The organism is Streptomyces sp. NPDC111656 (genome assembly GCF_055656965.1).
Genome location: NZ_JBVKCA010000025.1, coordinates 1 through 57,671, shown reverse-complemented (window position 1 = coordinate 57,671; position 57,671 = coordinate 1). Strand labels below are relative to the sequence as shown.

The following is a 57,671-nucleotide window of genomic DNA, read 5'->3' as shown; positions in this document are numbered from 1 at the left end:
GACGACCGGGGCAGCGGTGCACCCGCCGCGCCCCAACACCCAGTGATCGGCCCCTATTGGTGCTCCGGCCCCGTATGTCCCGCTCAGGTGGAGACCGCGGGGCCGGATAGCGTGCACCGTATGCTCGCCGGGCTCCTGGAAACACCACGCTCCGCAGCCGCGTCACGGATGTCGGGCCCCGGCTACTGGAGACGGCTGCTGCCCGTCCTCGGGGTGCTGGTCTGTCTCACCCGGGCCCCCTCCTTCGTACGGCCGCTGTGGAACCCCGACGAGGGCTATCTCGCCGTACAGGCGCGGATACTGGCGGGCGGGGGAGAGCTGTACGAGACCGTCGTGGACCGCAAACCGCCGCTCGTGCCGTGGCTGTACGAGGCGGCGTTCGCGGTGTTCGGCTCCGGTTCGCTCACGTCCGTGCGCGTCCTCGCGATCGTGGCCCAGCTGTCGACCGCCGTGCTGCTGGCCTCACTGGCCCGGCGTCGCTGGGGCGATCCGGCCGGGCGCACGGCCGGGGTGCTGTACGTGCTGGTCTCGATCGGGCTCAACCCCGAAGACGCGCAGGCGGCGACCTTCGAGGTGTTCATACTGCCCTGCACGGCGGCCGCGATGTGGTGCGCCGACCGGTGCCGCTGGGGCGCCGCGGGGGTCGCCGTGGCCTGCTCCTTCCTGACCAAGCAGACCGGCGGGGTGGTGCTCGTGCCGGTGCTGTGGATGCTGTGGCGGCAGGAGACGGCACCCCGAAGAGGCCTGCTGTGGGTCGGAGTTGGTGTGGTCGCCCCGGTCCTCGGCGCGGCGCTGCTCACCACCCCGGCGGGATTCCTGTTCTGGACGGTCACCGGATCGGGTGCCTACGTCTCCTTCAGGGGCTCCGAACTCCACGTCCTGTCACGGGGGTTGACCAACACGGGGATCCTCGCGGCAGCCTGCGCGGGCCTGATCCCGCCGATCCTGCGGGCGCTGCGCGTGGCCCGCACCGGCGCGGCCGAACTCTGGCTGTGGCTCGGCTCGTCGGCGGTGGCGGTCCTGGTCGGCTTCCACTTCTTCGGCCACTACTACCTGCAACTCATCCCGTCCGTGGCCCTGTTGGCGACGGCCGCGCTCCAGATCCTGCCCCGCGACCGCCTGGTGACCGCCGTCTGCGCCTCGGTCGGCTGCTGTGCGCTGTTCCTGGCCTGGGGCCTGCTCGCGCCACGCCCCGAACTCGGGCACGCCCAGCGCCTCGCCGCCGCCCTGGACCACCGTACGGATCCCGGGGACCGCGTCCTCGTGTGGGGCATACACCCGGAGACGTACTGGCTGGCGAACCGGACACCCGCCAGCCGCTATCTGACCGCCGGGCTCCTCACCAACTACAGCGGGGGCCGCGACGGTCCCCAGGTCGGCGAGAAGTACGCCGTCGAGGGCGCCTGGCCGGTGTTCCGCGCGGAACTGACGGCCCACCCACCGTCCCTCGTCGTCGACGACTCCCGGGGCAAGCCGTACGCCCCCGACCGGGTCAGCTCGCTGCGCCGGCTGCTGGCCGCGGGGTACGAGGAGGCGGGCACGGTGGACGGGGCGGTGCTGTACGCCCGCGCGGGGCGCCCGGACTGACCCCCGGGGCCGCGCCGCGCACCGGCTCAGGACGGCCCCCGTACCGTCCGGGGTCCCGCCACCTCCGCGCCCGACTCGGTCACCCTGCGCCGCAGTTCACGGTCCGCCGTGATGACCAGGACGGGGCGGTCACCGGCCTCGGTCACCACCTCCACGATGCGGTCGTCGCCGCTGCCGGGTGCCTCCACGACCCGTACACCGGGGACGGACTCCACACCCTTGGCCGCGCCCTCCACCACGAGGACCAGCTCCACCGGACCCTCGTGCCCGGGCAGTCCGTCCCGGGCGAGCCGGTCCCGCAGCCGCTCCGCGGCACCCCGGCGGTCGCGCCACCAGCCGTCGGGGACGGAGCCGACGACGTTGGCGGCGTCGATGATCACGAGCAGAGGCTGGTCGGTCATCCGGCCAGCGTCGCATGAACGGCCGTCACACGAGTTTCAGGAAACGTTCATCCTGTGGTGAGGCTCGCGGCTCCCCTGCCGCCTCCGCGTGCGGGCACACGGGAGGCCGAGCGGCCGCAACGGGGTCCAGCGCACCGTCCCGAGCGACGCGCCCGGCATCGAGGTCGGACTCGACCGGCTCTCCGGCTACCGGGATTCATCCGCAGTGCATCGGGTTTCAGCCCGGTGGTGAAGCGAATCTTGTCGTGTCGACGCGGAGCGTCGCGGATTCCTGTTCGGCGGAGCCGGACGTCCCGTGTTCACCACCCGTGGCGCGGAGCGCCGTGATGGCCGGTCCTGGCGGAGCCGGGTGATGCTCACACCGGCCGGTTCTGTTGCTCGATGTACTCCTTGACCACGGAGAGTGCGCCGCCGACGGTTCCTACGAAGGCGGTGCGCGCCCGTGCGGACGTCCGGAAGGAAAGGGGGCCCGTAAGGGCGCGAAGACCGGTGCGCCCGGTTCGAGTCCCGCAAGGACAACCGTCAGTCGATCCGGTTCACCGCCAACGCCCGCTGGTCGATCACCGATAGCGGGCGGCTGAACCTGCCGAAGACCCTGCCCACCGAGAACGGCACGGTGGAGCTGTACGTCCCGGGCAAGAACACCGTATGGCGCTGGTACCAGCCCGAACCGGGCCGCACCTGCCTGTACTACCGGGAGGGCGGCACCCAGCAGGTCATGGCCGGCCGCTGGCCCGGATCCGGCGCCGGGCTCGGCGGCCACGGCGGTACGGGCGCCGTGGCCGCCCCGTCGTGTCGCTGCCCGACCGCGACAAGGTCATCTCCGGCACCCACTGGCGCGAGTCCGGCGACATGTTCACCCACGCCCCCGCGATGGCACGGGACGCCGCGGGCGCCGTCGTCCTGGCGGTCATCGGCACCGACGGGCGCCTGCACGTCCGCCGCCGGCTGTCACCGGCCGCGGGCAGCCCCCTGGGCCCCTGGCGATGACGAGTGGGACCCGGATTAAAGTAATCCGGTGAACGGCGAATGGCTCAGACGCGGTCGCGACGGCAGGCTCAGTGTGTACCTGCTGTCGGGCACCGCCGTCCACTGCCGGGCGGAGCGCGGCCCCGGCGGCCCCTGGGACCCACCGCGCACCATCGGCGGCGAGCAGCGCCTGCACCCCGTCCTCGCCGTCGGCCAGGGCGCCGACGGCTACGCCCATCTCGTCTCCTGGCGCCCCACCGTGCCCGGCGAGTCCGGACTCGTGCACACCACGCACTTCCGGCCACGGCTCGCCGCGCTCGACTGGCACTCGATCGGGCACCCCAACAGGACGGGTGACCGCACCGGTACGCCGGCTGTCGCGGTCGACGCGCAGGGGCGTGCCCATGTCTTCGTGCGCAACAAGGGTGGCGGGGTCAGCATGGTCGTCCAGAAGGAGAAGGGCGGCTGGGATCCGTGGCGCGACCTCAAGGGCAGTGACGTACGGGAGGATCTGGCGGCCGTGACGGGGGAGTCCGGGCTCGTCGAGCTGTACGCGGCCCTGCCCGACGGGGTCGCCCACTGGCGCCAGGAGGAGCCGGGCAAGCAGCCGGTGCTCCAGGAGTCCCTGGAGACATCCATACGCCCCGGAACACTCCGCGCCCTCGCCACCTCCGCCTCCTCCACCACCCTCTTCTTCACCGACGAGGCGGGTGACGTGTGCGCGTGGCGCCCGGGCACCAAGGCTGTCGCCGTGCTCGCGTCGGCCGGTCCCGGGCCCGTCTCGGCGATCCGCTGTGAACTCGACGGCTACGACTGCACGTTGCTCGCGCAGCGGTCGGCCAGTGGTCGGATCGTCTTCGCCGCGTATCCCACCGAGCAGGAGGCGGCGGGGGCGTGGTGGACCGAGTCGGGTCCTGGGCTTCCCGTCGGGGCCGAGGTGTCTCTTGCCGAGGACGAGGACGGGCGTGTGGTGGCGGCGACCCTGGCCCCGGGCGGCGGGGAACTCCTCCTCACCCGACGCAAGGACGAACCGGGCCTGGCGCTGGAGGCGTGGCGCCCGGTGTGACGGAAACGTGGGGTGTGTTCTTCGGCTCCGGGCGGGTGTGGGCTGGTCGCGCAGTTCCCCGCGCCCCTGAGGCGGGGGCTTCGCCCCGCGTCCCCCGCCCGCCTCCGGTTGTTTGGCTGCGGGCGCGGTGGGGGCTGGTCGCGCAGTTCCCCGCGCCCCTTCAGGGCGCTGGCGCGCATCTTCAGCCCGTCCGGCGTTTGAGGACGAGCCTTTCGGGCGATTCGGGGTCGAAGGGGCGGAGCCCCTGGGGGTGATGGGGGTCCCCACTGCTCGAGCGAAGCCGAGAGCTTGGGGGAGGGTAGGGGCGGCGGGGGCGAGGGAAACGGCGGGTGCCCCGTACGCCACGTCGGCATACAGGGCACCCGGGAGACAGAGCGGAGCGGCTACGCGGGGACGGAAGCCACCCCGACCTCGAGGAACCGCTTGCCGGTCACTCGCTCGGAGACGCCCTCACGGTCCAGGTACGGAGTGATCCCGCCCAGGTGGAAGGGCCAGCCGGCACCGGTGATCAGGCAGAGGTCGATGTCCTGGGCCTCGGCGACGACACCCTCGTCGAGCATCAGACCGATCTCCTGGGCGACCGCGTCCAGGACACGGGCACGCACCTGCTCCTCCGCGAGGACCACGTCACCCTGCTTCAGGAGCGCCGCGACCTCGGGGTCCAGCTCCGGCTTCCCGGAGTCGTACACGTAGAAGCCGCGCTTGCCCGCCTTGACGACGGCCGCGAGGTTCGGGGAGACCGTGAAGCGGTCGGGGAAGGCCCGGTTGAGGGTCTCCGAGACGTGCAGACCGATCGCGGGGCCGACCAGCTCCAGCAGGACGAGGGGAGACATCGGCAGGCCCAGGGGCTCGACCGCCTTCTCCGCGACCTCGACCGGCGTGCCCTCGTCGATGACGTTCTGGATCTCGCCCATGAAGCGGGTGAGGATGCGGTTGACGACGAACGCCGGGGCGTCCTTCACCAGCACCGCGGTCTTCTTCAGCTTCTTGGCGACGGCGAACGCCGTGGCCAGCGAGGCGTCGTCCGTCTGCTCGCCGCGCACGATCTCGAGGAGCGGCAGGATCGCGACCGGGTTGAAGAAGTGGAAGCCCACGACCCGCTCGGGGTTCTTCAGCTTCGACGCCATCTCCGTCACCGAGAGGGAGGAGGTGTTGGTGGCGAGGATCGCGTGCGCCGGGGCGACCGCCTCGACCTCCGCGAACACCTGCTGCTTGACGCCGATCTCCTCGAAGACGGCCTCGATGATGAAGTCGGCGTCGGAGAAGCCCTCGGCCTTGTCCAGGACACCGGTCACCAGCGCCTTGAGGCGGTTGGCCTTGTCCTGGTTGATGCGGGACTTCGCCAGCAGCTTGTCGATCTCGGCGTGGACGTAGCCCACACCCTTGTCGACGCGCTCCTGGTCGATGTCCGTGAGGACGACCGGTACTTCGAGGCGGCGGAGGAAGAGCAGGGCGAGCTGCGAGGCCATCAGGCCCGCGCCCACGACGCCCACCTTGGTGACCGGACGGGCCAGGTTCTTGTCCGGCGCGCCCGCGGGGCGCTTGCCGCGCTTCTGGACCAGGTTGAAGGCGTAGATGCCGGAACGCAGTTCGCCGCCCATGATCAGGTCGGCGAGGGCGATGTCCTCGGCGTCGTAGCCCTTCTGCAGGTCGCCGTCCTTGGCCGCCTCGATGATGTCGAGGGCGCGGTACGCGGCCGGAGCCGCCCCGTGCACCTTGCCGTCGGCGATGAACCGGCCCTTGGCGACGGCCTGGTCCCAGGCCTCGCCGCGGTCGATCTCGGGACGCTCGACCGCGATGTCGCCCTTGAGGACGGACGCGGTCCAGAGCAGCGACTGCTCCAGGAAGTCGGCGCCTTCGAAGAGGGCGTCGGCGATGCCGAGGTCGAAGACCTGCTTGCCCTTGAGCTGCTTGTTCTGGTTGAGCGAGTTCTCGATGATGACCGAGACGGCCTTGTCGGCGCCGATCAGGTTCGGGAGCAGCGTGCAGCCGCCCCAGCCCGGGACCAGACCGAGGAAGACCTCGGGGAGGGAGAAGGCCGCGATGGCCTTCGACACCGTGCGGTACTGGCAGTGCAGACCGACCTCGACACCGCCGCCCATCGCCGCGCCGTTGTAGTACGCGAAGGTCGGGACCGCGATGCCCGCGAGGCGCTTGAAGACCTCGTGGCCGCCCTTGCCGATGGCGAGCGCGTCGTCGTGGTTCTTGAGGAGCTCGACGCCCTTCAGGTCCGCGCCGACCGCGAAGATGAACGGCTTGCCGGTGACGCCGACACCGACGATCTCGCCGGCCGCGGCCTCCGCCTCCACCTGGTCGATGGCGGTGTTGAGGTTCGCCAGCGACGCCGGGCCGAAGGTGGTCGGCTTGGTGTGGTCGAAGCCGTTGTCAAGGGTGATGAGCGCGAAGCGCCCGGCACCGAACGGCAGGTCGAGGTGGCGTACGTGCGCGGACGTCACGACCTCGTCGGGGAACAGCTCGGCCGCACCCTTCAGGAGTTCAGCGGTGCTCACTTGTTGCCTCCGGCGTCCTTGTGGTGCGGGTTCTCCCAGATCACCGTGGCGCCCATGCCGAAGCCGACGCACATGGTGGTGAGGCCGTAACGGACCTCCGGCTGCTCCTCGAACTGGCGGGCCAGCTGCGTCATCAGACGGACGCCGGAGGAGGCGAGGGGGTGGCCGTAGGCGATCGCGCCGCCGTACTGGTTGACGCGCGCGTCGTCGTCGGCGATGCCGTAGTGCTCCAGGAAGGCGAGCACCTGGACGGCGAAGGCCTCGTTGATCTCGAAGAGGTTGATGTCCTCGATCGACAGGCCGGCCTGGGCGAGGGCCTTCTCGGTGGCCGGGATCGGGCCGTAGCCCATGACCTCCGGCTCGACGCCCGCGAAGGCGTACGAGACCAGGCGCATCTTGACCGGCAGGCCGTTCTCGCGGGCGAAGTCCTCGGAGGCGAGGATCGACGCGGTCGCACCGTCGTTCAGACCGGCCGCGTTGCCGGCGGTGACCCGGCCGTGCACGCGGAACGGCGTCTTGAGCCCGGCCAGGTTCTCCAGCGTGGTGCCCGGGCGCATCGGCTCGTCGGCGGTGACCAGGCCCCAGCCGGTCTCACCGACCTCCGCGTTGGTGTTGCGCACCGAGATCGGCACCAGGTCCTGCTGGATCTTGCCGTTGGCGTACGCCTTGGCGGCCTTCTCCTGCGAGCGCACGGCGTACTCGTCGGCGCGCTGCTTGGTGATCGTGGGGTAGCGGTCGTGCAGGTTCTCGGCGGTCATGCCCATGAACAGGGCGGACTCGTCGACCAGCTTCTCGCTGACGAACCGCGGGTTCGGGTCCACGCCCTCGCCCATCGGGTGGCGGCCCATGTGCTCGACACCACCGGCGATGACGGCGTCGTACGCGCCGAAGGCGATGGAGCCCGCGGTGGTGGTGACGGCGGTCAGCGCGCCCGCGCACATGCGGTCGATGGAGTAGCCGGGAACCGACTGCGGCAGTCCGGCGAGGATGCCCGCGGTCCGCCCCAGGGTCAGACCCTGGTCACCGATCTGCGTGGTCGCGGCGATGGCGACCTCGTCGATCTTCTTCGGGTCGAGGCCGGGGTTGCGGCGCAGCAGCTCCCGGATGGCCTTCACGACGAGGTCGTCGGCGCGGGTCTCGTGGTAGATGCCCTTCGGGCCCGCCTTGCCGAACGGGGTGCGGACGCCGTCGACGAAGACGACGTCCCTGACGGTACGAGGCACGATGGCTCTCCTCCAGATGCGGGATGGCACTGCTGCGCGTCGCACGCGACTGAGCGCGCGCTCACCCCGTCATGCTACTTGCGAGTAACCAACCTGCCCAGCCCCGACGACGGGAGCGGCGAACGTCACACGAAAGCCGTCCGAGGATCTTGGCGTGATCTCGACGTCGCTCTTTCGCTTCAAGGGCCCCGAAAGGGGCGCGGGGAACCGCGCGAGCAACCCAGAACAACCCGCAGTCGCCGTACGACAGAACCGCGTACGGCGACTAGGCCCCCTTCACCGCCAGCGCCTCCACCAGTACCGGTGTGACCAGATCCACCTGCCACGCCCGAGCCCCGTACCCGGCGAGCGCGGCCGACACCGACTCGGCGTCGGCACCGGCCGGCGGCTCCCAGCACACCCGCCGCACCGTGTCCGGAGTGATCAGGTTCTCCTGCGGCATGTTGAGCTGTTCGGCCAGCGCCGACACGGCGGCCCGCGCCGCGGAGAGCCGGGCGGCGGCGGCCGGGTCCTTGTCGGCCCAGGCACGCGGCGGCGGAGGCCCGGTGACGGGCTGCCCCGGCTGCGGCAGCTCGGCGTCCGGCACTGCCTTCGCGCGGTCCACGGCGGCCTGCCACTGCTCCAGCTGGCGCCGCCCCATCCGGTGCCCGAACCCGTTCAGCGCGGCGAGCGCGTGCACGTTGGCCGGAAGGGAGAGCGCGGCCTCCACGATGGCCCCGTCGCCCAGTACCTTGCCCGGCGAGATGTCCCGGCGCTGGGCGATCCGGTCCCGGGCCTCCCACAGCTCCCGTACGACCGCCATCTGCCGGCGGCGGCGCACCTTGTGCATCCCGGACGTACGGCGCCAGGGGTCCTTGCGCGGCGGCGCGGGCTCGGCCTGCGCGATCGCGTCGAACTCCTGTCGGGCCCAGTCCAGCTTGCCCTGCCGGTCGAGATCCTTCTCCAGGGCGTCGCGCAGGTCGACGAGCAGTTCCACGTCGAGCGCGGCGTAGCGCAGCCACGGCTCCGGGAGCGGGCGCGTGGACCAGTCGACCGCGGAGTGCCCCTTCTCCAGTACGAAGCCGAGCACGCTCTCGACCATCGCGCCCAGGCCCACTCGGGGGAACCCGGCCAGGCGTCCGGCCAGCTCGGTGTCGAAGAGCCGCGTCGGCACCATGCCTATCTCCCGCAGACACGGCAGGTCCTGGGTGGCGGCGTGCAGCACCCACTCGACGCCGGAGATGGCCTCGCCGAGCCCGGAGAGGTCGGGACAGGCGACGGGGTCGATCAGCGCGGTGCCGGCGCCCTCGCGGCGCAGCTGCACCAGGTAGGCGCGCTGGCCGTATCGGTACCCGGACGCGCGTTCGGCGTCCACGGCCACGGGGCCGGAGCCGGCGGCGAAGGCCGCGATCACCTCGGCGAGCGAGGCCTCGTCGGCGACGACGGGCGGAATGCCCTCTCGGGGCTCAAGCAAAGGGATCGGCGCCGATTCGACGTCGTCCGGAGGGCCGCCTCCGGTGGTTCGCAGTGAGCTGTCTTCTGCGGTCTCTTGGGCGTCGGTCACCTGTCAAGGGTATCTGTGTATGGACTGCGCCCGCCGACGGAACGTTCCGTCGACGGGCGCAGGAGGGTCGTAAACCAGTCAGGTCGGTGAAAGTTCCGGTCCGGTGGGGGGTGTGCCCCCGTTTTCAGTGGATGATCCCCGTCCGCAGGGCGACCGCCACCATCCCGGCGCGGTCGCCCGTGCCGAGCTTGCGGGCGATGCGGGCGAGGTGGCTCTTGACGGTCAGCGCGGACAGGCCCATGGAGACGCCGATGGCCTTGTTCGACTGGCCCTCGGCGACGAGCCGGAGCACCTCGACCTCTCGGCCGGAGAGCTCGCGGTAGCCGCCCGGGTGGCTCGGGGCACCCGGGGGGCGGCGGTGCATACGGGCGGCGGCCGAGCCGATCGGTGCGACACCGGGTCGGGTGGGGAGCCCGACGTTCGTACGGGTGCCGGTGACGACATAGCCCTTGACGCCGCCCGCGAGGGCGTTGCGCACGGCGCCGATGTCGTCGGCGGCGGAGAGGGCGAGGCCGTTGGGCCAGCCGGCGGCTCGAGTCTCGGACAGCAGGGTGAGCCCGCTGCCGTCGGGCAGGTGGACGTCGGCGACACAGATGTCGCGCGGGTTGCCGATTCGGGGACGGGCCTCCGCGACGGACGACGCCTCGATGACGTCGCGCACTCCGAGCGCCCAGAGGTGGCGGGTGACGGTGGATCGGACCCGTGGGTCGGCCACGACCACCATGGCGGTCGGCTTGTTCGGGCGGTAGGCGACCAGGCTTGCGGGCTGCTCGAGGAGAACGGACACCAGGCCTCCTGGGGGTGCGGGACGGGGACCGGCTGTGGGGATGAAGCCGGGGCGAACCGTGCTTTCAAGGTCACAGACGTCTTCGGCATCAAACCCGTCCGCCTTTAGAGAATGATCACGATTTGGTGAGTAACAATCTGTGCAATTCGGACACGCGATCGATCATCCGAAGATCAAACCGAGTCGTTCCATGTCGCGACACGGCTGAAAGTGGCCGTATCGACAAAACCTCGGCAAGGAACTCGGCAAAGGGCGTGGCGTTCCGCGAGGTCGAAAAGGGCGCCCGTTCGACATGACACGGGCGCCCCGGAAGACGGAGAACCGAAAGAAGGGCGTTCAGCGGGACTGCGGCCCCCGGCGCTGCGGGAGGGTCACCACCGAGCCGTCGCCCGGCCCCGCCGGGGGCAGGCCCGCGATCTGGCAGAGCAGGTCGCACCAGGCGGCGAGGTGCGCGGCCGTGTCCGGTACGCCGCCCAGGCCCTCGCGGGGCGTCCAGGAGGCCCGGATCTCGATCTGGGACGCGGCGGGGCGCTCGGACAGCCCCCCGAAGTAGTGCGAGCTCGCCCGGGTGACGGTGCCGCTCGGTTCGCCGTACGACAGACCGCGGGCCTGCAACGCGCCGGTCAGCCACGACCAGGAGACGTCGGGGAGCAGCGGGTCGGCCGCCATCTCCGGTTCCAGCTCCGCGCGCACCAGCGTCACCAGCCGGAAGGAGCCCTGCCAGGCGTCGTGCCCCGCCGGGTCGTGCAACAGGATGAGCCGGCCGTCCGCCAGGTCCTCGTCGTCGGCGACGACCGCGGCCTCCAGCGCGTACGCGTAGGGGGCCAGGCGCTGTGGTGGGCGCGTCGGGTCGATCTCGATCTCGGGCCGCAGCCGCGCGGCCCTCAGTGCGTCGACGGCAGCCCGGAAGGGTGGCGGAGCCGTCTCCCTCGCATCCCGGTCCCCCTCCTTGGCATCGTCCATTTCGCCAGCGCCGTCCGACAGTCGTCCCTGAGCCGCAGCCATGCGGGGAAGATTAAGGGGAACGGAGCCCGCGCGCAGGGAGAGACACCCGTGCGCCGGACCACTGTCCGGATCGTGCCGCGCGAAAGCGCAGGCGGGAGCGGACCGGTCCGGGCGCCGGAGCCCGGCGCTTGCGGGTCGGCGGGGCATGGGAGACTTTCCGTCGTGAGTGCCAATGACCGCCCCGCCACGGGCCAGCCGCCGACAGCCACGTACGAGTCCGCCTTCCTCAAGGCGTGCAGGCGCGAGCCCGTGCCGCACACGCCGGTGTGGTTCATGCGGCAGGCCGGTCGCTCGCTGCCCGAGTACCTCAAGGTGCGCGAGGGCATTCCCATGCTGGACTCCTGCATGCGGCCCGAGCTGGTCGCCGAGATCACCCTCCAGCCCGTACGCCGGCACAACGTGGACGCGGCGATCTACTACAGCGACATCGTCGTCCCGCTGAAGGCCATCGGCATCGACCTCGACATCAAGCCGGGCGTCGGCCCGGTCGTCGCGAACCCGATCCGCACCCGCGCCGACCTGGCCCAGCTGCGCGACCTGACCCCCGAGGACGTCTGGTACGTCACCGAGGCGATCAAGCTCCTGACGGCCGAGCTCGGCGAGACCCCGCTCATCGGTTTCGCGGGCGCCCCTTTCACCCTCGCGAGTTACCTCGTGGAGGGCGGCCCGTCCAAGAACCACGAGCACACCAAGGCGCTCATGTACGGCGACCCGCAACTGTGGGCCGACCTGATCGACCGTCTCGCCGAGATCACCTCCGCCTTCCTGAAGGTGCAGATCGAGGCGGGCGCCAGTGCCGTCCAGCTCTTCGACTCCTGGGTCGGCGCCCTGGCACCCGCCGACTACCGCCGTTCGGTGCTGCCCGCGTCCGCGAAGGTCTTCGACTCCGTGGCCGGGTACGGCGTCCCGCGCATCCACTTCGGCGTCGGCACCGGTGAGCTGCTCGGCCTCATGGGCGAGGCGGGCGCGGACGTCGTCGGCGTCGACTGGCGGGTCCCGCTCGACGAGGCCGCCCGCCGGGTCGGCCCCGGCAAGGCGCTCCAGGGCAACCTCGACCCGGCGGTCCTGTTCGCCACCACCGAGGCCGTGGAGGCCAAGACCCGCGAGGTGCTGGACGCCGCCGCCGGTCTCGAGGGCCATGTCTTCAACCTCGGCCACGGCGTCCTGCCGAGCATGGACCCGGACGCGCTGACCCGTCTCGTGGAGTACGTGCACCAGCAGACCGCGCGCTGACCTCCTGCGAGGGACGGCCTACGGGGACGACGCACGCCTCGACTCCGCCCGCCTCACCAGCCGTGCCGTGCCTGTCTGCCGAACAGCAGGCTGCGCGGTTCCGGCGGTGGCGGGGTGCCCGGGCGCAGCGGCCAGGCCAGCAGCATCCCCACGAGGAAGCCGACCACGTGGGCCTCGTACGCCACGGTTCCGGCGGTGGAGACGCCGCCGCCGGACGAGTACACCGCCTGCAACGCGAACCAGAAGCCCAGCACCAGCCACGCGGGCAGGCGCAGCGGCAGGAAGACCAGGAACGGGACGAGCACCCAGACCCTGACCCTCGGATAGAGCACCAGATAGGCGCCGAGGACTCCGGCGATCGCTCCGGAGGCGCCGATCAGCGGGTCGGCCGAGTCGGCGTTGAGGTACGCGAAGCCGTACGCCGCCGCGTAACCGCACGCCACGTAGAACACCGCGAACCGCACATGTCCGAGGCGGTCCTCGATGTTGTTGCCGAAGATCAGCAGGAAGAGCATGTTGCCGAGCAGGTGCAGCCAGCTGCCGTGCAGGAACATCGCGGTGAGGACCGAGAGCGGCGGCGACTTGTCGTACGTCGGCGGCCCCACCAGGCACCCGGGGCCCCCTGACCCGACGCCGACGTCGCCGGTCGGGACCAGGCGGGGCAGTCGGTGGTGGACCAACTCCTGCGGCACCGCGGCGTAGTGCTCCAGGAACGCGTGCAGATGGCACAGCTGGGAGAGCCCGCTGTCACCCGCCACCGATCCCGCGAGGCCGGGCGTGTAGAGGAACACCAGAACATTGGCGGCGATCAGCGCATACGTCACATAGGGCGTGCGGCGCACCGGGTTCACGTCATGGACGGGGATGACCACGAGGAACTAGTGCCCGGGATACGCCGGGTGAATCCGTGAACGTCCCCGCCCTCGCATCCGTATGTCTCCTCAACCGCCCGCACCGCGACGAAGACGCGACGCGAGAGACGTGAGGACACAGGCGATGAACGACCGAGTTACTCCTCCGATGCATGCCCTGCCCGACGGCGAGGCGGAAATCGCCCTGGTGCTCCACCTCCCCTGGGAGGACGTCGCCGCGCTCGGCCAGGAGGCCGGACGGCTCGCGGCGCGGATGCAGCGGCCGGTGACCCTCGACGAGGCCGTGAGCCACCGACTGCGCTCCGCGCGGTCGGCCGCCCACGCCAAGCCGCCGACGACGCAGCCCGCGGCCGTCACCGCCTCGGCGTCGGTGTCCTCGCTTCCGGCGCGGCCGCCGGCCGAGCAGGCGCGGCAGGCGATAGACCGGATCAATGGGAACGCGGGGCACGAGTCTGCGTAGGCGTGTGGCGGTTGAGTGTTGACCGCGGGTGCGCTGTGGCTGGTCGCGCCCACGCGGCGGAGCCGCATATGTCACAGCCCCGCGCCCCTTCGGGGCGCTCCACTTACGCGGCGTTTTTACGTACCGCCGATACCGCCTTGCGTGCCGCCACCAGGATGGGGTCCCACACCGGTGAGAACGGGGGCGCGTAGCCCAGGTCCAGGGATGTCATCTGTTCCACCGTCATGCCCGCGGTCAGCGCGACCGCGGCGATGTCGACCCGCTTCGCCGCGCCTTCCCCGCCGACGATCTGCACGCCGAGCAGCCGCCCCGTGCGGTGCTCGGCGAGCATCTTCACCGTCATGAGGTCCGCGTCCGGGTAGTAGCCCGCGCGGCTGGTCGACTCGATGGTGACGGCCTCGAACCGCAGGCCCGCCCGGTGCGCGTCCTTCTCGCGCAGCCCGGTGCGGGCGATCTCCAGATCGCAGACCTTGCTCACGGCCGTGCCGACGACACCGGGGAAGGTCGCGTACCCGCCGCCCACGTTGGAGCCGATGACCTGACCGTGCTTGTTGGCGTGCGTGCCCAGCGCGATGTGCCGTTCGCGTCCCGAGATCAGGTCGAGCACCTCGACGCAGTCGCCGCCGGCCCAGATGTTCTCGTGTCCTCGTACCCGCATCGCCAGGTCGGTGAGCAGCCCGCCGTGGTCGCCGAGGGGGAGTCCCGCGGCCCGTGCGAGCGTGGTCTCGGGGCGTACGCCGATGCCGAGCACGACCACGTCCGCGGGGTACTCCGCGTCCTCGGTGGCCACCGCGCGGACCCGGCCCGCGTCCCCGGTGAGGAGCTTGGTGATCTCGGCGTCGTTGACCATGGTGACGCCGAGGTTCTCCATGGCCGTGTGCACCAGGCGGCCCATGTCCGGGTCGAGGGTGGACATCGGCTCCTTGCCGCGGTTGACGACCGTCACCTCGTACCCGCGGTTGATGAGCGCCTCGGCCATCTCCACGCCGATGTAGCCCGCGCCGACGACCACCGCGCGACGGCCCTCGGTCGTCGCCAGTGTGTCCAGGAGGGCCTGGCCGTCGTCCAGGGTCTGCACGCCGTGCACGCCCGGAGCGTCGACGCCCGGCAGGTCGGGGCGGATCGGACGGGCGCCGGTCGCGATCACGAGTTTGTCGTACGAGGTCCACTCCTCGGCCCCGGACTCGAGGTCGAGCGAGCGGACGCGGCCCCCGGCGACATCGATCTCCGTGACCTCGGTGCGCATCCGCAGGTCGATCGCGCGCTCGCGGTGTTCCGCCGGGCTCCGGGCGATCAGCCGGTCCCGCTCGGGGACGTCGCCGCCCACCCAGTACGGGATGCCGCAGGCCGAGTAGGAGCTGAAGTGACCGCGTTCGAACGCCACGATCTCCAGCTCGTCGGGCCCGCGCATCCGGCGTGCCTGTGACGCGGCGGACATGCCCGCCGCGTCACCCCCGATCACGACCAGTCGCTCCGTACGGCTCATGCTCATGCGAACACGCTACGGGGAGCGGGCATTTCAGTCCTCGTCGCCACCCTCTTCGCGCACCGGCGGTGCCACCGGCAGCGAACCCGCGCTCGCGGGAGCCGCTTCGGCCCCGGGCCGGCGCGGCCGCCCCGTGCGGGCGAGCCGCAGCCACAGCGCCAGGAGGAGCCCGGCGCTCAGCAGGAACGGGAGCACCACGCCGAACACCACGGCGATCCAGCGCAGCATCGTGACGAACGCGTCCCAGCCGCCCGTCAGCGCGTCCACGAAGCCCGGCGCGTCGGACTTCTTCGCGGCTGCCTTCAACGGGGTCTCGGAGAGGGAGAGCGTGATGGTGGCCAGGCTGGTGCGGTCCTTCAGGGACGCCTGCTGGGCGAGCAGGGCGTCGAGGTCCGATTCACGGGTGCTCAACTCCCCTTCCAGGGCGACCACATCGCTGAGCTTGGTGGCCCGGTCCATCAGCTCGCGGACCCGGGCCACGCTGACGCGCTGCGACTTGACGCGGCTCTCCACGTCGACGACCTGGTCGGTGACGTCCTCCGCCTTCGCCGTCCGCTCGACGACCTTCCCGGTGCCCTCCAGGGAGGAGAGCACCGCGTCGTAGCGGTTGGTGGGCACACGCAGTACGGCTCGGGTGCGCTCGCGGCCCCCGCCGTCCCGGGTGGTCGTCTCGTTGCCGACGTAGCCGCCCGCGTCGACGGCCGCGGTGCGGGCGGCGTCCAGCGCCTTGGGCACATCCTTGACCTGCAGGGTCAGCGAGGCGGTGCGGATGATGTGGCTGCCGGCCGGTACGGATGTGCCGGTGGCCTTGGACGGGCTGGTGGACTTCGCGCCGCCCGCGCCCGGGGCGACGCTGCCCGCCGCGTCCGAGCGGGCGTTCTCGGCGCCCGGCGCGGCCGCCTTGTCGTCGCTGGAGGCGGAGCCACCGTCGGCGGCGCCGCAGCCCGTCACCGCGAGGGCGGCGGCGAGGACCATCCCGGCGATGACCGGGCCGGTTCGTGCGGAACGTCGTGTGTGCATGTGGGCGTACCCCCGTGGCTGGTGACTGCTGACCCTCCTTCGACGCCGGAGCAGGGCACGACGTTGGCCGGATCCGATCGCGATGCGGTCACGGTCGGGACTCGTGCAGGACACCGCCGTACCGGACGACGGCTCCGGGTCCCGGCGGGCCTGTCAGCGGGGTCTGAGAAGGTGGAGTCATGCGCGCACAGGACAGTCGTACGGGTACGGGACAGGTCGTCGTCATCGGGGGCGGCATCGCCGGTCTGGCCGCCGCCCACCGTCTGCTGGACCGCGGCGCGCGGGTGACCGTCCTGGAGGCGTCGGACCGCGTCGGCGGCAAGCTGCTGCCCGGCGAGATCGCGGGAGCCCGGGTCGACCTCGGCGCCGAGTCGATGCTCGCCCGCCGCCCGGAAGCGGTCGCGCTCGCCCGCGAGGTGGGCCTCGCCGACCGTCTCCAGCCGCCCGCCACCGCGACCGCCTCCCTGTGGACGCGCGGCGCGCTGCGCCCCATGCCCAAGGGCCACGTCATGGGCGTGCCCGGCACGGCCACCGCCCTCTCCGGAGTCCTCTCCGACGAGGGCCTGGCCCGCATCGAGCGCGACGCCGAGCTGCCCCGCACGGAAGTCGGCGACGACGTGGCCGTGGGGGAGTACGTGGCGGCACGCCTCGGCCGCGAGGTCGTCGACCGCCTGGTCGAGCCCCTCCTGGGCGGCGTCTACGCGGGCGACGCGTACCGCATCTCGATGCGGCTGGCCGTCCCCCAGCTGTTCGCCGCCGTCCGCACCCATGTCTCCCTGACCGAGGCGGTCCGCGAGATCCAGGCGAAGGCGGCCGCGGCCCAGCAGACCGGACCGGTGTTCATGGGCATCGAGGGCGGAGTGGGTCAACTCCCGCTCGCGGTCGCGCGGTCGGTGCGCGCGCGGGGCGGCGAGATCCTCACCGACACCACGGTGACGGAGCTGCGCCGCGCCGAGGACGGCGGCTGGCGGGTGGTGGCCGGGGGCCGCGTCCTGCACGCGGACGGGGTCGTCATCGCGGTGCCCGCAGGCGCGGCCGCCGCCCTGCTGAGGGTCGAGGCGCCCGCGGCGGCCACCGAGCTGGCCGGTGTCGAGTACGCCTCCATGGCGCTGGTGACGCTCGCCTACCGGCGTGCGGACATCACCCTCCCCGAAGGGAGCGGTTTCCTGGTGCCGCCGGTGGACGGCCACACCATCAAGGCGTCCACCTTCGCCTCCCGGAAGTGGGGCTGGATCGCCGAGGAGAACCCCGACCTGCTCGTCCTGCGCACCTCCGTCGGGCGGTACGGCGAGACGGAGGTGCTGGGCCGCGACGACGCCGACCTCGTGGACGTCTCCCGGCACGACCTGCGCGAGGCCACCGGCCTGGCCGCCGAGCCCGTGGCGACCCGGGTGACCCGGTGGGACGACGGCCTGCCGCAGTACCCGGTCGGGCACCACACGCGCGTGGCCCGCGTCCGCGAGCACGTGGCCAAGCTCCCGGGACTCGCCGTCTGCGGCGCGGCGTACGACGGGGTCGGCATCCCCGCGTGCGTCGCGAGCGCGTACGCCGCCGTGGACCAGCTCGGCGGCGACCGCGCCGGACTGGACGAGCTGAGGGCGAACCCGGTGCAGAGCCTGCACGGCGGAGCGGGAGAATAGCCTCATGAGTGACGACGCCCCCACCACCGAGTCCGGCAGGGTCCCGAACAAGGGCAAGCTGGCCAAGGACCTCAACGAGGTCATCCGCTACACCCTGTGGTCCGTGTTCAAGCTGAAGGACGTGCTGCCCGAGGACCGCGCCGGCTTCGCCGACGAGGTCCAGGAGCTCTTCGACCAGCTCGCCGCGAAGGACGTCACCGTCCGCGGCACCTACGACGTGTCGGGGCTGCGCGCCGACGCCGACCTGATGATCTGGTGGCACGCCGAGACCAGCGACCAGCTCCAGGAGGCGTACAACCTCTTCCGCCGCACCAGGCTGGGCCGCGCCCTGGAGCCGGTCTGGTCGAACATGGCGCTGCACCGCCCCGCCGAGTTCAACCGCTCGCACATCCCGGCGTTCCTCGCCGACGAGACGCCGCGCAACTATGTGAGCGTCTACCCCTTCGTGCGCTCCTACGACTGGTACCTGCTGCCCGACGAGGACCGCCGCCGCATGCTCGCCGACCACGGCAAGATGGCCCGCGGCTACCCGGACGTGCGCGCCAACACGGTCGCCTCGTTCTCCCTCGGGGACTACGAGTGGATGCTCGCGTTCGAGGCCGACGAGCTGTACCGCATCGTCGACCTCATGCGCCACCTGCGCGCCTCCGAGGCCCGCATGCACGTCCGCGAGGAGGTCCCGTTCTACACGGGCCGCCGTAAGTCCGTGGCCGAGCTGGTCGCCGGGCTCGCCTGATCAGGGAGCCTGGCGGGTCGTCTTCGCGTCCTCACGGGCCTGTGCGTCGTGCCGGGTGGTCTTGTCACCGCCCGGCGCGGCCGGCTTCGGCTCCGCGTGCGGGGCGCACGCCGCGCGCCGCTTCGGGAGGCGGCCCTCCAGGAGGTACGCCTCCAGGTAGCCGTTGACGCATTGGTTGGGCCCGCCCGCGATTCCGTGCGTCCCGGCGCCGTTCTCGGTCACCAGGACCGAGCCGGACAGCCGCCGCTGGAGCTCCACCGCTCCCTCGTAGGGCGTCGCCGCGTCCCGCTCGGCCGCCAGGATCAGGACCGGCGTCAGCGCCCCGGGCAGCGTCCGCACATCGAGGGGCTTCTGGCGCGGCACCGGCCAGTACGCGCACGGCAGGTTCATCCACGCGTTGTCCCAGGTCTCGAACGGTGCCACGCGCGCGAGCCGCGTGTTGTCCCGGTCCCAGGTATGCCAGTCCGTCGGCCAGGCCGCGTCGTTGCACTCCACGGCCGTGTACACCGCGTTGCCGTTCTCCGCCTCGGCCGACGCCTCCGGATGCGGCGCGGCCTGCTGGATCAGCGGCTTCGGGTCGCCCTTCAGATAGGCGGACAGCGCCAGGGCGCGCTGCGGCCAGTAGTCGTCGAAGTACCCCGCCTCCAGGAACGCGCCCTGCAACTGACGCGGCCCCACCTTGCCGCCCGCGGGCGCCGCGGCGAGCCGTGCCCGCGCCTTCTCGTAGTTGCGCAGCACCGCTCGGGGCGTGGTGCCGAGCGCGTACTCCTTGTCGTGCTTGGCGACCCACGCGCGGAAGTCCGCCCAACGGGCCTCGAACGCGACCGACTGGTCGAGGTTGTTCCGGTACCAGATCTGCCGGGGGTCGGGGTTGACCGCCGAGTCGAACACCATCCGGCGTACGTGCGAGGGGAAGAGCGTCGCGTACAGGGCGCCGAAGTACGTGCCGTACGACGCCCCCATGAACGTCAGTTTCCGCTCGCCCAGCGCCGCGCGCAGCACATCGAGGTCGCGGGCGTTGTTGAGCGAGGTGTAGTGCCGGATGCCCTGCCCGGAGCGCTTGAGGCAGCCGCGCGCGTACGCCTGTGCCTCCGCGATGCGCTCCTTCTTGTACGTCTCCGAGGGGTACGTCGGCGACTGCGCGGGCCCCTTCAGAAAGCGCTTCGGGTCCTCGCAGGACAGCGGGGCCGAGCGGTCCACGCCGCGCGGGGAGTAGCCCACGAGGTCGTACGCGGCCGCGACGCGCTTCCACTCGGGGAGGAAGCCGATCAGCGGGAAGTACATGCCGGACGCGCCCGGGCCGCCCGGGTTGTAGACGAGGGAGCCCTGACGCGGCACCTTGTGCTTGGAGTTGCGCAGGTCCTTGCCGGTGGCGCCGGCGCGGCTGACGGTCAGTTTGATCTTCTTGCCGTCAGGTTGCGCGTAGTCCAGTGGCACGGTGACCGTGCCGCAGCGCATCTCGACCGGGAAGTGGTCCCCCTTGGGGCACGCGCCCCAGTGGACGCCGGCCTTCGCGGCGCGGGCGGCGGAGACGACGGTGCCGCGCGCCTCGAGGGCGGCCGCGGGGTCCGGCCAGGCCGCCGCACCGCCCGCGGGGGCGGCGACGAGGCCGCTCAGAAGCAAGGACCCGGTGGTTCCGTACAGGACGACAGCTCTCATCGCGTATCCCCTTCGGCGCACGGCAGCGACAAAAGGGATGTTTGGTTCGTCAGTTGATGAAGTAAAGCACCTGGTGCCGGTGTCGGCCCCAATGACCCCTATGCGCCCCCTCGGGCGCCGTCAGCGCTGCCGCTCGGGGCTTCGGTCGCGGTGCGCGAAGGCCGCGCGCAGTTCCGGCTCGCCGACCGCGCGGACGCCGCGTACGGCGACCGAGGTGAGGTACGTACGGTCGTCGCCGGTGGCGTCGGGGTGCCGGGCGAGGGTGCCGAGCAGCCGCTGTCCGGCCGGGGAGGCCCAGCGCGTGTACGGGTGGACCTCGATGCGGGCGATGGCGAGGCAGCTCACGGTGAGGATGAGCGGCAGCGAGAACCACACGGCGATCGGCACGTCGTTCTCGCTCGCCCGGGCCGGGGAGGGCATCAGCACGGCGACGGCGCCGAGCGCGAGGACGGCCGCGGCGGCGGCCTGGACCTGGCGGATGGCGCTCGCGACGGTGGTGCGGGCGCCGTCGGGCACGGCGAGACCCGCGGCGACGAGACGGTCGGCGAGACGGCGTACGGAGTCCGCGGCGGCCGTGCTCGCCCGTACGGGCGCTATCCGGGACTGACCCTGCGGACCTATCGCCCCTATCACCGAGCGCTCCATCTCGTCGCGACCGCGCGGGTCCACGACGGTCGCCCAGCCCGTGTGCGCGAGCAGCAGCCGCCGCTGACGGGCCATCGACACCAGGGTCAGATCGGCGACCCGGGCGGGGCCGCCGGACAGGAACGCCGCCTCGTACAGCGTGAGGTGGTGTCCGCGCGCCGCGTCGGCGTCGACCGCCGCCGCGCGCACGGCGGCCAGGCACAGCCGAGTGCAGGAGATACCGGCCGCGGCCCAGGCCAGGAGCAGGAGAAGGACCCAGAACATGGCGTGTTTCTACGCGAGGAGTCCAGGTCGGCGCCACGGTATGCCCACGATATGGACGGAGCGTTGTGGCTCTGTGACGTTCCGGTGCCCACCGAGACGCTCCCCAAGAGGCGCCGCGTGGCTAGCCCTTGGGGCGGGACGCGGCCGGGGGCAGTGCATAGGTTCCGGACGGGGTGACGGGGACGGGGCTGTCCGGGGACGCGGTGGGACCCGGCGGGGCCGGGGAAGCCGTCAGCGGGGGCGGGCTCGCGGTCGCGGCGTCCTGGGCGAGGGCGTCGAAGTCCACGTACCCGGTGGCTTCGAGGACCTTGATGTGGTCGAGCACGGTGGTGTTCGCGTCGTCGGCGAGGTCCCGTACGAGGGAGTTGCGGGTGCTTGCGCGGACCTGGGCGACGACGGAGAAGACCTTGCCGTGCGCCCTGCGCAGGATGTTCGCGAACTTCTGGTCGTAGTCCGTGCCGTGCGCGGCGTCGAGCGTGGCCAGCCAGCCGCGCTGCTGGGCGTTGGGCTGGTTCGGGAGTTCGAGCCCGAGCCGTGCGGCGACGTTCCGGACGCGCGCGTCGAGGAACGTGTGGCCCTCGACGAGGTGCGCGCCCGCCGTCTTCACGGCCTGGGTGGTGCCGCGCTCCTCGGCCTGCTGGCCGGCGGGCAGCTCCCACAGCCCGGCGAGCCGGACCTTGGTGACGAACTCCCGGTCCAGTGCGGACAGCGGACCGAACTGCGTCGACACGGACTGGGCGTTCAGGGTGTCCAGGCCGGTGCCGGCGCGGTCCGCGTACGACCAGATCGGAAAGATCAGGGCAGCGAGGGTCGCGGTGAGGGCCGCGATGATGAGTCCTGTCCCACTGACCAATCCGGTGCGGTTGATGGATCGCATGGTGCCTCCTGTTGCGGCACCGCACGCTAGTGCGCTACGGGTGCGGGTTGGCATATTACTTCGGGCACTACGCCAACTGCCGTACGAGGAGTAAGGGTTGCCGGGTGGGAGGAAGGCGCCGAATGGGGTGGTTCGACCGGAGTCCAGACCATGAGGAAACCCTGGAAAACGGACGTGGGATCCGGTCGGACGGGGTCCGGTGTTAACCCCGGCACACTCTGCCGGGGCGAGGCACTACGGCGCGCGTAGGAGTCCGCGTCGGCTCCTGCGGTGCGGGCGGGGTCAGCGGCGCAGCAGTACCCGTCGGGTCGCACGGGCCAGCCGGGCCGTGGGCCGCTGCGACGGCGGGGTCGGGCCGGACCGCTCCAGCCACCACGCACGCAGCCGCCGCCGCGTCTCCGCGTCCTCGGGGTGCCCCGCGAGCAGCATGTACTCGGCGAAGTCCAACGCGTCGCGCCGGTACCCACCGCTCATCGGATGCCCTTGCGCGTACGTGAGGAACGCCGGCCGGTACGTGTCCCCGAGGATCTCCGGCAGCTCCGCCGCCACCTTCGCGACGACGTCCGCCCGCTTGGCCGCGAGCGCCCGCGCCTGCACACCCAGCCGTCCCCGGTCGAACCCCTCGGGCACGGGGGTGCCCGCGACGAGCGCGGACAACAGCGCGGTCTGCCCGAGCGCGAGCCGCTGCCGCGTACCCACGGCCACGTCGGTCGCGCGGCTCCCGGCCGCCCCGGGGGTGTCGCTCGCGGGGGCGGCGGCCTCACCGGAGCGCGGGCCCGCCGGGGTTCCGGACGGCGCCACGACCCGTGCCCGCGCCTTCGTCAGGGTGACCCTGATCGCCCCGAGCTCCCTCTCCAGTTCGCCCGGGTCCGGGAAGTTCTCGTCGCGTTCCAGGAGGACCCCCGGTGGGGTCACGCGGGAGGCGAGGTCGGCCAGGATGTCGAGGACCTGCCGGGGGACGGGGTGGGCGTGGCTGTCGTGCCAGACGCCGTCCCGTTCGAAGCCGCCGGCGACGTGCACGTAGGCGATGGCCTCGACGGGGAGTTCGTCGAGGGCCTTCGAAGGGTCCTCGCCCCGGTTGACGTGGTTCGTGTGGAGGTTGGCCACGTCGATGAGGAGGCGCACGCCGGTGCGGTCCACCAGGTCGTACAGGAACTGCCCCTCGGTCATCTCCTCCCCGGGCCAGGAGATCAGCGCGGCGATGTTCTCGACCGCGAGCGGGACGGGAAGGGCCTCCTGCGCGATACGGACGTTCTCGCACAGCACGTCGAGGGCGTCCCGGGTGCGGGGGACCGGCAGCAGGTGCCCGGCCTCCAGCGAGGGCGACGCGGTGAGCGCGCCCCCGGCCCGTACGAACGCGATGTGCTCCGTGACGAGCGGCGAGCCCAGCGCCTCGGCCCGCTCCGCGAGGGCGGTGAGGCGGGACTCCTCCGGCCGGTCCGCGCCGCCGAGGCCGAGCGAGACCCCGTGCGGCACCACCGTGACGCCCCGCCCGCGCAGCCGCAGCAGCGACTCGGGAAGATGCCCGGGGCACAGGTTCTCCGCCACGGCCTCGACCCAGTCGATGCCGGGCATGCGCTCCACGGCCTCGGCGATCTCCGGCCGCCACCCGATTCCCGTCCCCAGCCGCCTCGGCTGTGTCATGTCGCCTCCTCCGTCACCGCTCGAACCCCGGCAGCTGCAACCCTGGCCGCTGTCTCCTCACGACGGACCCGTGTTCCGGCGTGACGGAGTCATGGCCCCGGGAAGCGGGGCCGAACCCATGTCGCCGGACGTTCAGAGCAACATTTGAGGTTCCGCCGGCGCCCCGAGGTGCCGGCGGCCGCACCGGCTACCGCAGCACGTTGTCCGGATCCGAGGGCTCCGGCCGGGCGGTGTTGACCTGTCCCGGCGGCGCGGGCGACGGACTCGACGTGGCGACGACGCCGTCGGCCGGCTGCACCGGCGGCGCGGAGGGCGCCGTGACGCCGGCGGCCGGCGCCGGGGGACCGGTCGGGCTCGCGGTCGACAGGGCCGCCGTGTCGTTGGCGATGGCGTCGAAGTCGACGCTCCCGGTCTTCTCCAGGATGGTGATGTGGTCGAGCACCGTCTGGTTGGCGTCCGAGGCCAGCTGCCGGACCAGCGTGTTGCGGGTGGAGTTACGGACCGTGCCGATCGCCGGGAAGATCTTGCCGTGCGCGGCTCGCAGCAGGTTCACGAACTTCCGTTCGTATTCCGCGCCCGTCGCCGCGGTCATCTCCTGCAGCCAGCCCTGCTGCTGCGCGTTGGGCTGGCTCGGCAGCTCGACATTGAGCTGGGCCGCGATGACCCGTACCCGCTTGTCGAGGTCGGTGTGGCCGACGATCAGGTGGTCGCCCACCTCCTTGATCGCCTTGTTGGGGGCCCGCTCGAGCGCCTGCTGTCCCGCCGGCAGTTCCCACAGTCCGGCCAGCCGCACGCGCACGATCAGATCGCGGTCGGCGGCGGACAGGGGCCCCCACTGTGTGTTCACCGTCCCCGCCGCCAGATTCGCCTGCCCCGTGCCGGCGCGGTCGGAGTACGACCACACGGGGAACGCGAGGGCGCCGACAGTGGCGGCGAGCGTCGCGATGACGAAGGCGGAACCATTGATACGCCGCAAAATGAGCCTCCCGGGGGAAACCGACTGGTCGTTGGAAAGCTGTACTTGGCCGGCGACGTGAAATACGTGCGGGGCGCCGGGAATGTTCAAGCGCGACTAAAGCGAACCCTCTGTTCAGGTCAAATCAGCTGTGAATCGGCGCCGTCGGCCGACAGCGGCCACTTCTCTGGTGTACGTCCGAGCAGCCGCAGCGCCTCGTCCAGCGGAGCCGCGCCCATGGGCACGTCGACCGGCGGCGCGAACGCGAACCCCGGCCCGCGACCGGCCGGATCCGTCGGTACGAGGCGGGCGACGGCCAGGGCCGCCCCGCGGACGTGGTCCGGCAGTTCGAGTCCGACGCCGAGCGTGGCGGCGACGTCCCACGCGTGCACCACGTAGTCGACGAAGTGGAAGCCGAGGGCCGTCCCGCCGGGGAACCCGCCCCCGTCCCTGATCTCCGGCAGTACGAACTCCCCCTCCGTCACGCCCGGTTCGGCGAACGCGGCCAACACCGCCGTCGCCGCTGCCCGGTAGGTCCGCTCCGGGTCGCTCATGTCCTGCGGCTCCCGCCAGTACGCCCTCTCGTGCCCCGCTCCCCGGGCGGCGGCCGCGAACCCGTGGTGCTGCGCGGTCATGTGCGCCACGAGCCGCCGCAGCGTCCACCCCGCACACGGTGTGTCCCGCTCCCAGTCCGCGCCCCGCGCCAGCCCGACGAGCCGCAGCGACTCGTACACGGCGATCCGGTCGAGCTCGACGATGTCCACTCCGGTCGATGTCATACGGCCGAGCATAAAACTGAGCGAACGATCGTGCTACTTGTTTTCGGTCATGAGGCTTCCCGCGTCGAAGGCTGGGGCAGGTCGGGAGAGCTCGGCAGGTCAGGAGGGCTCGGGCACGAGGGACGGGTCGGTGGCCGCCGCGCGCAGCCGGGAAAGGATGGCGACGCGGGCCCTGCGATAGACGTCCGTCTCGTCGCGCAGCACCGACACCGCGTTCGCCGTCTCCATCAACGCGATGAGCTCGAAGGCGAGTTGCGCGGCATCCGTGTCGGAGCGCAGCTCACCCAGCTCGCGGGCCTCGGCGATGGTGTGCTCCACATGGGCCGCCCAGTCCCGCTGGGCCTGTGCGACGGCGTCGTGCACGGGCCCCGACCGGGCGTCGAACTCGGCGATGACCTCGTAGAAGAAACAGCCGCCGGGGAAGACCCGGCCCTGGGAGTAGTCCAGCCAGAGTTCGCACAGCCGCCAGGTCCGGGCGGCACCGGCGGGGGTCTCGGACGCGGGCCGGGTCACCTGCTCGACGTAGATGCGCGCCGCTTCCCGCACGGTGGCCAGCTGCAGTTCCTGCTTGGAGCCGAAGAGCGCGAAGACCCCGCTCTTGCTGAGCCGGAGCTCGGTGGCGAGCCGACCCACGGACAGTGCTTCCAGTCCTTCGACCGAGGCGATGTCGACCGTGCGGCGAAGCACCAACTGCCGTGTGCGGTTGCCGCGTTCGACCCTGCCGTCCAGCCGGGTCCCGGCCATCGCGCCTCCTCGGGTCCGTAGGTCACTGGGGGTCCGTCGGGGTCGGTCAGGAGCGCAGCGCCGGATGGTCGGCCACCACCGTGCACGACCCCGGCGCGATCTCCGTGAACCCCGCGTCGCGCACCAACGGCAGCCCGGAGGTGGTGAGTCCGCTCCAGCGGGCCGGGTCGGCGGTGCGGACGGCGAGGGGGAAACCGGCGTCGCGCCAGGCCGCCCGCTCCTCGTCCGACAGTTCCCACCAGGCCAGCTGCGCGCCGTGCCCGGCCTGCGCCATCGTCTTGCCGGCCGACATGTCGAGATCGGGGTTGAGCCACAGCACGGGCGCTGTCGGGTCCGCGTCCACCGGCGGCTCCGGGTCGTCGAGGTCGGTGCCGGAGACCTGGAGCTTGACCAGGTCCTTCGGCCAGCCGTCCAGGGGGACCGGCGGGAAGACGCGCACCTCGGCGGACTTCCCGGTCACCGTGATGCCGGGCAGCGCCTCGGCCCGCCGCCACTCGGCGCCACGCGCCCGTCGTACGACCTTGCGGATCCGGGCGTCCTGCCAGTCCCGCACCGCCTGCGCCCACCCGCCGTCCCCGAGGGCCCGCTCATCGCTGAGGATCGTCAGCACGGCGCGGGCCGCGGTCTCCAGCGCGTCCGTGCGTGCCGGGGGAGCGGCCTTCTCGATGCGCACGACCAGCGGCAGCACGTACTGCGGGGCCTCGTCGCGCGCGGTGCGCTCGGATCGGAAGGGGCTGTCCTCGGCCGAGCCGGGTACGTCGGGTCGGCCGGGTGCGTCGGCTACGGTCGGGTCGCTGCTCACGCCCTCCAGTGTGCCAGGCGGAAGATCGGTTCTTCGGCGAGCGGTCGTGCCACCGTCGCCGTCACCCGGAACAGGCGGTCCGCTGTGCCTCCTGCCACTCGCAGACGGGGCACAGCGTGATCCCCTTGTACGACTCCGGGTACTCGGTCGGCTTCCGGCACAGCACGCACTCGGCGAACGGCGGCCCGGCGTCGGTCGGGTCCGGTGCCGGGGTGGGGGCCGCCGGGGTGGCGCGGTAGTCGTCGCTCATGGTCCCAGCGTAGGCCGGGACCGGAGCACGCCTACGTGGTGCCGTGCCGCTCGCCCTGCGTCGCCGAGCCGATCATCTCGGAGACCTTCACGAAGCGGAAACCCTTCTTCCGCAGCTCGGGGACGATCGTCCGCAGGGCCTGCTCGGTCACCGGAGCCGCGCTGCGTGTGCAGTGCATGACGACGACGGATCCGGGCTTCACACCCTCCAGTACCTGTTGGGCCACGGCGTCGGCGTCGGTCGCGAAGGCGTCCCCGCTGACGACGTCCCACTGCACTGCGGTCACGCCCACGGCACTCAGTGTGCGCAGGGCCTGCTGGTCGTAGCACCCGCCGGGGAACCGGAAGTAGGGCATCGCGTGGAGCACGCCCACCCTCTCGAAGGCGGCGTAGGCCTCCTCCACCTCGGCCCGCATCCGCTCCTGGGGCACGGTGGGCAGGCCGTAGCAGTTGTCGGTGAAGGCGTAGTGGCTGTACGAGTGGTTGGCGACCTCGAACAGCGGGTCCTGCCCGATGTCCCTGGCCTCCTTGGGGTACTCGTCGGCCCAACGTCCGGTCATGAACAGGGTCGCCGGGACCTTGAAGGCGCGCAGCGTGGCGATCAGTTCGGGGTTGTCGAAGTGCTCCCCGGCCGCGGCGCGCGGTCCCTCGTCGGCGGTCATGTCCGCGTCGAAGGTCAGCGAGACGGTCTTGTCCTGCGTGCGCGGACCGTTGGTGAAGACGCGGGTCATACCGCTGGAGCCGGGGGCCAGTGTGGGGGGCCGCGAGGGCCGGGTGTTCGCGCTGCCCGAAGCCGACGCGGGGTGCCCTGGGCGGGCGGCGTGCGGGGTTCCTGGGGTCCCGCAGGCGGCGAGCGCGACCCCGAGTGCGCCGAGGGCGCAGGTCGCGACGAATCGTCGTACTGGAATGATCACCCGATGAAGATATGTGGGCAATGCTTACAATTCGTCCATTGTCCGCACGTGCCCGGCGGCGGGGGCACGGAAGTCACCCGGCTGGACCCGGCACCACGCATGCCGTCTCGTACGCCGGTTCCCTTTTCCCGTGTCCGCGTGCAGGATCGAACCCCTGTCGCGACCGATCCGAACGGCAGGACCGACGCGAGACGGGGTGGGTACCGGTGCCGAACCGGCGACGCGTTGCTCCACCGGTCCTCCTCTTCACCGCGGTCGCCCTGCTGGCGAGCGGATGCTTCCTGGGGCCGTCGGATCCGGCGGACACGACGCTGGTCGGGGCCAGGGTCGAAGGGGAGACGATCGTCGTCAAGATCCCACTCTGTCCTTCCGACGAACTGCGGCGGGTGGAGGTCACGGACTGGGACAAGGCCGCGGACACGAACCCGCCGATCGTCTGGTGGGCCTCCGGTCCGAGGGCGGCGTCGGCGAAGAGAGGCGTCGTCAGGCTCTGGTCCGCCGAGGGGTTCGACCGTCATGCGGCCACGCCCGCCCCGGTGCCGCGCACCCTCGATGTGGCGTACCTGGACCCCTCGGGTGAGGGGCGCGACTACGTGGTGAGCCTGCCTGCGGTCGCCGCCGCGAAACTGAAGCCCGGTCAGTACTGGACCGACGACGGCCCGAGGACCGCCGCCCAGATCGACGCCCGACTCGACTGCCACACCGTCACCTGAGCGGGTCCGTGCAGGTCAGCTGTCCTCCAGTAGCCGCTGTCTGGCCTCCGCCACGTCGAAGTCGGCCTTCGGGTACTGCGGGTTCAGTGCCTCGAGGTGTTCCAGGAGCAGGGTGCTGACCGCCCAGTTCCGGTACCACTTGCGGTCGGCGGGGACGAGGAACCAGGGGGCCTCCGGTGTGGAGCAGCGCTCCAGGGCGATCTCGTACGCCTTCTGGTACGCGGGCCACAGCTCGCGGTCGTCGATGTCGTCGGGGCTGAACTTCCAGTGCTTGTCGGGGTTGTCGAGCCGTTGGAGGAGCCGGCGGCGCTGCTGGTCGTAGGAGATGTGCAGGAAGCACTTCACCACGGTGACGCCGTCGTCGGCGAGGGACTTCTCGAAGCGGTTGATCTTGCCGTAGCGCTGGGCGATCTCCTTGCGGGGAGCCAGTTCGCGGACGCGGGCGATCAGGACGTCCTCGTAGTGCGAGCGGTCGAAGATGCCGATCTCGCCGGGTTCGGGCAGGGCCCGTCTGATCCGCCAGAGGAAGGAGTGCCGGCGCTCCTCGGCGGTCGGCGCCTTGAAGCCCCGGATGCGGCAGCCCGCGGGGTTGAAATGCCCGATGACGTGCTTGACCGTGCCGCCCTTGCCGCTGGTGTCCATGCCCTGGAGGATCAGCAGGACCCGGCGCCGGTCACCCGCCGTGCTCGCGGCCCACAGGCGTTCTTGCAGGTCGTCGAGGCGTTCGACCATCTGGGCGAGGGCGGCAAGCCCGGCGGCCTTGTCGCGCGGACCGGCGGGCGTGGCCCTGGCGTCGTACGAGGAGAGGTCGACGTCCTTCCCGCCGGGAACACGCAGCAGTCGGCCCAGCGGGGCCGGGGCCTTGCCCTTGCCCTGTCCGCCGTCCTTCGTACCCTCGCCGTCCTTCGTGCCCTTGCCGTCCTTCTTGGCCACCGCGTACCCCTTCCGGCCGTGTCCCTCGATGGTGCGACGGGAGCCGGGTACCCGCGAGTCGTGCTCAGTCCTCTTCGAGGGTGACCAGGACGGCCGGTCGCGGACGGCTGTCGGGGTCGATGTTCACGATGAGACGCAGCCCGTACGGGGTCGTCACGGTCGCCGCGAGTCGCCTGCTCGTGGTCTGCCAGTCCGAGAAGCCGTCCTCCAGGACCCCGCACGTCGCGCCTAGGTCCTGTCGTCAAATTCCCGTCGTCCGCCCGGAGGGCGGGCCCCGCGGCGTCAGGTGCGTGCTCTCGGCGTGCCGGGCACAGGCCCTCGTACTGGATGTACTTGGGTCTGTGCCCGGTGCGGCGAAGGGGGTCCCTCCCTGTTCGAGCGAAGCCGAGAACTTGGGGGCGCGTGCATGGCGTCGCGGGGCAGACGGGAATTTGACGACAGGGCCTAGCGCCTCCGGACCGCCCCGGGTGTCGAAGTCGGTCGGTTTCGGCAGACGGTTGGCGGTCAGCCACCTTTGGAGGTCGACGGACGTGGCGCGGAACTCCATCCTCAGGACCGTCCTGCCGGTCGTGCCCGTCGGGGTCCCGGCCCGCGGGTGGAGACGAGCGGTGTCGTAACGCAGGTCCGTCGCGTGCTCGGGCAGCGCCAGCGCGGCCGCTTCGGCCTGCTCCGCCAGCGGCACGGTGCTGTCGGAGCAGGCCTGCGCGTCCGTCCGCGGGAACACCGGGCGGAGTTCCGCGTACAGCGCCCCGCCCCCCGCCAGCGCGAAGACCGCTCCCAGGACGGCCACCGACCGCCACCGCTGTCTCAACCACCCTTGGTGCACCGGCAGTTTGTCCACGGCGCGGAAATCTAGCCGATCAGTTCGGTGCTGTGGGCGCGGACGAGACGGGTGATGCGGTCCAGCGCCTCGGCGGCGGGCCCCGGGGCGAGGCGGCGGCCGTCGCGCAGGCGCAGGGCGATCTCGTCGGCCACGGTCTCCCGGGGGCCGATCACCGCCTGGTACGGGACCAGACGGGCGGCGCGGATCCGGGCGCCCAGGGTGCCCTGGTCAGGGGCGATGAGCCGGGCTCGTAGGCCCCGGTCAAGGCAGCGGCGTACGAGATCGGCCGCCTGTTCGACCTCGGCCCGCGCGTCGGAGACGGGCAGGGCCACCAGCTGGGTCGGGGCGAGCCAGGGCGGGAAGGCGCCGCCGTGCGCCTCGATGAGGTGGGCGACGGCGCGCTCCAGGCTGCCGATGACACTGCGGTGGACCATGACCGGCCGGTGCTTCGCCCCGTCGGCGCCGATGTAGTGCAGGTCGAAGCGTTCGGGCTGGTGGAAGTCGATCTGGACGGTGGAGAGGGTGGACTCCCGGCCCGCCGGATCGGCGATCTGGACGTCGATCTTGGGGCCGTAGAACGCGGCCTCGCCCTCGACGGCCTCGTACGCCACCCCGGAGCGGTCGAGCACCTCGCGCAGCAGCGCGGCCGAGCGCCGCCAGAGCTCGGGGTCGGCGACGTACTTGCCGCCCGGGCCCGGTAGGGAGAGCCGGTGGCGGGCCGCCCGGATGCCCATCGCCTCGTACGCCCGGTGGATCAACTCCAGTGCGGCCGACGCCTCTTCGGCGACCTGCTCCAGGGTGCAGAAGAGGTGCGCGTCGTTGAGCTGGATGGCGCGTACGCGGGTGAGGCCGCCGAGGACACCGGACGGCTCGGAGCGGTACATCCCGCCCAACTCGGCCATGCGGAGCGGGAGTTCGCGGTAACTGCGGGAGCGGGAGCGGTAGATGAGCGCGTGGTGGGGACACAGGCTCGGGCGCAGCACCACCTGCTCGCCGCCGAGTTCCATCGGCGGGAACATGTCCTCGCTGTAGTGCGACCAGTGCCCGGAGATCTCGTACAGCTCCCGCTTGCCCAGCACCGGTGAGTACACGTGCTGGTAGCCCGCGCGTCGCTCGGCTTCGCGGACGTACTCCTCCAGTGCGTGGCGCACGGCCGCGCCGTCGGGCAGCCAGTAGGGCAGGCCCGCGCCCATCAGGGGATCGGTGTCGAACAGGTCCAGTTCACGGCCGAGTCGGCGGTGGTCGGGGAGGGCGGTCATGGTGGGCTCCTCGCTTCTCGAGGGCGAGTGACCACACGGCGAAGCCCCGGGGCACTCGCCCCGGGGCTTCGGACTCGTCAGCAGTCAGCGCGCCGGGACACTCTCCGGCGTCGTCGTCTTCACAGCGGCACGCTTCATGGGAGGGACGCTAGCAGGGAGTCGGCGGGCGGTCGCGGCAATTGGTGGGGGCGATCAGTCGGGGCCGGGGAGAGGGCTTGCGCCGGGGTTGTCGAGCGGGAACTCGTCGTCCTCCGCCTCCTCGCGCCTGAACTTGTCACCCTTGGGTTCGTCGAGCACGAACTCCTCGTCCTTGTGCTCGTCGGGCCGCGGACGCGTCGGTATCTGTTCCACCGTCGGCGCCCCCGGCTGGGCCTGCGCCCGTTCCAGGAACCGCAGCAGTTCCACCGGGAAGGGGAGCACGAGGGTGGAGTTCTTCTCCGCGGCGACCGCCACCACGGTCTGCAGCAGCCGCAGTTGGAGCGCGGCGGGCTGTTCGGACATCACCCCGGCGGCCTCCGCCAGCTTCTTCGACGCCTGCAGCTCGGCGTCCGCGTTGATGATGCGGGCCCGCCGTTCACGGTCGGCCTCGGCCTGCCGGGCCATCGACCGTTTCATCGTCTCCGGCAGCGACACGTCCTTGATCTCGACCCGGTCGATCTGCACACCCCAGCCCATGGCCGGACTGTCGATCATCAGCTCCAGGCCCTGGTTGAGCTTCTCCCGGTTGGAGAGCAGATCGTCCAGGTCGCTCTTGCCGATGATCGAGCGCAGCGAGGTCTGCGCCATCTGCGAGACGGCGAAGCGGTAGTCCTCGACCTGGATGACCGCGTCGGCCGCGTCGACCACCTTGAAGTAGATGACCGCGTCGACCCGGACCGTGACGTTGTCCCGCGTGATGCCGTCCTGCGCCGGGACGGGCATCGTCACGATCTGCATGTTGACCTTACGCAACCGGTCCACCCCGGGGATGATCATGGTGAACCCGGGCGGCCTGATGCCACCCCGGAGCCGCCCGAGCCGGAGCACCACGCCCCGCTCGTACTGCTTGACGACCCGGGCCGCCGCGACGACGTACACCACCCCCGCGGTACCGGCCACCGCGACCGTGGCCAAGAGCTCTTCGAGCATGACGACCCCCTTTCGAGCCGCCGTATACCACCACTAATCCCACGATATGCCTCACGCGGGCTCGCGGTCGAGGATGCCCCCGACCGCGAGCCCCGGGGGTCAGCCGGTGGTCATCTTCACCGGCTCCGTCCCCGCCTCACTGTGCCGCGCCGACCAGTTCTCCAGCGCGGTGCGGCAGGCGTGATCGAGGTGGTGCAGACCGGAGAGGTCCAGTTCGACCGGGCGGTCCTGGGGCAGTGCCTCGAGGCTGTCGAGGATCTTCGGCAGCCTCAGGAAGGTCGCGTTGCCCGACAGATACGCCTGGACGGGGCCCGCACTCTTGTCTATGACCTCCAGGCGGACGTGCGAGGCCTCCCACGCCGTCTTGACGACCGCCAGGGCGAGCCCGATGAGCACCCCCTCGAACATGCTGACGGCGACGATCGACACCGCCGTGACGACGAGGATCAGCGCCTCGCCCCGGTGCTCGCGCCACAGCGAGACGACCTCGCGCAGCGGGACCAGCTTCCAGCCCGCGTGCACCAGGACGCCGGCGAGGGCGGGCAGCGGGATGACGCCGAGCGCGGCGGGCAGCAGTGCCGCGAACAGCAGCAGCCAGACGCCGTGCAGCACGCGGGACGCCTTCGTCCGCGCGCCCGCCTGGACGTTCGCCGCGCTGCGCACGATCACCGCGGTCATCGGCAGCGCGCCGAGCAGTCCGCAGACCGTGTTGCCCGCGCCCTGCGCCATCAGTTCCCTGTCGTACTCGGTACGGGGGCCGTTGTGCAGCCGGTCCACGGCCGCCGCGCTGAACAGCGACTCGGCGGAGGCGATCAGCGTGAAGGCGAGCACCGTGCCGAGCACGCCCACGCTCGCGAGCTCCCCGAAGGCCGCCGGGCTCGGCAGCTGGATCGAGCCGACCAGCCCCCGCACCTCGACCTTGGCCACCGGCAGTCCGAACCCCGAGGCCACCAGTGTGGCCAGCACGACCGCGCCGAGCGCCCCCGGCACCGTACGCACCCGGCGCGGCAGCCGCCGCCACACGACGAGCACGGCGATCGTGCCCGCCCCGAGTCCGACCGAGGCCAGCGCCTCGGTGCTGCGGGCCGCGTCGACGACGGCCTCCGGCAGTCCGGCGAGCTTGTCGAGTCCGGAGGCGGGGGCCTTGAGCCCGGCCATCGAGTAGAGCTGGCCCGCGATCAGCACGAGGCCGATCCCGGCGAGCATGCCCTCGACGACGGCCACCGAGATGGCCCGGAAGTAGCGCCCCAGCTTCAGGGCGCCCATGAGGAGTTGGAGCACACCCGTGGCGAGCACGACGACTCCGAGGACGGCGAGCCCGTACTCCCGTACGGCCTCGAAGACCAGCACGGTCAGTCCGGCCGCCGGGCCCGACACCTGAAGGCTGCTGCCGCGCATCAGGCCGGTGACGAGACCGCCCACGATGCCGGTGACCAGGCCGAGTTCGGCCGGGACACCGGAGGCGACGGCGACGCCCACGCACAGCGGCAGGGCGACCAGGAACACGACGATCGAGGCGGCGAAGTCCTGCCGCAGGTGGGGGAGTTTGCTCATGAGGCTCGACGTGTTCATCGCGCGGCTCACAGGGCCTCGAAGGTGTCGGTGTGCGCACGGTGTTCGCGCACGGCTCCGGTGTGGACCTCGTAGTACCAGCCGTGCAGACGCAGCCGGCCCGTCGTCAGGGCCCTTTCCACACAGGGGTATCCGCGGAGCCTGAGCAGTTGCGCGAGGACGTGGTTCTGCACCGCATCGGCGACGGTGGGGTCGTCGCCCGGTGCGTCGGACGGGCGCTGCACCTGCGCGAGCCAGTCGCGCACGGCGGGCACGGCCGTCAGGTCCTCGCCGCGCACCAGCGCGCCGACGGCACCGCAGTGCGAATGGCCGCAGACCACGATCTCGGACACGCCGAGCACGTCCACCGCGTACTCGACGGTGGCCGCCTCGGAGGTCGGCCGGCCGGGGACGTAGGGCGGGACGATGTTGCCCGCGGTGCGCAGCTCGAAGAGCTCGCCCGGGCGGGCGCCGGTGATCAGGGCCGGAACGACCCGGGAGTCGGAGCAGGTGATGAACAGGACCTGCGGGGACTGGCCGTCGGCGAGCGAGGCGAACTCCTCGGGCCGCCGGCCGAAGGAGCGGGCATGGTCGATGAGGGGCTGCATGTCAGTTCCTCCTGGCGCGCCCTGAGGGCGCGTCGGCTTACAAGACGGAGCGTGGGGGGACGCGCTCCGCTCAGCAGCGGAAGACCTGAAGTGCGGCGGGGGAGTGGGCGGTCGAGGATCTCGACGTGCGCGGGTGCGCCGGGGCGGGCGCGAGCGGCGCGTACGAGGCCGCGGGGTCGCTCGCGAGCAGGGCGCGCGGGGGTGTGTCGGGGACGAGATCCTCGTCGCGGGTCCGCTGACGGGCGCCCAGAGGAGGCGCCACCTTGTGCGGATGCTCGGCTTCGGCGCAGGAGACGACTTCGCCCTTGTGCGCGGACGCGAACGCCTCGGTGGGAGCGAAGAGCTGGAGGCTGATCAGGACGGCGGCGAGTACCACGTACAGGGGTCGGGCCGTCGTACCTCGTAACATGCGCCCCCTCCCCGCGTCTCGTCCTCCATGTCAATACATAGGTTAACGCGGCAAGTTGTTTGCAGGGTTAACTCGACGTTTCACAGTGAAGTGGGCCGAAAACGCTGTGGAGGGGCCGAAAAACTACGCCTCGACGAGCCCCTTGGCATCGCGGGCCAGCGCGGTGAGCCGGGAGATCGCACGGAAGTACTTCTTGCGGTAGCCGCCGTTCAGCATCTCCTCGCTGAAGAGCTGGTCGAAGGGCATCCCGGAGGCGAGGACGGGCACCTCGCGGTCGTACAGCCGGTCGGCGAGCACCACGAGCCGCAGCGCCGTCGACTGGTCGGGCACCGGCTGGACGTCGGTGAGGCAGACGGCCTTCAGGTCGTCGGTCAGGGCGCCGTAGCGGCTGGGGTGCACGCGCGCGAGGTGGTCGAGCAGATGCGGGAAGTCGTCGAGGGAGGCCCCGGCCGTGGCGTACGCGGCCTTCGTGACCTGCTCGTCGGTGAACGGCGCCGGGGCCTCGGGCAGCCCGCGGTGGCGGTAGTCCTCGCCGTCGATGCGCAGCGGCCGGAAGTGCGCGGACAGCCCCTGGATCTCGCGCAGGAAGTCGGCGGCCGCGAACCGGCCCTCGCCGAGCTTGCCCGGCAGGGTGTTCGAGGTGGCCGCGAGCGCGACCCCCGCGTCGACCAGCTTGCCGAGCAGGGTGGAGACGAGGACGGTGTCGCCCGGGTCGTCGAGTTCGAACTCGTCGATGCACAGGAGGCGGTGCCCGGAGAGCGTCTGCACGGTCTTCTGGAAGCCGAGCGCGCCGACCAGGTTCGTCAGCTCCACGAAGGTGCCGAAGGCCTTGAGCGCGGGCTCGGCCGGGGTGGCGTGCCACAGGGAGGCGAGCAGATGGGTCTTGCCGACGCCGTAGCCGCCGTCCAGGTAGACGCCCCGGGGGCTGGCCGGGGTCTTCGGTGCCTTGGCCTTGCCGAAGCCGAAGAAGCCCCGTCTGCCGCCGCCGACCGCGTGCGCCCCGCCGAGACCGGCCGCGAAGCCGGCGAGGACCTGTACGGCCTCGGTCTGGCTCGGCTGGTTCGGGTCCGGAATGTACGTTTCGAAGCGCACGGAGTCGAAGCGCGGCGGCGGCACCATCTCGGCGACCAGCCGGTCCGCGGGGACGTGCGGCTCGCGGGCGCACAGGGACGTGGGGGCTGCTTCGGGTATCGGTTCGATCCCGGAAGCGGCGGTGGAGGACGACACGGTTCCCCACTCTAAGCGCCGTGCCACACTGCACGACATGCGACGCCTGTTCCCTGTGACCTACGAAACAGCAGCCCAGGCCACCGCCGGGGCCCCCGATGCCCCTCGTGCGGCTGTGACGGATGCGACGGACCGTGAGTGGGAACTGCTGGAGCTGGCGGAGGCGTACGCCTACCCCGAGCCCCGCTCCACCGGTGTCCGGGAGCCCTGGCTGCGGGCCAACATGGTCTCCACGCTCGACGGCGCCGCCCAGCACGACGGGAAGTCGCAGGGCATCTCCAGCGCCGCCGACATGCGGATCTTCGGGGTGCTGCGGGCTCTCGCGGACGTCGTGGTCGTCGGCGCGGAAACGGTACGCCAGGAGGGTTACCGTCCGGCACGCGCGCGTGCCGAGTTCGCGGGGTCCCGGGAGGCGGCCGGACAGGGCCCGGCGCCCGTGATCGCCGTCGTCACCGCGAGCCTCGACCTGGACTTCTCGCTGCCCCTGTTCGCCTCGCCCCTGGTGCCCACGCTCGTCCTGACGGGCGCCGCGGCGCCCCCCGACCGGGTGGCGGCGGCCGAGAAGGCGGGCGCCGAGGTGGTGATCGCCGGGGACGGGAGGGGCGTGGACCCGGTGCGGGCCGTGCGTGCCCTCGCCGAGCGCGGCATGACCCGGCTGCTGACGGAGGGCGGCCCGCGGCTGTTGGGCCAGATGGTCGCGGCGGGTGTCCTCGACGAACTGTGCCTGACCCTCTCCCCGACGCTCACCGCGGGAGACGCGCAGCGGATCGCCGGGGGGCCCGCGACGGCGGTTCCCGAGCGGCTCGAACTGGCGTCCCTCCTGGAGGAGGCCGGATTCCTCTTCGCCCGATACCGTCGCCCCTGACCGGTGGCCCTGGCGTCGGTCGGGGCCACCGATCTCGGCCGTCGACCAGGGCAAGGTAGCGGAGTAGATCATTCCGATCATCTTCCGGGCACACTAAAAATCGCAGTCCCCGTGCGATCACGGGGCAGGATGGTTTCCGCAGGGGGCCAGGGAGGCCCACGGAGGAGAAGGGCGCCTGTCGTGTTCACAAGCGTATTGATGATCGAGAAGGCCCTGACGTCCGCCGACGTGGAGTTCGTCACCACCTTGCACGGTGACGAGGCGGTCGCCTTCCATGTGCTGCTCCAGCCGCGGGGCGACCAGGCGGACCGGCTGCTGCGGGCCATCGACGACGTCGCTCTCGGGGAGCTGGACGAGGCGGCCCACGAGCGTGAGACGCCGGAGGGCGCGGACGCGGCCGGTCAGGGGCAGCAGGCCCTCGACGTGTCACTGGTGGCGCTGCGCTCGGCCGGCAGCGAGGCCGAGGGGCGGCTCATCGAGAACCACCCGCTCGACGCGCTCAAGAAGCTGGTCGACGAGATCGGCGCGGACGAGGTCATCGTGCTCACTGACCCGCACTACGTGGAGGAGTTCTTCCACCGCGACTGGGCCTCGCGGGCCCGCCACAAGGTCGGCGTGCCGGTGCTGAAGCTGTTCTCGCACAGCAAGGCGTAGGGCTCCCGCCGGGCGTGGGTGCCGTGAGAGCTGCCGGGACGGGGCCGGTGCGGCCGGCACCTGGCTGGTCGCGCCCACGCGGCACAGCCGCACATGTCACGGCCCCGCGCCCCTGGGAGGTTGCGCGGGGCCGCACGGAATAGGCTGGGGCGGGTTCCTGTCTGTGGGAGCGCGCTTACCGTCGTACCGGATCTTGGGAGATACACGCATGGCACCCGGCCTTCCTACCGCCATGGACCGACCGCACTTCATCGGCATCGGCGGCGCCGGGATGTCGGGCATCGCCAAGATCCTGGCGCAGCGCGGGGCGAAGGTGGCGGGCAGCGACGCGAAGGAGTCCGCCACCGCCGAGGCCCTGCGGGCGCTGGGCGCGACCGTGCACATCGGCCACGCGGCGGACCACCTGGCCTCCGACGCCACCTGTGTGGTGGTGTCCTCGGCGATCCGCGCGGACAACCCGGAGCTGGCCCGCGCGGCCGAGCTCGGCATCCCCGTGGTTCACCGCTCGGACGCCCTCGCCCGGCTGATGGACGGCCTGCGCCCGATCGCGGTCGCGGGCACACACGGCAAGACCACGACCACGTCGATGCTCGCCGTGTCCCTCTCCGCGCTGGGACTGAACCCCTCGTACGCGATCGGCGGCGACCTGGACGCCCCCGGCTCGAACGCCCTGCACGGCGACGGCGAGATCTTCGTCGCCGAGGCCGACGAATCGGACCGCAGCTTCCACAAGTACGCCCCCGAGGTCGCGATCGTCCTCAACGTCGAGCTCGACCACCACGCCAACTACGCCTCCATCGACGAGATCTACGAGTCCTTCGAGACCTTCGCGGCCAAGATCGTGCCGGGCGGCACGCTGGTGATCTCCGCGGACCACGAGGGCGCGCGCGAACTGACCCGGCGCCTGCCGGCGGACGTACGGGTGGTGACGTACGGCGACGCGCCGGACGCGGACGTACGGGTCCTGTCCGTGATCCCCCAGGGCCTGAAGAGCGAGGTGACGGTGCTCCTCGACGGCACGGAGCTGACCTTCGTCGTCTCCGTCCCCGGCCGCCACTACGCGCACAACGCGGTGGCCGCGCTGGCGGCGGGCGCGGCGCTGGGCATTCCGGCCGCGGAGCTGGCCCCCGCGCTCGCCTCCTACACGGGCGTGAAGCGGCGTCTGCAGCTGAAGGGCGAGGAGGCGGGCGTCCAGGTCGTCGACTCCTACGCGCACCACCCGACCGAGATGACGGCCGACCTGGAGGCCATGCGCGCGGGTGCCGAGGGCCGCATCCTGGTGGTCTTCCAGCCCCACCTGTTCTCCCGCACCCAGGAGCTGGCCAAGGAGATGGGCGAGTCCCTGGCCCTGGCCGACGCCTCGATCGTGCTGGACATCTACCCGGCCCGCGAGGACCCGATCCCGGGCGTCACCAGCGAGCTGATCATCGAGGCGGCGCGGGCGGCGGGCGCGGACGTGACACCGGTCCACGACAAGGCGCAGGTGCCCTCGGTCGTCGCGGGAATGGCGAAGCCCGGTGATCTCGTTCTCACCATGGGCGCGGGAGACGTGACGGACCTCGGTCCCGAGATCCTGACCCGCCTGTCGAAGTAGCCGTGACGTTTGTGAGGGGTTGAGCTTCATGTCGTACGACATCGAAAAGCCGGACGAGCAGTGGCGCGCGGAGCTGACCCCGTCCGAGTACACCGTCCTGCGCAAGGCGGGCACCGAGCCTGCCTTCACGGGCGAGTACACCGACACCAAGACCAAGGGTGTCTACTCCTGCCGCGCCTGCGGCGCCGAACTCTTCACCTCGAACGAGAAGTTCGAGTCCCACTGCGGCTGGCCGAGCTTCTTCGATGCACGCAACTCGGATGCGGTGGAACTTGTGTCCGACCGTTCACACGGGATGGTGCGGACGGAGGTCCGTTGCGCGAGGTGCGGCTCTCACCTCGGGCACCTTTTCGAGGGGGAGGGGTACGGTACGCCGACGGATCAGCGGTACTGCATCAACTCGATCTCCTTGCGGCTGGCGCCGGACGAGGAGTAACGGGGAAGCCATTTCTGTTCGGGAGAAGCCGGCACTCCGGCCGGTCGCCGCGTACTGATCGCCGGCGCGTTGCCGACGCGTTTCCTGGCGGCCGCCCACTCCAACGCGGGAACTCCCGGGAAACCGCAGGTACGGGCGGGAACACTCCTAGAACGCATTGGGATCCTGGCCGGGACGTTTCCCCTGGCCAGGGCCCCAATAGCCGACGATTCGGGCTGTACGCCGGGTACAGTGCGAGCAGCCGTTTCCGTCCGCGCGTCGCGATTCTCGTGTCTTGTCGACAACGGCCACTTGCTCTTCCAGTCGCCTGGGGCCCATAGGTGTCCAGACCTTTCGGTCGAGGCACGTACGCGGAGTGGCGGTCGCGCGCCGAGACAGGCGCCGTACTCCGCGCTCGTCAGCGGCCTCCGGACGGTGCACTGTGGAAGATGTGGGTTTGCGGCAGCGCTTTGTCGGTCTGAGGCAGCCGTGGCAATCGGGCCATGCGCTGCTCGTGATCCCGGTTGTGCTCATCGTGATCACCGCCTCGTTCGCCGGGCCCCTGCTGACCGGGGTGATCGGAGCCCTGGCCGTGGCGGCCCAGGCGTTCATCGGGTGGCACTTCGGCGTGCTGTTCTCCCGGAATGTGATGGTGCATGTCCTCGCCCTCGCGGTGGTCTCCTCACTGATCTTGTTGTTCTGCGTGGTCCGCAAGCAGCACAGACGCCGGCCGGGCCCACTTCAGGTTGCCTGCCTGTACCTGGTGGCCGATGACGAGGCCCGGATCGGCGGCGACCTGTACCCCGCACCCCCGCTGGGGATCGGCCCGGGCCCTGCCGACCACACCTTCGACCTGTCTTCCTTCGGAGCCGGGGACACCCTGCTGCTCTACACCGACGGCTTCCTGCATGACACCGACGGCGTAGTCGAAGCTCGCGATCAAGACGGTATCTTCTGCCCGTTCGTCGAACGCGCCGCCCGGTGGACCGAGCGCGATCTGCTCGCCCACACCGGAGCATGCCTCGACGCCGTCTCTCTCATCGCCATCCGCCGCATGCCCACCAGGCACGCGGGCCACCACCACGGAAAGCCCGTGTTGCGCGCGAGCGAGCTGCGGAGTTGGAATCGGATGTGAAGCTCTTCGGTGGTCCCGCAGAGTCCGCCGCGCCGCTTGCGCCTGGCTCGGCCGCCGGCAAGAAGGGGCTGAAAACCGACGCCCTGGGGCTGTTCTCCTCTGTAGTCATCGGACTGGCTTCCGCCGCCCCGGCGTACAGCCTGGCGGCCACACTCGGCCTCATTGTGGCGGGGGTCGGGCTGCAGGCCCCGATCATCACGATGCTGGCCTTCATCCCCATGCTGCTGATCGCCTACGCCTACAAGGAGCTCAACACGAGCGACGCCGACTGCGGGACGGCCTTCACCTGGGCCACCCGCGCCTTCGGTCCGCGCACGGGCTGGATGGGCGGCTGGGGCATCATCGTCGCCGACGTCATCGTCATGGCGAACCTCGCAGAGATCGCCGGTATCTACGGCTTCCGGCTCCTGGGCTTCGACTCACTCGCGGACAGCAGGATGTGGACCACCGTCGCGGGCGTCATCTGGATCATCGTGACGACCGCGGTCTGCTACGTCGGCATCGAGGTCTCGGCCACCGTTCAGCGCTGGCTGCTGTGCACCGAGGTGGCGATGCTGGTCCTGTTCGCCGTCACGGCCCTGGTCAAGGTCTACGTCAGCCCGCCTCCGACCGCGATCCACATCGCCGCTTCCTGGTTCAACCCCCTCCACGTGGACTCGGCCAGAGCACTGACCGCAGGCGTCCTCGCCGCCGTCTTCATCTACTGGGGTTGGGACACCGCTGTCACCGTCAACGAGGAGACCGCCGACAGTACGCGCACCCCCGGGCGTGCGGCGGTCATTTCCACCGTGCTGCTGCTGATCGTCTACGGCCTGGTCTCCACCTCGGCGCAAGCGTTCGCCGGAGTCGGCACCGAGGGCATCGGGCTGGGCAACACGAACAACTCCGGGGATGTGCTCTCGGGCCTGGGCAACGCCGTCTTCGGCAGCCAGGGCCCGGGCTGGTTCTTCAGCAAGCTGCTGATCTTCATGGTGCTGACCTCCGCGGTCGCCTCCACCCAGACCACGATCCTGCCCCTGGCCCGGACCGTCTTCTCCATGGCCGCGCACAAGGCCATCCCCTCCCGCCTCGCCCGGGTCCACCGCAGATTCCTCACCCCGACCTGGTCGACAGTCGGCGTGGGCCTGGTCTCCATCGGCTTCCTCATCCTGCTGACGACGATCAGCCGCAACGTCCTGGCCGACTCCATCGGATCGGTCGGCCTCGCGATCGCGTTCTACTACGGCCTCACCGGTTTCGCCTGCGTCTGGTACTACCGCAAGGTGCTCACCCGCAGCTCCCGGGACTTCCTGTTCAAGGGCCTGCTGCCGGGTCTGGGCGGGCTGATGATGTTCTACTTCTTCTACTACGCCGCCTTCGTCGTCTATGCCGACCCCGACTACGGCGCCACCTCCATCGACCTGCCCTTCATCGGACGGACGGGCGGAGTGACCGTCGTGGGGCTCGGAGCCCTGCTGCTCGGCGTAGTGCTGATGCTGGTCACTACGCGTGGTTACACCGCTTCCCTCAGGCTCCAACGAAGCCTGCTGCCTCGTAGCCTGCCGCCGCAGACGGCTGTCGATCCGACGAGCCGCTATGTGCCCGCCGACAGCCGGTCCGGGGTGGGCGGTGACTGGTTCGATCTCATTCCGTTGTCGGGTTCCCGTGTCGGCCTGGTCGTCGGCGAGGTGCTCGGCCATGGATTGCACGCTGCCGTCACCATGGGACGTCTCCGTACGAGCGTCCGCGTCCTCGCCCGGCTGGACTTTCCTCCGGACGAGCTCCTCGCGCGCCTGGACGACGTGGTCGGGCAGAACGCCAAGGAACAAGCGAGTGTGCACGGTGGGGACGGCACCGGCTCCGAGGGTGCCGAGGACTTCGGGGTGACCTGCCTGTACGCGGTGTACGACCCGGTGTCCGGGTTGTGCAGCATGGCGCGTGCGGGCCACTTGCCACCCGCTGTCGTGAGCCCGGACACCGGCGCCGTCACCTATCCGGAACTCCCGCCGGGCCCACCCCTGGGGCTCGGTGGCCCGCCCTTCCAGAGCGCAGAACTCCAGCTACCCGCGGGCAGCCTCATCGCCCTCTTCACCGACGGCCTTGTCCGAGCCCCCGACAACGGTACCGACGTGGGGCTCGGCCTGCTCGCCGGCATTCTCGCCCAGCACCGGCTTCCCCTGGAGGAGCTCTGCGACCGTGCGGTGGCGACGTTGCTGCCCGGGCCCGCGGGCGATGACGCCGCCCTGCTCCTCGTACGCACGCAGATGCTCGATGAGCACCGGACGGCGGTGTGGGAGCTGGACGCCGACCCGGCAACGGTCGGCGACGCCCGTACGGCGACCACGGGCCAACTGGCCGAGTGGGGACTCGAAGACCTGTCGTTCACCACCGAACTGATCGTCAGCGAGCTGGTCACCAATGCCATCCGCCACGCGGCCGGACCGATCCATGTCCGGCTCATCCGCGACCAGAGCCTCATCTGCGAGGTCTCCGACACCGGGTACACCTCACCCCACCTCCGCCACGCCGCCAACGACGACGAAGGCGGCCGCGGCCTTTTCATCGTCGCCCAGATCACCGAGCAGTGGGGAACACGCTACACACCCTCCGGCAAGACCATCTGGGCAGAGCAAGCCCTGTCGTGAACGTTTGTTCAGCTGTTCAGCAAGCGGGGACCCAGCCAGTCGGAGCGGTCCTTCACGCCCAGCAGGGCGAAGATGTGGCCGCCGGTGGAGCGTGCATCAACGGGCCCAGCAGGCCGAGGAGTTCCTTGGTGCCGTTGATGTTGGCCTCGGTGGTGGCCGGCTGGGTTCCGCTGCCGTAGTCGGCGGCAAGCGAGGCGGCGTCCGTCCGCTGATCTTCGCGTCGAAGTCGCCGAACGTGAAACGGTGTGCACTCCTCGGGGGAACCCTCATCTGTCCGGGCGGGACAGGGGCGGCGTCCGGCCTTGGCCGAGTGTCCGGCAGCGGGCGGCCTCATTCCCGGCGTCGCACCCGAGCGGCCCCCGGCACCGGTGCGGGCATCGGGAGCGCCTCGAGCACCAGCACCGCGAGGTCGTCGTCGACCGGCCCTGTGTCGAAGTCGTGTGCCACCTGCCGTACGCGTTCCGCGACCGCCTTGGCGCCCAGCCCCACGCAGCCCCGAAGCAGCTCGGACAGGCCGTCGTCATCGTCCAACTGCCGGTTCCCGCTGCGGCGTTCGGTCACGCCGTCAGTCACGCAGAGCAGCGTCTCGCCCGGCACGAGGTCGAAGGAGTTGGCGTGGAACTGGATGTCCTCGCCGATTCCGAGCAGCATCTGCGGGTCCGCTACGGGCGCCACCGAGCCGTCGACGGACAGCCGCAGCGGCAGCGGGTGCCCGGCGCTGGCGAGCGTGCAGTGCGCGCCGCCCGCGACCGGGTCGGGCTCCAGCTCCCCGTAGAGCAGGCTCAGGAAGCGGGGCCGGGCCTGCTCGCCGCTGAGCGCCACGGCCTCAGCGCTCTCCTCCGCCATCGCGGCGTTCAGCTTCCCGAGCACCGATGCGACGCCGTGGCCCTCGCGTGCCAGCAGCCGCACCAGGTGCCGGGCCAGGCCGGTGACGGACATCGCCTCCGGGTCGTGGCCGCACACGTCGCCGAGCAGGAAGCCCCAGCGGCCGTCTCCCATCGGGAACAGGTCGTAGAAGTCGCCGCCGACGGTCTGGCCCTGGCCGTGCGGCTCGTAGACGATCGCCGTGTCGACGCCCGGGATGCTGGCGAGGGAGGCGGGCAGCTGCCTGCGCTGGAGCGCCCGGCTGATGGTGGTCTGCCGGGTGTACCGGCGGGCCGTGACCACCGCCTGGGCTACACGCCGCGCCACGTCCTCCGCGAGCCGCACAACACCGTCGGCCATCTGCAGCAGGCCTGCCCGGCCGAGCAGCAGCACGCCGTGGCAGCGGCTACCCGTGACGAGGGGGAAGGCGATCGCGGAGCCGCCCGCGCCGCCCGTGTCCGGGCCCTTTGGCCAGGGCCAGGGGATACCGGTCGTGCCGAGCCTGGCGGGCGGCGGGTCCTTCTCCAGCACGAGGCGTAGCGCCTCGATGCACCGTTCGTCCGCGTGCCAGACGCAGGAGAGCCGCATTCCGCCGTTCTCGGTGGACAGCCACACGCCGCACCAGTCGGCGAGCCTGGGCACCAGCAGCTGCCCGGCCAGAGCGGCGACCATGTCCTGGTCGAGCTGGCCGGCGAGGAGCTCGCTGACCTCGGCGAGGAACGACGGCCCTCCGCGGTCGACCCACTCGGCGGTGCCGTCGCGGCGGTCGTGCGGCGGGGAGGTCGCGAGGATCTCTTCGACGTACGTCTCGCGGTGGGATGTCCCGTCGAAGGGGCCGTCGGCCGTCTCGGGCTCCTCGGCCGTGGTCTCCAGCCGGAACCACACGGCCTTCTGGTCGCGCCGGTACGTCACGCCCCACGATTCGGCCCGTGCGCCGACGACCTGGAGTCCACGGCCGTACCGCTCGCGCCATGCGTCCTTCCCGCCGCGCACCACGCGGGAGGGGTGGCGGTCCGCCACCTCGATGACGACCCCGACAGGCTCGTCCACGTCGAGGGGGGACGAGGCGGGCGGGCCGTGCCCCGCCTCCAGGCGGCAGACGACCTCGATCGTGGTACCGGCGTGCACGACGGCGTTGGTGACGAGCTCGCTGACCAGCAGCACGGCGTCGTCGACGAGCCGGCCGGTGATCTTCGGTGAGGCGGGAATCGCCGGGTCGGTCCATTCGGCGAGCACGGCGCGCACGAACGCGCGTGCCGCGGAGGCCGCGGAGTCGTCGGCGGGCAGGGTCGTCCGCGAGACGAACTTACGCGGATGAGAGGGCAACGACCCCACGGGCGACTCCATGACGTTTCCTGTGACGTTAAACTCCTGCTATGTGACGTATTTTACGATAAAGCACCCATGTGATGCGATTACTGAGAGTGGGCTGCCATGACACTCGACTCGGCCCCACCTCCCGCTTCCCCCGCCCCGCGCTCCCCGGAATCCGCCGACCGGCCGGGCTCCACCCCGGACGGGCACTGGGTGCGCACCGCCGAGCTGTGGCCCTTGCTCGGGGCAATGAATTCGTTGCGTGACGGCGATTTCACCGTCCGTGTGGAGGGTGTGCATGAAGGCGTCCTGGCCGAGATGGCGGGGGTGCTCAACCAGATCGGCGCGCGGAACGCGCATCTGGCTGCGGAGCTCCAGCGGGTGCGCCGCGAGGTCGTGCGCCAGGGCAGACTGGACGAGCGGATCGCAGCGAGCCCCGGGCAGGGGGCATGGGCGACGAGCGTGGACGCGACGAACCAGCTCGTGGAGGCGTTGGTGGCTCCGGTCGCGAACGCGACGCGGGTGCTGGACGCGGTCGCGGCCGGTGATCTGACGCAGCGGGTGGATCTTCGCGACGGCAACCGCCAACTCCGCGGTGACCTGCGGCGCCTGGGGTGCGTGGTGAACCGGATGGTCGACCAGCTGTCCCTGTTCACGGGCGAGGTGACCCGGGTCGCACGTGAGGTCGGGACCGAGGGCCGGCTCGGCGGACGGGCCAAGGTGCAGGGCCTGTCGGGCGACTGGCATTACGTCACCGAGGCCGTCAATACCATGGCCGCGCGGTTGACGGCACAGGTGCGCGACATCGCGGTGGTGACGACGGCGGTGGCGCGCGGCGACCTGACCCAGCAGGTGACGGTCGAGGCGACCGGCGAGCTGCTGGAGCTGAAGCTCACCGTGAACACGATGGTGGACCAGCTTCGGGCGTTCGCGGACGAGGTCACGCGCGTCGCCCGCGAGGTCGGCACGGAAGGGCAACTGGGCGGACGTGCTCAGGTGCCCGGTGTCTCCGGGGTGTGGAAGGACCTCACCGACAACGTCAACTTCATGGCTTCGAACCTCACCTCGCAGGTCCGCAACATCGCCCAGGTGACCACCGCTGTCGCCAACGGCGATCTCAGCCAGAAGATCACCGTGGACGCAAGGGGCGAGATCCTGCAGCTCAAGAGCACCGTGAACACCATGGTCGACCAGCTGTTGGCGTTCGCGGACGAGGTCACGCGCGTCGCCCGCGAGGTCGGCACCGAGGGGCGGCTCGGCGGACGTGCTCAGGTCCGCGGCGTCTCCGGGGTGTGGAAGGACCTCACCGACAACGTCAACTTCATGGCCGACAACCTGACCTCCCAGGTCCGCAACATCGCCCAGGTCGCCACCGCCGTCGCACAGGGCGACCTCGGCAAGACGATCACGGTGGAGGCGAAGGGCGAGATCCTGGAGCTGAAATCGACGATCAACACGATGGTCGACCAGCTCTCGGCGTTCGCGGACGAGGTCACCCGCGTCGCCCGCGAGGTCGGCACTGAGGGGAACCTGGGCGGCCAGGCGCAGGTCCGCGGTGTCTCCGGGGTGTGGAAGGACCTCACCGACAACGTCAACTTCATGGCGCTGAACCTCACCTCGCAGGTTCGCAACATCGCGCAGGTGACCACCTCCGTCGCGAACGGCGACCTGTCGAAGAAGATCGATGTCGACGCCCGCGGCGAGATCCTGGAACTGAAGGACACCGTCAACACGATGGTCCAGCAACTGCGGGCGTTCGCGGACGAGGTCACGCGCGTCGCCCGCGAGGTCGGCACCGAGGGGCGGCTCGGCGGACGTGCTCAGGTCCGCGGCGTCTCCGGGGTGTGGAAGGACCTCACCGACAACGTCAACTTCATGGCCGACAACCTGACCTCCCAGGTCCGCAACATCGCCCAGGTCGCCACCTCCGTCGCGCAGGGCGATCTGTCGAAGAAGATCGATGTCGACGCGCGCGGCGAGATCCTGGAGCTGAAGACCACCATCAACACGATGGTGGACACGCTCTCCTCGTTCTCCTCCGAGGTCACCCGTGTCGCCCGCGAGGTCGGCAGCGAGGGGCAACTGGGTGGCCAGGCCCGCGTCGAGGGCGTCTACGGAACGTGGAAGCGGCTGACCACCAGCGTCAACGAACTCGCCTCGAACCTCACCACCCAGGTCCGCGCGATCGCCGAGGTCGCCAGCGCCGTCACCCAGGGAGACATGTCCCGCGCCATCTCGGTCGAGGCACAGGGCGAGGTCGCCGAGCTGAAGAACAACGTCAACCTCATGGTGGCCAACCTCCGCGAGACCACCCGCGCCAAGGACTGGCTGGAGTCCAACCTCGCCCGCATCGCCGGCCTCATGCAGGGCCACCGCGATCTCGTCGAGGTCGCCGACCTGATCCTGCGCGAGCTGACACCCCTGGTGAACGCGCAGTTCGGGGCATTCTTCCTGACCGAGGCGGCCGCCAGGCCGGGCGAGGGGCTTCAGTTCATCGCCGGCTACGGCACCGACGCGGCCAGCGGGAGCGGCCCGCTGCTCGACTCCGGGACTCCGGGCCGCGGGCTGATCACCCAGGCCGCCCTGGAGAAGAAGCGCATCCTCATCGCCGACGTCCCCGCGGACTACATCACCATCAAGTCCGGGCTCGGCGCCGCACTCCCGGCCAACGTCGTCATCCTGCCGATCCTCTTCGAGGACCAGGTACTCGGAGTGATCGAGCTGGCCTCGTTCAGTAGATTCAGCGACGTACACCTCGCCTTCATCGACCAGTTCGTCACCACCATCGGCGTCTCCATCAACACCATCATCGCCAACTCCCGAACCGAGTCCCTGCTCTCGGAGTCCCAACGCCTCACCACCGAGCTGCGCAAGCGCTCGGATGAGCTCCAGCGGTCCAATGCCGCGCTGGAGGAGAAGGCCGCCCTGCTCGCCACCTCCTCGCAGTACAAGTCCGAGTTCCTGGCCAACATGTCGCACGAGCTGCGCACCCCGCTCAACTCGCTGCTGATCCTGGCGCAGTTGCTCGCCGACAACCCGGACGACAGGCTGTCCGACCAGGAGGTGCAGTTCGCGGCCACCATCCACCGTGCAGGCTCCGACCTGCTCCAGCTGATCAACGACATCCTCGACCTGTCGAAGATCGAGGCGGGCCGGATGGATGTGCGCCCGAAGGCCTTGCCGCTGGTCAAGCTGCTGGAATACGTGCAGGCCACGTTCCGCCCGCTGACCCTCGACAAAGGCCTGACCTTCGAGGTCACGGTCGGCGAGAACGTGCCGAGTGAGCTGCTCTCGGACGAGCAGCGCCTCCAGCAGATCCTGCGCAACCTGCTGTCCAACGCCGTGAAGTTCACCTCGTCCGGCGGCGTGGAACTGCGCGTCGAGCGCGTGCCGGGAACGAAGTTCGAGGACCGGACGCTGCGGAACGCCGGGACCGTCATCGCGTTCTCGGTCAGGGACACCGGCATCGGCATCCCGCCCGAGAAGCTTTCGGTGATCTTCGACGCGTTCCAACAGACCGACGGGACTACCAGCCGCAAGTACGGGGGCACCGGGCTCGGGCTGTCCATCAGCCGCGAGATCGCCGGGCTGCTCGGCGGCCGCATCGTCGCCGAGAGCGAACTGGGCGTCGGATCCCGCTTCACCCTCTACGTTCCGTCGCGCCACCCCGGCGTCCCCCCCGAGCCCGACCCGGCGGCGCCGCGGACCACGGCCACCACCCCCGCTGCGCTCCTCGGACAGGCCGGACCGTCGCCGTCCGCTGCCGACTACGCGCCGTGCGGCGTCTTCGGCGGCGCGGACAGTCTGATCGGCAGGGGAACTCCGGAGGCCGCCGACGGCCGCGACGACACCTGGCCGGAGACGACACGGCTCAAGGAGTGGCTGAGCGGGCGCCCCGGCCGCGTGCTGGCAGGGCGCCGCATCCTCATCGTCGACGACGACATCCGGAACGTCTTCGCGCTCACACATGTGCTGGGCCGCGTCGGCATCACCGTGAAGTACGCCGAGAACGGCCGTGAAGGCATCGAGGTCCTCGACCGGTCTCCCGACATGTCGCTGGTCCTGATGGACATCATGATGCCCGAAATGGATGGATATGAGGCGATACGGGCCATCCGGCACACGCCCCGCCTCGCCGACCTGCCGATCATCGCGCTCACCGCCAAGGCCATGCCGGGCGACCGCGAGAAGGCGATCGACAGCGGCGCCTCCGACTACGTCCCCAAGCCCGTGGACGTGGACCGCCTGCTGACGGTCATCTGCGACCTGCTCGACCCGCAGGACGCCCTACCGGCATCGGAGCCAAGAACCGCGGAAGAACCACACACCGTCGAGAAAGACGAAAAAATCCCGCCGAGGCAGAAGCCATGAGCCCGACCACACCCGAGAAGGCCAACATCCTGATCGTCGACGACATGGAGGAGAACCTGGTAGCGCTGGAGGCCGTACTCGGCTCACTCGACCAGCAGTTGGTACGCGCCCACTCCGGAGAGGAGGCCCTCAAGGCGATGCTGCGCCAGGAGTTCGCGGTCGTGCTGCTCGATGTCCTGATGCCCGGCATGGACGGCTTCGAGACCGCCGCCAGCATCAAGCGCCTGGACCAGACCAAGGACGTTCCCATCATCTTGCTGACCGGGACCGACGCCGACACGGACTACATCTACCGGGGATACGCGATCGGCGCCGCCGACTTCCTGACCAAACCCTTCGACCCCTGGCTGCTGCGCACCAAGGTCAACGTCTTCCTGGACCTGCACCGCAAGAACCGCCAGCTCGCCGCCCAAGCGGAGCAGCTGCGGCGGCTGCTGGTCGGTGAGAGGACGCCAGCGGAATCGACGGGACCAGCGGGATCCGCAGAACCCGTGGAAGCCACGGGAGATGCCCTGGACAAGCCCCGAGGAGGGACCACAGGCACCGGTGCGGCGGCGGACAGCGGCGAGCGGCTGGCGGAGATCACCGAGCGGCTCGCCCAGATCGAGCTGCAACTGCGCGACGCCGAAGGAACCGAGTCAGCCGAGCTCGCCGACCGCATCGCCGACCTGGAACGTGCCGTCAGCACCCTGCAGGTGCGCCGGGACACCTGACCTGCGTATGCACGTACCTGCCGGGGCCTCGCAACCGATCACGGCCCCGCCCCGGCCGGCTGCCGCGCAGGTCGGGCGCGTCGGCTTTGCGGGCAGGTCCCGCACGATCCGTGGGTGGGGGTGGCGGGAACCCTGCATACGCGATGAACACGTCGAACCACTCGCGGGCAGAGGCCAACGAAATTGAACCGCTGACTTGTACCGGCTGAGTGGCGCGTGGTCGGGTTTGCTGCCCGTAGCGTGCTGCAGGGCGCCGACCGGAGTGGCTCGTGAACCGCTTGCCGAAGTCTGGCTTTCCCGGGGTGTGTTCTCCGTCCGGCGCTCGTCCGCGGCCCGACTCGACAGAGGCGTGACTCGGGCTTTCTTGGTGCCACTGCGTGTCCACCGGCGCTGCGAGAACGCGATGTTCACCGTCAGCAACGAGATCGCGTACGACGGGATGATGGTCCACGGGATCGGCGACCAAAGCGAGTTCGGCCCGTTGCCACGCAGCTTCTGGTGGGACGTGCACACCGGACGCTTCGGCGTGTCCGAGTTGCTGGACCGGGGGGTGACCCCGATCCTGTCCGGCCGCGACGCCGACAAGTTCCGCGCACTGGACGGCGCGGCAGCTGTGATCAACTGCGCCGGGCCGTTCCCCGCGACGGCCGCACCGGTCATCGAGGCGGCGCTGCGCGCACGGACCGCCTACCTGGACGCCGGTCGACGAGCGAGGGCGGTCGGCGCAGACCTTCCTCGTCGACGTCACCGTCCGCGCGAGCGGCATCCGGCGTCGTGCGGTCGCCCGCGGACAGGACATCTACGCCGTCACCGCGCCCCTCGTCGTCGAAGCGGTCAGCCAAGTCCTCATGGGACAGGTCAAGACGGTCGGGGTCGCCGCACGCGGCGAGATCTTCGATGCGCACACATTCCTGCGCTCACTGGCTCCGCACCACCTCTCGTGCGAGCGCGGTGAGGCCGAGGCCGAGGGGAAGGAGCCCCTCACTCCTGGGACTTGAGGTTCTCCTGGCGGCCCGTTCGCGACCAGCAAAGGCGTGAAATCTACGAGGCTGTGCCTGGCGCACCGTTGAGCACGTACGGATCGATGGCTCGGACGCGGTCGGGATTCGTGGCGGGCATACCGGCGGCGAGAGGGCCAAGTTCCGGCGCTGTTCCGTGGGCAAGGGCCTGGGCGGGCTCCGCCCCGGTATGCGGACATCCGCGAACGGGATGAGCTCTCTTTGGTGAGCCTTGTCTGTTCCTTCTGCACGCCAAGGCGACGCCGTGCTCACGGTAGCTGGGGAAGACGTGGTCGCCCTCCTGGACGGCCCGGCCCGGCCCGACCCGATCTGGGCGGCTTCCTGGCCGAACGAGGAGGGCCACAGGCCGAGTTCGCCCTGGCGCTGCAGGGAGGTGGCCTCGGCGTCGAAGCGACGGGTCAGCACCATGTCCCGGTACAGACCGCGCAACTCCTGCGGCGCGAGGTCGAGCCCGTACTCCGGGTACTCGGTCCGCTCGCCCTCAGGAGTGAGCAACTGGACGAAGTCCGACTCGGCCGCAACGGTCACCGTCAGCCACCTGCCCGCACGGTTCCGCTGTCCTGGACGGCCTTCTGCTGTGCGGCGAAGGCCGCGCCGAGGAAGGCCTGGCTGCGCTCGGCAGTCCACCGCTGGGACGCTTCGAGGCCGCGCAGCGCCCCGGTGAACCGGGGAGCCACATAGCGGGCGAGGAGCTCGAAACTGCGCTTCGTCTGCTCGTGGGACGCCCAGTCCTGCACGTTGACCAGGAGTCGGCCGAATCCTCCGGTGACCTCCTGGATCTGCTGGATCGTGGCGATGGCGTCGTCCACGGAGCCGATGATCGCGCCCATGTTGTCGACGGTCGACTCCAGCGCCTTCCGGGCGTCGGCCGGGGAGAGCGCGACCGGCAGACCGAGGGTTTCGGCCCAGTATTCGTTGCGGTAGCGGAGCCACCCGTCGAGGACCTGGCCGAAGGCCTCCTCACGGGTCTCCGCGATGTGCAGCGGCAGAGTGACGCGCCATGCGGAGCGGTCCGGGGTGCGCCCGTGCGCCTCGGCGGACTCCTCCAGGTGGAGCCACTGCTCCTTCAGGTCGCTCGGTCCGCTGCCGGGCCGGGGCGCACCGAAGGAGAGCGGAGTGATGCCGTGCTGCCCGGCCAGCCTCATGCTGAACGGTGAGGTCGCGCTGGACAGCGCGACCTGCACGCCGTCCCGCGACCAGGGCCGCAGCTGCAACCGTGCGTCGTTGAGCCGGTACCAACCGTGGTCCACGGTGAGCGGCTCCTCGGAACGCAGCAGGTGCAGCACCGTGCCGAGGGCCTCGGCGGTGCGCTGGCGGGTGTCGGCCGGCGCGATGCCGAGCTGATGCATGTCGGAGGGGAGCGAACCGGCTCCCACGCCCAGGATGAAGCGGCCACGGGTCTGGTGGTCGAGCTGCACGGCACGCGAGGCCACCATGTAAGGGTGGTGGTAGGGCAGGCTGATCACGCCGGTGCCGAGCTTGATGTGCCGGGTGCGCTCGGCCGCGGCGGCGATGAACAGCTCCGGTGAGGGAATGACACCCCAGCCGGCCGAGTGGTGCTCGCCGATCCAGAACTCCTCGAAGTCGAGCTGGTCGAGCCATCCGATCAGATCGAGGTCCCGCCACATGGTGAGGGTCGGATCCTCTCCGAGCGGGTGCAACGGGGAGAGGAAAGCCCCGAACCGGAGGGGCTGTGCGGCTTCGGCTGTCATGTCGTTCCTTTTCCTTCCGGGTGCTTCGGTGCGACAGGCGCTTTGATACGCGGGTGCTTCCGCTGCTCCGCCGCCCGGGCAGGGGGGCGGTAGCAGGCGAGGGTTCACCAGTCGGAGGCCGCTACGGCCGGCGCATTCGGCGCGGCCGGTTTCTCGGCGGCCGCGGCCGGCTGCGGTGGCTCGGCGGCCGCGCGATCGCCGTCCTGGGCGAAGCGCTCGCGCCAGATCCGCCGGGCGCGCGCGGACAGCGGGGCGTGGCCCTCGAAGATCAGGTCCAGGAAGGCCGACGCCTCCTCGACGTTGCGCAGCCTGCGCACCGACTCCACTCCCGGCCTGGCGGTGATCAGCAGGTCGTTGATGACGGTGAGCTTGCCCTCGGGCAGCGTCCGCGCGCAGATCAGGGTGTTCATGATCTGCGAGCGGGAGTCCGGTCCCGACAGGTAGTCCAGGCACTCCTGGAACTCCCCCACCCGGCGCGGCTCACCGCCGAACTTGTACAGCGGCACCCACTGGCCGTCCGCCCCGCGCCGCTCGACCACGTCGCAGTCGCCCTCCACACCCTCGCCGCCCTCGACGCCCGGTGCGGCCGCGATACGGAAGTCCCAGCCGCGCTGCTCGAACTCCCCGTAGGTGTGCGGGACCGGCTCGATGAACGTGTCGTGCGAGAAGCTGACGTCCACCAGCCAGTCCGCCTCGTCCAGGCGGACCTTGAGCAGCATGTGCGCGAAGACCCTGGAGTACTCGCCGTGGTGCGGGCGCCACATGTACGCGCCGAGGAAGGAGACATCGAAGCCGATCTCGCGCAGCACCCGGTGGAAGAGGGTGTGGTTCTCGAAGCAGGCGCCGCCGCGCCGGTCGTCGACGACCTTGGCGAAGAGCAGGTCGTCCTCCAGGACCAGCCTGCTCTCCAGGGCGTCCAGCGACTCGAACGGCACGCTCAGCGCGTGCGCGCGGCAGATGTCGCGCAAAACGTCCAGGGTCGGGGTGAACGGGCCCGCGTAGCCGATGCGCTGGGCATAGGAATCCAGACGGAACACGATGACTACCTCCGGTGCTGGCCGTTGTCCTCGGCCAGGAAGGCCGCGGCGTCGGCGATCAGGGGACGGATCGCGGGCTGGCCGAGGGCGAGCACCTCGAACTCGGGGGCCCGCTCCTCCTCGGCGGCCGCACCGGCGGGCGGCTCCTGCGTGTTGCTCACCTGGAGCGACTGGAAGACCTCGATGAAGGGGCGCCGCAGGGCCTCGTACCGCTCGATGCCCGCGGAGGTGTCGCCGCGCAGCGCGCTGTCGACCATCTCGGCCAGGCAGGCGGCATCCTGGAGCGAGGTGTTGAGGCCCTGCCCGCCGAAGGCGTGCATGCCGTGCGCGCTGTCGCCGACCAGCACGACGTTGTCCAGGTTCCAGGTCTTGGTGCGCACGAAGTGGTGCTGTACGCGGCGGACCTGGTCCCAGTCCTTGATGTGCTCGGCGATCCAGTCGCCGAGCCGGGGCACGACCCCTGACAGCGTCTCGACGAGGAGCTCGACCGGCCCCTCGGTCACCTGCGCCGCGGTCACCGAGTCGGTGATCCACACCAGGACGAGGCCCTCCTCGGCGCGGCGGGTCTCCAGCAGATAGCCGTGCGCTCCGAAGTGCGCGCGGGCCACGCCGTCCCAGTCGGGCGGGCTCGGTACGACGACGTCCAGGTACGAGCCGGTGGAGGGCACCACCTCGGCCGGGATGCCCGCCAGCTCGCGGATCGTGGAGGAGCGTCCGTCGGCGGCGAGCACGAACCGTGCGTCGACGACCAGCCGCTGCTCGGGGGTGACGACGGTGAGCGTGCTGCCGGCACCGTCCCGGCCGCGGGTCAGCGCCTGCGTGTCGGCCTCCCACACCACCGTCACGTTCGACAGCTCGGCGACCTCGGCGAGCAGCAGCCGCACCAGGTCGAAGGAGCGGATGGACAGCGCGTGCGGTACGGGGCTGCCGTCGAGTTCGGCGTAGCGGTAGCGCGCGGCGAGGTGACCGCCGAAGTAGATCTCGGCGCCCGGGATGATACCGGCGCCCTCGGTGAGCCGGTCGAGCAGACCGAGCTGGTTGAGCAGGTGCAGGGTGACGGGCTGGACGATGTTCACCACGGCCGGGGCGCCCGGTGGCGGGCCGCCGGGCGCCGGCTCGGGTCGGCGCTCCAGAAGGGTGACCTGCCAGCCCTTCCGGCCCAGGGCCAGGGCGGCGAGCAGGCCCACCGGCCCGGCTCCCACCACGCAGGCGTCTGCCGCCGTACGGACAGAGGTAGCCGACTCATCAGGCATGGGCTCTACACCTTCTTCTCGGGTTCGGGACTGCGGACGCTGCGGCGCCGCAGCTGACAGGTGATGCGCCCGGTGGCGATGCGCCGCTCGCGCTGGTCGTGCACCGTGACCTCGTACGTCGCCACCGACGTGCCCACGAACAGGGGGGTGCAGATGCCGATGACCGAACCGGAGCCGCGTGCGGCCCGATGGTGGGTCACGGACAGCTCCTGGCCCAGGACCATGCCGCCGACACCGGCCTCCAGGACGGCGGCCAGCGAGCCGAGCGTCTCGACGAGGGCGGCGCTGGCCCCTCCGTGCAGGAAGCCGTAGTACTGGCGGTTGCGGTCCAGCGGGAGGCTGCCCACGATCCGCTGCGGGTTCCAGTCCTCGACGACGATGCCGAGGCTGGTGGTCAGCAGATCGGGCCGGGTCAGCGTCTCCATGTCGAAGGGCGCCTCGAAGACGGCCTCCTGCTCGGGCTGTTCGGTGGGCCGCTCGTCGCCGGTCCGCTTCCCGGGACGGGAATCCACGGGCGCGCTCATGCGGCGACACCCGCCTGCACGCGGCCGGCGGCCACCAGACCGCTGAGCCAGCCGTACTCAGGGGCCGCGGCACCGTCGGGCTCCGTGACGGCCGAGGCGAGCAGCGGCAACCGCTCGCTGCCCTGACCGGCCTTGCGCAGCAGTACGACGGCAGCGGCGTCCGAGACGGGCAGCGCGCCCACCTGCTCCTGGTTCTCCGTCAGCCGTTGCTGTACCGATGCGGCCCGCTCGTTGGCGGCCGTCTCGACGCCCACGATCACTACCTGGTCCGCGGCGTCCGATTCCAGCAGCGAGTCGGCGAGCAGCAGGGCCTGGCCGCCCGGGTCGGTCAGATGGGACAGCGACGTCAACGGGCCGGTGATGCCGTACTTCTTGGTGAGATGGCCGAGGATCGACGTGGTCACCGACTGGAAGAACAGCAGCGGGCTGTGCACCTTCCCGTCGACCATCCGCGCCGTCGCCGTATCGCCGGTGACGGTGTCCCCGTACATGGTGGCGAGCACCATCGCGGTGCGCGGGCCGGCCTGGCCGACCAGGTTGTCCTCGGACGTCGGGTCGCCGAGGCACTCGACGACGGCCGCGTTGACGATCGGGCTGAACCGGGACAGCACGAAGCCGACGACCTTGGGGAGTTCCTCCGCGGCGCCTCCCGGTACGCCCTCGGCCCGCTCGCCCCACGGCGCCAGACACGCGGCGCCGGCGACCGCGCGGGGGCGGACGAAGTCTGCCGCGGCGGGGGTGTTCGTACGTGCGGTCATGCCGCCCTACCTTCTTGAGTGCGTCCTGTGAGTTCGCGACTCTGGGACTGCGCGGGTGGGGCAGGGATGGCTTTCATGCTGGCTGCCTTCGATGGCTC

The 57,671-nt window shown here is 71.1% G+C and carries 50 protein-coding genes and 2 pseudogenes (1 of these 52 running past the window's edge); 18 read left to right on the top strand and 34 right to left on the bottom strand.

Annotated elements, in window-relative coordinates:
- Positions 1-46, top strand: partial view of an amino acid permease gene (locus ACZ7M3_RS44550; protein WP_472071509.1) — the 3' end only. It extends 1,475 nt beyond the left edge of the window; only the last 46 of its 1,521 coding nucleotides appear in the window; its start codon lies off the left edge, out of view; the stop codon is at positions 44-46.
- Between the two features lie 74 nt (positions 47-120).
- Positions 121-1,587, top strand: coding sequence for an ArnT family glycosyltransferase (locus tag ACZ7M3_RS44545; protein ID WP_472071507.1), 1,467 nt, complete (start codon positions 121-123; stop codon positions 1,585-1,587).
- Between the two features lie 26 nt (positions 1,588-1,613).
- On the opposite strand, the gene ACZ7M3_RS44540 is transcribed toward ACZ7M3_RS44545, so the two are convergent.
- Entirely contained in the window at positions 1,614-1,988 is a 375-nt protein-coding gene (locus ACZ7M3_RS44540; protein WP_075030532.1) for a PIN domain-containing protein, read from the bottom strand.
- A 792-nt stretch (positions 1,989-2,780) separates the two neighbouring features.
- Between ACZ7M3_RS44540 and ACZ7M3_RS44535 the strand changes: the two genes are divergently transcribed.
- On the top strand, positions 2,781-2,978 hold the full coding sequence (locus tag ACZ7M3_RS44535; RefSeq protein ID WP_472071505.1) for a hypothetical protein: 198 nt from the start codon (positions 2,781-2,783) through the stop codon (positions 2,976-2,978).
- 28 nt (positions 2,979-3,006) lie between these two features.
- Positions 3,007-4,023 carry a PLL family lectin gene (locus tag ACZ7M3_RS44530; protein ID WP_472071503.1) on the top strand — a complete coding sequence of 339 codons (1,017 nt, stop codon included), beginning with the start codon at positions 3,007-3,009 and terminating at the stop codon, positions 4,021-4,023.
- Between the two features lie 383 nt (positions 4,024-4,406).
- Here ACZ7M3_RS44530 and ACZ7M3_RS44525 read toward each other — a convergent pair whose 3' ends face one another.
- The 5 genes from ACZ7M3_RS44525 to ACZ7M3_RS44505 all read right to left on the bottom strand — a co-directional run bounded on the left by ACZ7M3_RS44525 (position 4,407) and on the right by ACZ7M3_RS44505 (position 11,049).
- Positions 4,407-6,533, bottom strand: coding sequence for a 3-hydroxyacyl-CoA dehydrogenase NAD-binding domain-containing protein (locus ACZ7M3_RS44525; RefSeq protein ID WP_393023711.1), 2,127 nt, complete (start codon positions 6,531-6,533; stop codon positions 4,407-4,409).
- Positions 6,530-7,756 carry a thiolase family protein gene (locus ACZ7M3_RS44520; protein WP_099920196.1) on the bottom strand — a complete coding sequence of 409 codons (1,227 nt, stop codon included), beginning with the start codon at positions 7,754-7,756 and terminating at the stop codon, positions 6,530-6,532. The genes ACZ7M3_RS44525 and ACZ7M3_RS44520 overlap by 4 nt, the downstream gene beginning before the upstream one ends.
- A gap of 265 nt (positions 7,757-8,021) precedes the next feature.
- A complete protein-coding gene (locus ACZ7M3_RS44515; protein ID WP_472071500.1) occupies positions 8,022-9,299 on the bottom strand; it encodes an HRDC domain-containing protein in 1,278 nt (425 codons plus the stop codon).
- Positions 9,300-9,423: 124 nt separating this feature from the next.
- Positions 9,424-10,086, bottom strand: a complete 663-nt coding sequence (locus tag ACZ7M3_RS44510; RefSeq protein WP_054234007.1) for a response regulator transcription factor — start codon at positions 10,084-10,086, stop codon at positions 9,424-9,426.
- Positions 10,087-10,422: 336 nt separating this feature from the next.
- Positions 10,423-11,049, bottom strand: coding sequence for a DUF3000 domain-containing protein (locus ACZ7M3_RS44505; protein ID WP_177324192.1), 627 nt, complete (start codon positions 11,047-11,049; stop codon positions 10,423-10,425).
- 204 nt (positions 11,050-11,253) lie between these two features.
- Here ACZ7M3_RS44505 and hemE point away from each other — a divergent pair, with 204 nt between their 5' ends.
- Complete coding sequence (gene hemE / locus ACZ7M3_RS44500; protein ID WP_452977231.1) at positions 11,254-12,324, top strand: uroporphyrinogen decarboxylase; 1,071 nt, start codon at positions 11,254-11,256, stop codon at positions 12,322-12,324.
- 53 nt (positions 12,325-12,377) lie between these two features.
- On the opposite strand, the gene ACZ7M3_RS44495 is transcribed toward hemE, so the two are convergent.
- Positions 12,378-13,196, bottom strand: a complete 819-nt coding sequence (locus ACZ7M3_RS44495) for a rhomboid family intramembrane serine protease (protein WP_351304611.1) — start codon at positions 13,194-13,196, stop codon at positions 12,378-12,380.
- Between the two features lie 124 nt (positions 13,197-13,320).
- On the opposite strand from ACZ7M3_RS44495, the gene ACZ7M3_RS44490 reads away from it, so the two are divergent.
- Positions 13,321-13,656 carry a hypothetical protein gene (locus ACZ7M3_RS44490; protein ID WP_082417462.1) on the top strand — a complete coding sequence of 112 codons (336 nt, stop codon included), beginning with the start codon at positions 13,321-13,323 and terminating at the stop codon, positions 13,654-13,656.
- Between the two features lie 103 nt (positions 13,657-13,759).
- Here ACZ7M3_RS44490 and ACZ7M3_RS44485 read toward each other — a convergent pair whose 3' ends face one another.
- A complete protein-coding gene (locus ACZ7M3_RS44485; protein WP_472071497.1) occupies positions 13,760-15,148 on the bottom strand; it encodes an FAD-dependent oxidoreductase in 1,389 nt (462 codons plus the stop codon).
- Positions 15,149-15,175: 27 nt separating this feature from the next.
- Positions 15,176-16,162: a DUF4349 domain-containing protein gene (locus ACZ7M3_RS44480; protein WP_472071495.1), complete on the bottom strand. Its 987-nt coding sequence runs from the start codon at positions 16,160-16,162 to the stop codon at positions 15,176-15,178.
- Between the two features lie 179 nt (positions 16,163-16,341).
- Between ACZ7M3_RS44480 and hemG the strand changes: the two genes are divergently transcribed.
- The gene (hemG, locus tag ACZ7M3_RS44475) at positions 16,342-17,802 is read left to right on the top strand and encodes a protoporphyrinogen oxidase (RefSeq protein WP_472071493.1); all 1,461 of its coding nucleotides are present in this window, start codon (positions 16,342-16,344) and stop codon (positions 17,800-17,802) included.
- A gap of 4 nt (positions 17,803-17,806) precedes the next feature.
- Positions 17,807-18,538: a hydrogen peroxide-dependent heme synthase gene (gene hemQ, locus ACZ7M3_RS44470; RefSeq protein ID WP_054233999.1), complete on the top strand. Its 732-nt coding sequence runs from the start codon at positions 17,807-17,809 to the stop codon at positions 18,536-18,538.
- On the opposite strand, the gene ACZ7M3_RS44465 is transcribed toward hemQ, so the two are convergent.
- From ACZ7M3_RS44465 to ACZ7M3_RS44420, 10 genes are all read right to left on the bottom strand, one after another.
- Complete coding sequence (locus ACZ7M3_RS44465; protein WP_472071491.1) at positions 18,539-20,197, bottom strand: alpha/beta hydrolase; 1,659 nt, start codon at positions 20,195-20,197, stop codon at positions 18,539-18,541.
- 120 nt (positions 20,198-20,317) lie between these two features.
- On the bottom strand, positions 20,318-21,106 hold the full coding sequence (locus ACZ7M3_RS44460; protein WP_472071489.1) for a TIGR04222 domain-containing membrane protein: 789 nt from the start codon (positions 21,104-21,106) through the stop codon (positions 20,318-20,320).
- 121 nt (positions 21,107-21,227) lie between these two features.
- Positions 21,228-21,983: a DUF4142 domain-containing protein gene (locus ACZ7M3_RS44455; RefSeq protein ID WP_472071487.1), complete on the bottom strand. Its 756-nt coding sequence runs from the start codon at positions 21,981-21,983 to the stop codon at positions 21,228-21,230.
- A 282-nt stretch (positions 21,984-22,265) separates the two neighbouring features.
- On the bottom strand, positions 22,266-23,627 hold the full coding sequence (locus ACZ7M3_RS44450; RefSeq protein ID WP_472071485.1) for an MbnB/TglH/ChrH family RiPP precursor modification enzyme: 1,362 nt from the start codon (positions 23,625-23,627) through the stop codon (positions 22,266-22,268).
- A gap of 187 nt (positions 23,628-23,814) precedes the next feature.
- A complete protein-coding gene (locus tag ACZ7M3_RS44445) occupies positions 23,815-24,603 on the bottom strand; it encodes a DUF4142 domain-containing protein (protein WP_472071483.1) in 789 nt (262 codons plus the stop codon).
- Positions 24,604-24,722: 119 nt separating this feature from the next.
- Entirely contained in the window at positions 24,723-25,361 is a 639-nt protein-coding gene (locus ACZ7M3_RS44440; protein ID WP_472071481.1) for a TIGR03086 family metal-binding protein, read from the bottom strand.
- Between the two features lie 99 nt (positions 25,362-25,460).
- Positions 25,461-26,105 (bottom strand): TetR/AcrR family transcriptional regulator, encoded by a 645-nt coding sequence (locus ACZ7M3_RS44435; protein ID WP_472071479.1) that lies wholly within the window; start codon positions 26,103-26,105, stop codon positions 25,461-25,463.
- A 46-nt stretch (positions 26,106-26,151) separates the two neighbouring features.
- Positions 26,152-26,907, bottom strand: coding sequence for a peptidyl-tRNA hydrolase (locus tag ACZ7M3_RS44430; RefSeq protein ID WP_355307741.1), 756 nt, complete (start codon positions 26,905-26,907; stop codon positions 26,152-26,154).
- Between the two features lie 61 nt (positions 26,908-26,968).
- Positions 26,969-27,157 (bottom strand): hypothetical protein, encoded by a 189-nt coding sequence (locus tag ACZ7M3_RS44425; RefSeq protein ID WP_472071477.1) that lies wholly within the window; start codon positions 27,155-27,157, stop codon positions 26,969-26,971.
- 31 nt (positions 27,158-27,188) lie between these two features.
- Positions 27,189-28,070 (bottom strand): polysaccharide deacetylase family protein, encoded by an 882-nt coding sequence (locus ACZ7M3_RS44420; RefSeq protein WP_472071475.1) that lies wholly within the window; start codon positions 28,068-28,070, stop codon positions 27,189-27,191.
- 206 nt (positions 28,071-28,276) lie between these two features.
- Between ACZ7M3_RS44420 and ACZ7M3_RS44415 the strand changes: the two genes are divergently transcribed.
- Positions 28,277-28,783, top strand: a complete 507-nt coding sequence (locus ACZ7M3_RS44415; protein ID WP_472071473.1) for a hypothetical protein — start codon at positions 28,277-28,279, stop codon at positions 28,781-28,783.
- Positions 28,784-28,798: 15 nt separating this feature from the next.
- On the opposite strand, the gene ACZ7M3_RS44410 is transcribed toward ACZ7M3_RS44415, so the two are convergent.
- The 8 genes from ACZ7M3_RS44410 to zapE all read right to left on the bottom strand — a co-directional run bounded on the left by ACZ7M3_RS44410 (position 28,799) and on the right by zapE (position 36,760).
- Positions 28,799-29,716, bottom strand: a complete 918-nt coding sequence (locus ACZ7M3_RS44410; RefSeq protein ID WP_472071471.1) for a PPK2 family polyphosphate kinase — start codon at positions 29,714-29,716, stop codon at positions 28,799-28,801.
- A gap of 241 nt (positions 29,717-29,957) precedes the next feature.
- The gene (locus ACZ7M3_RS44405; protein ID WP_472071469.1) at positions 29,958-30,557 is read right to left on the bottom strand and encodes a hypothetical protein; all 600 of its coding nucleotides are present in this window, start codon (positions 30,555-30,557) and stop codon (positions 29,958-29,960) included.
- A gap of 11 nt (positions 30,558-30,568) precedes the next feature.
- Positions 30,569-31,798, bottom strand: coding sequence for a threonine--tRNA ligase (thrS, locus tag ACZ7M3_RS44400; protein WP_472071467.1), 1,230 nt, complete (start codon positions 31,796-31,798; stop codon positions 30,569-30,571).
- Between the two features lie 192 nt (positions 31,799-31,990).
- Positions 31,991-32,926, bottom strand: coding sequence for a slipin family protein (locus tag ACZ7M3_RS44395; RefSeq protein WP_472071465.1), 936 nt, complete (start codon positions 32,924-32,926; stop codon positions 31,991-31,993).
- A 99-nt stretch (positions 32,927-33,025) separates the two neighbouring features.
- The gene (locus tag ACZ7M3_RS44390) at positions 33,026-34,480 is read right to left on the bottom strand and encodes a SulP family inorganic anion transporter (protein WP_472071463.1); all 1,455 of its coding nucleotides are present in this window, start codon (positions 34,478-34,480) and stop codon (positions 33,026-33,028) included.
- A 26-nt stretch (positions 34,481-34,506) separates the two neighbouring features.
- The gene (locus tag ACZ7M3_RS44385; RefSeq protein WP_095852090.1) at positions 34,507-35,085 is read right to left on the bottom strand and encodes a carbonic anhydrase; all 579 of its coding nucleotides are present in this window, start codon (positions 35,083-35,085) and stop codon (positions 34,507-34,509) included.
- A 70-nt stretch (positions 35,086-35,155) separates the two neighbouring features.
- Positions 35,156-35,494 carry a hypothetical protein gene (locus ACZ7M3_RS44380; protein ID WP_351304664.1) on the bottom strand — a complete coding sequence of 113 codons (339 nt, stop codon included), beginning with the start codon at positions 35,492-35,494 and terminating at the stop codon, positions 35,156-35,158.
- A gap of 123 nt (positions 35,495-35,617) precedes the next feature.
- A complete protein-coding gene (zapE, locus tag ACZ7M3_RS44375; RefSeq protein WP_472071461.1) occupies positions 35,618-36,760 on the bottom strand; it encodes a cell division protein ZapE in 1,143 nt (380 codons plus the stop codon).
- Here zapE and ACZ7M3_RS44370 point away from each other — a divergent pair.
- The 6 genes from ACZ7M3_RS44370 (at position 36,759) to ACZ7M3_RS44345 (ending at position 44,008) form a co-directional block, all read left to right on the top strand.
- Complete coding sequence (locus ACZ7M3_RS44370; protein WP_472071459.1) at positions 36,759-37,586, top strand: pyrimidine reductase family protein; 828 nt, start codon at positions 36,759-36,761, stop codon at positions 37,584-37,586. The two genes, zapE and ACZ7M3_RS44370, sit on opposite strands and share 2 nt — an antisense overlap.
- Positions 37,587-37,766: 180 nt before the next feature.
- A complete protein-coding gene (locus ACZ7M3_RS44365) occupies positions 37,767-38,240 on the top strand; it encodes an indole-3-glycerol phosphate synthase (RefSeq protein ID WP_472071457.1) in 474 nt (157 codons plus the stop codon).
- Between the two features lie 208 nt (positions 38,241-38,448).
- Entirely contained in the window at positions 38,449-39,834 is a 1,386-nt protein-coding gene (gene murC / locus ACZ7M3_RS44360; RefSeq protein WP_472071455.1) for a UDP-N-acetylmuramate--L-alanine ligase, read from the top strand.
- A 28-nt stretch (positions 39,835-39,862) separates the two neighbouring features.
- Positions 39,863-40,270, top strand: coding sequence for a peptide-methionine (R)-S-oxide reductase MsrB (gene msrB / locus ACZ7M3_RS44355; protein ID WP_472071453.1), 408 nt, complete (start codon positions 39,863-39,865; stop codon positions 40,268-40,270).
- Positions 40,271-40,763: 493 nt separating this feature from the next.
- Positions 40,764-41,384 (top strand): hypothetical protein, encoded by a 621-nt coding sequence (locus ACZ7M3_RS44350; RefSeq protein WP_472071451.1) that lies wholly within the window; start codon positions 40,764-40,766, stop codon positions 41,382-41,384.
- The gene (locus ACZ7M3_RS44345) at positions 41,381-44,008 is read left to right on the top strand and encodes a SpoIIE family protein phosphatase (protein WP_472071449.1); all 2,628 of its coding nucleotides are present in this window, start codon (positions 41,381-41,383) and stop codon (positions 44,006-44,008) included. Before ACZ7M3_RS44350 ends, ACZ7M3_RS44345 begins: the two co-directional genes overlap by 4 nt.
- Positions 44,009-44,338: 330 nt before the next feature.
- On the opposite strand, the gene ACZ7M3_RS44340 is transcribed toward ACZ7M3_RS44345, so the two are convergent.
- Positions 44,339-46,219 (bottom strand): SpoIIE family protein phosphatase, encoded by a 1,881-nt coding sequence (locus tag ACZ7M3_RS44340; protein ID WP_472071447.1) that lies wholly within the window; start codon positions 46,217-46,219, stop codon positions 44,339-44,341.
- 87 nt (positions 46,220-46,306) lie between these two features.
- Between ACZ7M3_RS44340 and ACZ7M3_RS44335 the strand changes: the two genes are divergently transcribed.
- The 3 genes and pseudogenes from ACZ7M3_RS44335 to ACZ7M3_RS44325 form a co-directional block, all read left to right on the top strand.
- Positions 46,307-50,557, top strand: coding sequence for a HAMP domain-containing protein (locus ACZ7M3_RS44335; RefSeq protein WP_472071445.1), 4,251 nt, complete (start codon positions 46,307-46,309; stop codon positions 50,555-50,557).
- Positions 50,554-51,270 (top strand): response regulator, encoded by a 717-nt coding sequence (locus tag ACZ7M3_RS44330; protein WP_472071443.1) that lies wholly within the window; start codon positions 50,554-50,556, stop codon positions 51,268-51,270. Before ACZ7M3_RS44335 ends, ACZ7M3_RS44330 begins: the two co-directional genes overlap by 4 nt.
- 692 nt (positions 51,271-51,962) lie before the next feature.
- Positions 51,963-52,268 (top strand): annotated as a pseudogene (locus ACZ7M3_RS44325) (hypothetical protein); the annotation flags it as partial.
- Between the two features lie 256 nt (positions 52,269-52,524).
- Here ACZ7M3_RS44325 and ACZ7M3_RS44320 read toward each other — a convergent pair.
- The 6 genes and pseudogenes from ACZ7M3_RS44320 to ACZ7M3_RS44295 all read right to left on the bottom strand — a co-directional run.
- Positions 52,525-52,823, bottom strand: a pseudogene (locus tag ACZ7M3_RS44320) (thiamine pyrophosphate-dependent enzyme); the annotation flags it as partial.
- A complete protein-coding gene (locus ACZ7M3_RS44315; RefSeq protein ID WP_472071441.1) occupies positions 52,820-54,001 on the bottom strand; it encodes an LLM class flavin-dependent oxidoreductase in 1,182 nt (393 codons plus the stop codon). The gene ACZ7M3_RS44315 and the pseudogene ACZ7M3_RS44320, both read right to left, overlap by 4 nt.
- Positions 54,002-54,105: 104 nt before the next feature.
- The gene (locus ACZ7M3_RS44310; protein ID WP_472071439.1) at positions 54,106-55,038 is read right to left on the bottom strand and encodes an arylamine N-acetyltransferase family protein; all 933 of its coding nucleotides are present in this window, start codon (positions 55,036-55,038) and stop codon (positions 54,106-54,108) included.
- Between the two features lie 5 nt (positions 55,039-55,043).
- Entirely contained in the window at positions 55,044-56,291 is a 1,248-nt protein-coding gene (locus tag ACZ7M3_RS44305) for an FAD-dependent oxidoreductase (protein ID WP_472071437.1), read from the bottom strand.
- A gap of 5 nt (positions 56,292-56,296) precedes the next feature.
- Positions 56,297-56,815, bottom strand: coding sequence for a PaaI family thioesterase (locus ACZ7M3_RS44300; protein ID WP_472071435.1), 519 nt, complete (start codon positions 56,813-56,815; stop codon positions 56,297-56,299).
- Entirely contained in the window at positions 56,812-57,573 is a 762-nt protein-coding gene (locus ACZ7M3_RS44295; protein ID WP_067375947.1) for a beta-ketoacyl-[acyl-carrier-protein] synthase family protein, read from the bottom strand. The genes ACZ7M3_RS44300 and ACZ7M3_RS44295 overlap by 4 nt, the downstream gene beginning before the upstream one ends.
- Positions 57,574-57,671 lie beyond the last annotated feature (98 nt).

Coding starts and splice junctions, on each gene's coding strand:
- ACZ7M3_RS44545 (WP_472071507.1), top strand. CDS start 121: ATGCTCGCCGGGCTCCTGGAAACACCACGCTCCGCAGCCGCGTCACGG.
- ACZ7M3_RS44540 (WP_075030532.1), bottom strand. CDS start 1,988: ATGACCGACCAGCCTCTGCTCGTGATCATCGACGCCGCCAACGTCGTC.
- ACZ7M3_RS44505 (WP_177324192.1), bottom strand. CDS start 11,049: ATGGACGATGCCAAGGAGGGGGACCGGGATGCGAGGGAGACGGCTCCG.
- ACZ7M3_RS44490 (WP_082417462.1), top strand. CDS start 13,321: ATGAACGACCGAGTTACTCCTCCGATGCATGCCCTGCCCGACGGCGAG.
- ACZ7M3_RS44485 (WP_472071497.1), bottom strand. CDS start 15,148: ATGAGCATGAGCCGTACGGAGCGACTGGTCGTGATCGGGGGTGACGCG.
- ACZ7M3_RS44480 (WP_472071495.1), bottom strand. CDS start 16,162: ATGCACACACGACGTTCCGCACGAACCGGCCCGGTCATCGCCGGGATG.
- hemG (WP_472071493.1), top strand. CDS start 16,342: ATGCGCGCACAGGACAGTCGTACGGGTACGGGACAGGTCGTCGTCATC.
- hemQ (WP_054233999.1), top strand. CDS start 17,807: ATGAGTGACGACGCCCCCACCACCGAGTCCGGCAGGGTCCCGAACAAG.
- ACZ7M3_RS44465 (WP_472071491.1), bottom strand. CDS start 20,197: ATGAGAGCTGTCGTCCTGTACGGAACCACCGGGTCCTTGCTTCTGAGC.
- ACZ7M3_RS44460 (WP_472071489.1), bottom strand. CDS start 21,106: ATGTTCTGGGTCCTTCTCCTGCTCCTGGCCTGGGCCGCGGCCGGTATC.
- ACZ7M3_RS44455 (WP_472071487.1), bottom strand. CDS start 21,983: ATGCGATCCATCAACCGCACCGGATTGGTCAGTGGGACAGGACTCATC.
- ACZ7M3_RS44450 (WP_472071485.1), bottom strand. CDS start 23,627: ATGACACAGCCGAGGCGGCTGGGGACGGGAATCGGGTGGCGGCCGGAG.
- ACZ7M3_RS44440 (WP_472071481.1), bottom strand. CDS start 25,361: ATGACATCGACCGGAGTGGACATCGTCGAGCTCGACCGGATCGCCGTG.
- ACZ7M3_RS44435 (WP_472071479.1), bottom strand. CDS start 26,105: ATGGCCGGGACCCGGCTGGACGGCAGGGTCGAACGCGGCAACCGCACA.
- ACZ7M3_RS44425 (WP_472071477.1), bottom strand. CDS start 27,157: ATGAGCGACGACTACCGCGCCACCCCGGCGGCCCCCACCCCGGCACCG.
- thrS (WP_472071467.1), bottom strand. CDS start 31,798: ATGACCGCCCTCCCCGACCACCGCCGACTCGGCCGTGAACTGGACCTG.
- ACZ7M3_RS44395 (WP_472071465.1), bottom strand. CDS start 32,926: ATGCTCGAAGAGCTCTTGGCCACGGTCGCGGTGGCCGGTACCGCGGGG.
- ACZ7M3_RS44390 (WP_472071463.1), bottom strand. CDS start 34,480: ATGAGCAAACTCCCCCACCTGCGGCAGGACTTCGCCGCCTCGATCGTC.
- ACZ7M3_RS44385 (WP_095852090.1), bottom strand. CDS start 35,085: ATGCAGCCCCTCATCGACCATGCCCGCTCCTTCGGCCGGCGGCCCGAG.
- ACZ7M3_RS44380 (WP_351304664.1), bottom strand. CDS start 35,494: ATGTTACGAGGTACGACGGCCCGACCCCTGTACGTGGTACTCGCCGCC.
- ACZ7M3_RS44370 (WP_472071459.1), top strand. CDS start 36,759: ATGCGACGCCTGTTCCCTGTGACCTACGAAACAGCAGCCCAGGCCACC.
- zapE (WP_472071461.1), bottom strand. CDS start 36,760: ATGTCGTGCAGTGTGGCACGGCGCTTAGAGTGGGGAACCGTGTCGTCC.
- murC (WP_472071455.1), top strand. CDS start 38,449: ATGGCACCCGGCCTTCCTACCGCCATGGACCGACCGCACTTCATCGGC.
- msrB (WP_472071453.1), top strand. CDS start 39,863: ATGTCGTACGACATCGAAAAGCCGGACGAGCAGTGGCGCGCGGAGCTG.
- ACZ7M3_RS44340 (WP_472071447.1), bottom strand. CDS start 46,219: ATGGAGTCGCCCGTGGGGTCGTTGCCCTCTCATCCGCGTAAGTTCGTC.
- ACZ7M3_RS44335 (WP_472071445.1), top strand. CDS start 46,307: ATGACACTCGACTCGGCCCCACCTCCCGCTTCCCCCGCCCCGCGCTCC.
- ACZ7M3_RS44330 (WP_472071443.1), top strand. CDS start 50,554: ATGAGCCCGACCACACCCGAGAAGGCCAACATCCTGATCGTCGACGAC.
- ACZ7M3_RS44315 (WP_472071441.1), bottom strand. CDS start 54,001: ATGACAGCCGAAGCCGCACAGCCCCTCCGGTTCGGGGCTTTCCTCTCC.
- ACZ7M3_RS44305 (WP_472071437.1), bottom strand. CDS start 56,291: ATGCCTGATGAGTCGGCTACCTCTGTCCGTACGGCGGCAGACGCCTGC.
- ACZ7M3_RS44300 (WP_472071435.1), bottom strand. CDS start 56,815: ATGAGCGCGCCCGTGGATTCCCGTCCCGGGAAGCGGACCGGCGACGAG.
- ACZ7M3_RS44295 (WP_067375947.1), bottom strand. CDS start 57,573: ATGACCGCACGTACGAACACCCCCGCCGCGGCAGACTTCGTCCGCCCC.